The organism is Streptomyces sp. WAC 01529 (assembly GCF_003945545.1).
GTDB classification, from domain to species: domain Bacteria; phylum Actinomycetota; class Actinomycetes; order Streptomycetales; family Streptomycetaceae; genus Streptomyces; species Streptomyces anatolicus.
The window spans coordinates 3,852,604-3,910,079 of record NZ_CP029617.1; the positions used below are offsets into that span (position 1 = coordinate 3,852,604).

Annotated in this window: 49 protein-coding genes, 1 tRNA gene, 3 rRNA genes and 1 riboswitch (2 of these 54 only partly in view); of the genes, 26 read left to right on the plus strand and 27 right to left on the minus strand. The window is 70.2% G+C overall.

All coding sequences use genetic code 11. From position 1 onward, the window contains the following. On the plus strand, nt 1-1,458 hold the 3' portion of the coding sequence (locus DMA15_RS17260) for a type IV secretory system conjugative DNA transfer family protein (RefSeq protein WP_240659833.1). Its footprint begins 138 nt before the window's first position; the window shows 1,458 of its 1,596 coding nt (coding positions 139-1,596); its start codon lies beyond the left edge, outside the window; it ends in the stop codon at nt 1,456-1,458. A 32-nt stretch (nt 1,459-1,490) separates the two neighbouring features. Here the strand turns inward: DMA15_RS17260 and DMA15_RS17265 are convergent, their stop codons facing one another. Together DMA15_RS17265 and DMA15_RS17270 are read right to left on the minus strand one after the other, a co-directional pair. Continuing rightward, nucleotides 1,491-2,999, minus strand: coding sequence for an FG-GAP-like repeat-containing protein (locus tag DMA15_RS17265; protein WP_125513714.1), 1,509 nt, complete (start codon nt 2,997-2,999; stop codon nt 1,491-1,493). 204 nt (nt 3,000-3,203) lie between these two features. After that, nucleotides 3,204-3,935 (minus strand): SDR family oxidoreductase, encoded by a 732-nt coding sequence (locus DMA15_RS17270; RefSeq protein WP_125513715.1) that lies wholly within the window; start codon nt 3,933-3,935, stop codon nt 3,204-3,206. Nucleotides 3,936-4,039: 104 nt separating this feature from the next. Between DMA15_RS17270 and DMA15_RS37995 the strand changes: the two genes are divergently transcribed. The 5 genes from DMA15_RS37995 (at nt 4,040) to DMA15_RS17295 (ending at nt 9,011) form a co-directional block, all read left to right on the plus strand. Continuing rightward, a complete protein-coding gene (locus DMA15_RS37995) occupies nt 4,040-5,083 on the plus strand; it encodes a helix-turn-helix transcriptional regulator (protein ID WP_125513716.1) in 1,044 nt (347 codons plus the stop codon). A gap of 125 nt (nt 5,084-5,208) precedes the next feature. Next, the gene (locus DMA15_RS17280) at nt 5,209-6,147 is read left to right on the plus strand and encodes an ATP-binding cassette domain-containing protein (protein WP_125513717.1); all 939 of its coding nucleotides are present in this window, start codon (nt 5,209-5,211) and stop codon (nt 6,145-6,147) included. Beyond that, on the plus strand, nt 6,144-6,962 hold the full coding sequence (locus tag DMA15_RS17285) for an ABC transporter permease (RefSeq protein WP_125513718.1): 819 nt from the start codon (nt 6,144-6,146) through the stop codon (nt 6,960-6,962). Before DMA15_RS17280 ends, DMA15_RS17285 begins: the two co-directional genes overlap by 4 nt. A gap of 130 nt (nt 6,963-7,092) precedes the next feature. Then, a complete protein-coding gene (locus DMA15_RS17290; RefSeq protein ID WP_240660224.1) occupies nt 7,093-8,343 on the plus strand; it encodes a histidine kinase in 1,251 nt (416 codons plus the stop codon). Next, nucleotides 8,340-9,011, plus strand: coding sequence for a response regulator transcription factor (locus DMA15_RS17295; protein ID WP_125513720.1), 672 nt, complete (start codon nt 8,340-8,342; stop codon nt 9,009-9,011). Before DMA15_RS17290 ends, DMA15_RS17295 begins: the two co-directional genes overlap by 4 nt. Before the next feature lie 67 nt (nt 9,012-9,078). Here DMA15_RS17295 and rrf read toward each other — a convergent pair. The 4 genes from rrf to DMA15_RS17320 form a co-directional block, all read right to left on the minus strand. After that, nucleotides 9,079-9,195 (minus strand): 5S ribosomal RNA (gene rrf / locus DMA15_RS17300). A gap of 86 nt (nt 9,196-9,281) precedes the next feature. Continuing rightward, nucleotides 9,282-12,407, minus strand: a 23S ribosomal RNA gene (locus DMA15_RS17305). Between the two features lie 314 nt (nt 12,408-12,721). After that, nucleotides 12,722-14,247: ribosomal RNA gene (locus DMA15_RS17310) — 16S ribosomal RNA — on the minus strand. The 16S, 23S and 5S rRNA genes sit together here, the layout of an rRNA operon. 666 nt (nt 14,248-14,913) lie before the next feature. Next, nucleotides 14,914-15,462 carry a MarR family transcriptional regulator gene (locus DMA15_RS17320; protein WP_125513721.1) on the minus strand — a complete coding sequence of 183 codons (549 nt, stop codon included), beginning with the start codon at nt 15,460-15,462 and terminating at the stop codon, nt 14,914-14,916. A gap of 123 nt (nt 15,463-15,585) precedes the next feature. Here DMA15_RS17320 and DMA15_RS17325 point away from each other — a divergent pair, with 123 nt between their 5' ends. Beyond that, on the plus strand, nt 15,586-16,872 hold the full coding sequence (locus DMA15_RS17325; RefSeq protein WP_125513722.1) for an MFS transporter: 1,287 nt from the start codon (nt 15,586-15,588) through the stop codon (nt 16,870-16,872). Nucleotides 16,873-16,899: 27 nt separating this feature from the next. On the opposite strand, the gene DMA15_RS17330 is transcribed toward DMA15_RS17325, so the two are convergent. Continuing rightward, nucleotides 16,900-18,570, minus strand: a complete 1,671-nt coding sequence (locus DMA15_RS17330) for an ATP-binding SpoIIE family protein phosphatase (protein ID WP_125513723.1) — start codon at nt 18,568-18,570, stop codon at nt 16,900-16,902. A 185-nt stretch (nt 18,571-18,755) separates the two neighbouring features. Beyond that, complete coding sequence (locus DMA15_RS17335; RefSeq protein ID WP_125513724.1) at nt 18,756-20,114, minus strand: NAD(P)/FAD-dependent oxidoreductase; 1,359 nt, start codon at nt 20,112-20,114, stop codon at nt 18,756-18,758. A 373-nt stretch (nt 20,115-20,487) separates the two neighbouring features. Here DMA15_RS17335 and DMA15_RS17340 point away from each other — a divergent pair, with 373 nt between their 5' ends. Both DMA15_RS17340 and DMA15_RS17345 read left to right on the plus strand, forming a co-directional pair. After that, nucleotides 20,488-21,258, plus strand: coding sequence for a TetR/AcrR family transcriptional regulator (locus tag DMA15_RS17340; RefSeq protein WP_125513725.1), 771 nt, complete (start codon nt 20,488-20,490; stop codon nt 21,256-21,258). Between the two features lie 244 nt (nt 21,259-21,502). Continuing rightward, a complete protein-coding gene (locus DMA15_RS17345) occupies nt 21,503-23,419 on the plus strand; it encodes a sigma-70 family RNA polymerase sigma factor (RefSeq protein WP_125513726.1) in 1,917 nt (638 codons plus the stop codon). A gap of 14 nt (nt 23,420-23,433) precedes the next feature. Here DMA15_RS17345 and DMA15_RS17350 read toward each other — a convergent pair whose 3' ends face one another. Then, the gene (locus DMA15_RS17350; protein ID WP_125513727.1) at nt 23,434-26,796 is read right to left on the minus strand and encodes a BTAD domain-containing putative transcriptional regulator; all 3,363 of its coding nucleotides are present in this window, start codon (nt 26,794-26,796) and stop codon (nt 23,434-23,436) included. A 118-nt stretch (nt 26,797-26,914) separates the two neighbouring features. Continuing rightward, nucleotides 26,915-29,008, minus strand: coding sequence for an asparagine synthase-related protein (locus tag DMA15_RS17355; protein WP_125513728.1), 2,094 nt, complete (start codon nt 29,006-29,008; stop codon nt 26,915-26,917). A gap of 842 nt (nt 29,009-29,850) precedes the next feature. On the opposite strand from DMA15_RS17355, the gene DMA15_RS17360 reads away from it, so the two are divergent. The 4 genes from DMA15_RS17360 (at nt 29,851) to DMA15_RS17375 (ending at nt 35,067) form a co-directional block, all read left to right on the plus strand. Next, nucleotides 29,851-31,296, plus strand: a complete 1,446-nt coding sequence (locus DMA15_RS17360; protein WP_125513729.1) for an MFS transporter — start codon at nt 29,851-29,853, stop codon at nt 31,294-31,296. 80 nt (nt 31,297-31,376) lie between these two features. Beyond that, nucleotides 31,377-32,597, plus strand: a complete 1,221-nt coding sequence (lhgO, locus tag DMA15_RS17365; protein WP_125513730.1) for an L-2-hydroxyglutarate oxidase — start codon at nt 31,377-31,379, stop codon at nt 32,595-32,597. A 180-nt stretch (nt 32,598-32,777) separates the two neighbouring features. After that, a complete protein-coding gene (trmB, locus tag DMA15_RS17370; RefSeq protein WP_240660225.1) occupies nt 32,778-33,608 on the plus strand; it encodes a tRNA (guanosine(46)-N7)-methyltransferase TrmB in 831 nt (276 codons plus the stop codon). Between the two features lie 43 nt (nt 33,609-33,651). Next, nucleotides 33,652-35,067: a PrsW family intramembrane metalloprotease gene (locus DMA15_RS17375; RefSeq protein WP_125513732.1), complete on the plus strand. Its 1,416-nt coding sequence runs from the start codon at nt 33,652-33,654 to the stop codon at nt 35,065-35,067. On the opposite strand, the gene DMA15_RS17380 is transcribed toward DMA15_RS17375, so the two are convergent. The 5 genes from DMA15_RS17380 to DMA15_RS17400 all read right to left on the minus strand — a co-directional run bounded on the left by DMA15_RS17380 (nt 35,064) and on the right by DMA15_RS17400 (nt 40,679). Continuing rightward, nucleotides 35,064-36,008, minus strand: a complete 945-nt coding sequence (locus DMA15_RS17380) for an aldo/keto reductase (RefSeq protein WP_125513733.1) — start codon at nt 36,006-36,008, stop codon at nt 35,064-35,066. The genes DMA15_RS17375 and DMA15_RS17380 overlap by 4 nt on opposite strands. A 107-nt stretch (nt 36,009-36,115) precedes the next feature. After that, complete coding sequence (locus tag DMA15_RS17385; protein ID WP_125513734.1) at nt 36,116-37,189, minus strand: M23 family metallopeptidase; 1,074 nt, start codon at nt 37,187-37,189, stop codon at nt 36,116-36,118. An 11-nt stretch (nt 37,190-37,200) separates the two neighbouring features. Next, a riboswitch (cyclic di-AMP (ydaO/yuaA leader) is annotated at nt 37,201-37,348 on the minus strand. Nucleotides 37,349-37,635: 287 nt separating this feature from the next. Next, nucleotides 37,636-38,802: a PP2C family protein-serine/threonine phosphatase gene (locus tag DMA15_RS17390; RefSeq protein WP_125513735.1), complete on the minus strand. Its 1,167-nt coding sequence runs from the start codon at nt 38,800-38,802 to the stop codon at nt 37,636-37,638. 160 nt (nt 38,803-38,962) lie between these two features. Continuing rightward, nucleotides 38,963-39,036 (minus strand) — tRNA-Met (locus tag DMA15_RS17395). Between the two features lie 92 nt (nt 39,037-39,128). Next, a complete protein-coding gene (locus DMA15_RS17400) occupies nt 39,129-40,679 on the minus strand; it encodes an MFS transporter (protein ID WP_125513736.1) in 1,551 nt (516 codons plus the stop codon). Between the two features lie 308 nt (nt 40,680-40,987). Between DMA15_RS17400 and DMA15_RS17405 the strand changes: the two genes are divergently transcribed. Further along, complete coding sequence (locus DMA15_RS17405) at nt 40,988-41,347, plus strand: chaplin (RefSeq protein WP_206302757.1); 360 nt, start codon at nt 40,988-40,990, stop codon at nt 41,345-41,347. A 22-nt stretch (nt 41,348-41,369) separates the two neighbouring features. On the opposite strand, the gene DMA15_RS17410 is transcribed toward DMA15_RS17405, so the two are convergent. Both DMA15_RS17410 and DMA15_RS17415 read right to left on the minus strand, forming a co-directional pair. Then, nucleotides 41,370-41,942 (minus strand): hypothetical protein, encoded by a 573-nt coding sequence (locus tag DMA15_RS17410; protein ID WP_125513737.1) that lies wholly within the window; start codon nt 41,940-41,942, stop codon nt 41,370-41,372. A gap of 99 nt (nt 41,943-42,041) precedes the next feature. Beyond that, nucleotides 42,042-42,704, minus strand: coding sequence for a TetR/AcrR family transcriptional regulator (locus DMA15_RS17415; RefSeq protein WP_125513738.1), 663 nt, complete (start codon nt 42,702-42,704; stop codon nt 42,042-42,044). 113 nt (nt 42,705-42,817) lie between these two features. Here DMA15_RS17415 and DMA15_RS17420 point away from each other — a divergent pair, with 113 nt between their 5' ends. Then, nucleotides 42,818-43,273 carry a VOC family protein gene (locus tag DMA15_RS17420; RefSeq protein WP_125513739.1) on the plus strand — a complete coding sequence of 152 codons (456 nt, stop codon included), beginning with the start codon at nt 42,818-42,820 and terminating at the stop codon, nt 43,271-43,273. An 88-nt stretch (nt 43,274-43,361) separates the two neighbouring features. Here DMA15_RS17420 and DMA15_RS36685 read toward each other — a convergent pair whose 3' ends face one another. Together DMA15_RS36685 and DMA15_RS17425 are read right to left on the minus strand one after the other, a co-directional pair. Beyond that, nucleotides 43,362-43,529: a hypothetical protein gene (locus DMA15_RS36685; protein WP_164551776.1), complete on the minus strand. Its 168-nt coding sequence runs from the start codon at nt 43,527-43,529 to the stop codon at nt 43,362-43,364. 8 nt (nt 43,530-43,537) lie between these two features. Next, a complete protein-coding gene (locus tag DMA15_RS17425; protein ID WP_125513740.1) occupies nt 43,538-43,852 on the minus strand; it encodes a hypothetical protein in 315 nt (104 codons plus the stop codon). A gap of 181 nt (nt 43,853-44,033) precedes the next feature. Here DMA15_RS17425 and DMA15_RS17430 point away from each other — a divergent pair, with 181 nt between their 5' ends. Next, nucleotides 44,034-44,678, plus strand: a complete 645-nt coding sequence (locus tag DMA15_RS17430) for a response regulator transcription factor (RefSeq protein WP_240659834.1) — start codon at nt 44,034-44,036, stop codon at nt 44,676-44,678. On the opposite strand, the gene DMA15_RS17435 is transcribed toward DMA15_RS17430, so the two are convergent. The 3 genes from DMA15_RS17435 to DMA15_RS17445 all read right to left on the minus strand — a co-directional run bounded on the left by DMA15_RS17435 (nt 44,675) and on the right by DMA15_RS17445 (nt 47,581). Continuing rightward, nucleotides 44,675-45,748 carry a histidine kinase gene (locus DMA15_RS17435; protein ID WP_125513741.1) on the minus strand — a complete coding sequence of 358 codons (1,074 nt, stop codon included), beginning with the start codon at nt 45,746-45,748 and terminating at the stop codon, nt 44,675-44,677. The two genes, DMA15_RS17430 and DMA15_RS17435, sit on opposite strands and share 4 nt — an antisense overlap. A 107-nt stretch (nt 45,749-45,855) precedes the next feature. Further along, entirely contained in the window at nt 45,856-46,512 is a 657-nt protein-coding gene (locus DMA15_RS17440) for a response regulator transcription factor (RefSeq protein WP_125513742.1), read from the minus strand. 235 nt (nt 46,513-46,747) lie between these two features. Beyond that, nucleotides 46,748-47,581, minus strand: coding sequence for a hypothetical protein (locus DMA15_RS17445; RefSeq protein WP_125513743.1), 834 nt, complete (start codon nt 47,579-47,581; stop codon nt 46,748-46,750). Between the two features lie 134 nt (nt 47,582-47,715). Here DMA15_RS17445 and DMA15_RS17450 point away from each other — a divergent pair, with 134 nt between their 5' ends. After that, nucleotides 47,716-47,985 (plus strand): hypothetical protein, encoded by a 270-nt coding sequence (locus DMA15_RS17450; RefSeq protein WP_125513744.1) that lies wholly within the window; start codon nt 47,716-47,718, stop codon nt 47,983-47,985. 465 nt (nt 47,986-48,450) lie between these two features. Here DMA15_RS17450 and DMA15_RS36690 read toward each other — a convergent pair whose 3' ends face one another. Further along, nucleotides 48,451-48,621, minus strand: coding sequence for a hypothetical protein (locus tag DMA15_RS36690; protein ID WP_164551777.1), 171 nt, complete (start codon nt 48,619-48,621; stop codon nt 48,451-48,453). 393 nt (nt 48,622-49,014) lie between these two features. Between DMA15_RS36690 and DMA15_RS38000 the strand changes: the two genes are divergently transcribed. Then, nucleotides 49,015-49,143 carry a hypothetical protein gene (locus tag DMA15_RS38000; RefSeq protein ID WP_276314351.1) on the plus strand — a complete coding sequence of 43 codons (129 nt, stop codon included), beginning with the start codon at nt 49,015-49,017 and terminating at the stop codon, nt 49,141-49,143. A 1,171-nt stretch (nt 49,144-50,314) separates the two neighbouring features. Next, complete coding sequence (locus DMA15_RS37515; RefSeq protein WP_240659835.1) at nt 50,315-50,824, plus strand: phage minor capsid protein; 510 nt, start codon at nt 50,315-50,317, stop codon at nt 50,822-50,824. A 279-nt stretch (nt 50,825-51,103) separates the two neighbouring features. Here the strand turns inward: DMA15_RS37515 and DMA15_RS17460 are convergent, their stop codons facing one another. From DMA15_RS17460 to DMA15_RS17470, 4 genes are all read right to left on the minus strand, one after another. Further along, nucleotides 51,104-52,789: a site-specific integrase gene (locus tag DMA15_RS17460; protein WP_125513745.1), complete on the minus strand. Its 1,686-nt coding sequence runs from the start codon at nt 52,787-52,789 to the stop codon at nt 51,104-51,106. Nucleotides 52,790-52,792: 3 nt separating this feature from the next. Continuing rightward, nucleotides 52,793-52,924 (minus strand): hypothetical protein, encoded by a 132-nt coding sequence (locus tag DMA15_RS38005; protein ID WP_276314352.1) that lies wholly within the window; start codon nt 52,922-52,924, stop codon nt 52,793-52,795. Then, nucleotides 52,905-53,147, minus strand: a complete 243-nt coding sequence (locus DMA15_RS17465; protein WP_125513746.1) for a hypothetical protein — start codon at nt 53,145-53,147, stop codon at nt 52,905-52,907. The genes DMA15_RS38005 and DMA15_RS17465 overlap by 20 nt, the downstream gene beginning before the upstream one ends. 168 nt (nt 53,148-53,315) lie before the next feature. After that, nucleotides 53,316-53,723 carry a helix-turn-helix transcriptional regulator gene (locus tag DMA15_RS17470; RefSeq protein WP_164551778.1) on the minus strand — a complete coding sequence of 136 codons (408 nt, stop codon included), beginning with the start codon at nt 53,721-53,723 and terminating at the stop codon, nt 53,316-53,318. A 271-nt stretch (nt 53,724-53,994) separates the two neighbouring features. Here DMA15_RS17470 and DMA15_RS17475 point away from each other — a divergent pair, with 271 nt between their 5' ends. The 7 genes from DMA15_RS17475 to DMA15_RS17505 form a co-directional block, all read left to right on the plus strand. Beyond that, the gene (locus DMA15_RS17475; RefSeq protein ID WP_125513748.1) at nt 53,995-54,288 is read left to right on the plus strand and encodes a helix-turn-helix transcriptional regulator; all 294 of its coding nucleotides are present in this window, start codon (nt 53,995-53,997) and stop codon (nt 54,286-54,288) included. Beyond that, nucleotides 54,285-54,521 carry a hypothetical protein gene (locus tag DMA15_RS17480; protein WP_125513749.1) on the plus strand — a complete coding sequence of 79 codons (237 nt, stop codon included), beginning with the start codon at nt 54,285-54,287 and terminating at the stop codon, nt 54,519-54,521. Before DMA15_RS17475 ends, DMA15_RS17480 begins: the two co-directional genes overlap by 4 nt. Nucleotides 54,522-54,615: 94 nt before the next feature. Then, entirely contained in the window at nt 54,616-54,966 is a 351-nt protein-coding gene (locus tag DMA15_RS17485; protein WP_125513750.1) for a hypothetical protein, read from the plus strand. 8 nt (nt 54,967-54,974) lie between these two features. Next, nucleotides 54,975-55,604, plus strand: coding sequence for a hypothetical protein (locus DMA15_RS17490; RefSeq protein ID WP_125513751.1), 630 nt, complete (start codon nt 54,975-54,977; stop codon nt 55,602-55,604). Further along, nucleotides 55,601-55,867, plus strand: a complete 267-nt coding sequence (locus DMA15_RS17495; RefSeq protein WP_125513752.1) for a WhiB family transcriptional regulator — start codon at nt 55,601-55,603, stop codon at nt 55,865-55,867. The genes DMA15_RS17490 and DMA15_RS17495 overlap by 4 nt, the downstream gene beginning before the upstream one ends. An 87-nt stretch (nt 55,868-55,954) precedes the next feature. Continuing rightward, a complete protein-coding gene (locus DMA15_RS17500) occupies nt 55,955-56,239 on the plus strand; it encodes a hypothetical protein (RefSeq protein ID WP_125513753.1) in 285 nt (94 codons plus the stop codon). After that, nucleotides 56,236-57,476 carry the start of a DUF927 domain-containing protein gene (locus DMA15_RS17505; RefSeq protein ID WP_125513754.1) on the plus strand. 1,621 nt of this gene lie beyond the right edge of the window, so 1,241 of the gene's 2,862 nt are visible here — the first part of the coding sequence; its start codon is at nt 56,236-56,238; its stop codon lies beyond the right edge, outside the window. The genes DMA15_RS17500 and DMA15_RS17505 overlap by 4 nt, the downstream gene beginning before the upstream one ends.

Consider the following 57,476-nt stretch of genomic DNA (forward strand, 5'->3'; position numbering starts at 1 on the left):
CTGGTCTGGACGTCCACGGGCCTCGCGGCGTGGTTCGCGCGGGGGGCGTGGCCGGACGGAGTGACGTTCGGCCATACGCCGCTGGCGGTACGTCACTTGATCGGCGGCCCGCAAGATCTGCCGGGCGCCTGGCCCGAGACCCCGCCGGGCCAGCTGTCCGGATACGGCTTGTTCTGGGGCCTGTTCATCGGGCAGCTGATGGTGCTGGTCGTGCTGGCGGTGTTCGTGGTGGGGGTGGTGGTGCGGGGGCGGGCGGTCCGGCGGGCGAGGCGGGCGGGCCGCGCCGAAGGCGCATCGGGGAATAGCGGACCCGCACAGGCGGGTGGGTGGGAATCACGCGCCGAAGGCGCACTAGGGAATAGCGGGCCGGAAAGCGGGCCGGAACAGGTGGGTGCGTGGGAAACACGCGCCGAAGGCGCACCAAAGCCGAACGGACCCGCACAGAGCCCGCCCACCGAAGACACGACCCCCCGCCCCGAGCCCACGCCCGCAGCCCCGACAGCACCCCCAGAGGCCCCCCAACCCCCCCGAACCCCCCTGATCCTCGGCCCCCTTGAGACCAGAAGACCCCACGCCCTCCAGGCGGTCCAGGACGCCGAGTCCGCCGCCCTGGTCCTGACCTCCGACCCCACCCTGTGGGAGGAGACGAAGGACGCCCGCGCCAAACTGGGCCCCGTACTCCTCTACGACCCCTCGCACCTGTGCGACACCCCCGCCCGCCTGCACTGGTCCCCCACCTCCGGCTGCCGGGACAAGGCGATGGCCGCCCAGCGCGCCGCCGCCCTCCTCGCCCCGATAAGGCCGAGCGCCAAGCTCGACGCCGCCGTGGCCGACACGGCGGAGACCCTGCTGCGCAGCTTCCTGCACGCCGCCGCGGTGGGCGAAAGGCCGATGAAGCACGTCCACCGCTGGTCCCAGGGCACCCAGGTCCAAGAGGCGGTACGCATCCTCCGTACGCACCCCGAGGCAGCCCCCGGCGCCGCGGGCGAACTGGAGGCGACCCTGACCGCCTACCCGGAACGCCGGGACGTGGCGCAGGAGTTGACCGCACGGGCCCTCTCCGCGCTCTTCACGGTCCACGTCCGCGAGTCCTGCACCCCCAACCGAACTGATGCGCTCACCCTGGATTCCTTTGTCCATGAAGGGGGCACGCTTTTTGTGGTGGGTGAGGCGATCGAGGATCCCAAGTCCCGCCAAGGTCCGGGTGCCATGCCGTTGCTGACGGCACTCGCCTCCAGCGTGGTCGAGCACGGCCGGCGCATGGCCGAACGGTCATCCTCCGGTCGGCTCGACCCACCAATGACCCTCGTCCTGGACGACGCCGCCGCGGTCGCCCCGCTCCCCCAGCTCCCGGACCTGCTCACCACCGGCGCCGACCGCGGCATGCCCACGCTGGCCCTCCTCCGCTCCCGCGAACAGGCCCGCACCCGCTGGCCCCACAGCGACCTGCCGGTCTGAGTGGCCGACTCCGCCGGGAGCCGAGCCGAGGCTCAGCGCAGCGCACTGCCGAAGAGCGCCGCGGTGTTCGGAGCCGCGACGTCCTTCGGCCCGAAGGCGACGGAGCGTGTGGCGGTCAGGCCCGTGGACGTACCGCGCAGCGACCACACCGCGCCCGCCTGCGCGTTCTCCTGGACGGAGGAGGCGGCGAGGTCGGCGCGGCCGTCACCGGTGACGTCGAGCAGCGCGGTGGCCGCACCGAACAGGTCGCCCTTCTCGGCGACGCCGGGTACGCCCGCCGTGTCCTGGTGGAAGGCCTGGGCCCCGGACCCGGTCACGCCGGCGGCGCTGCCGCGTACCAGGACGACGTCGCCCGCGTCGGTGACGCCGCCGACGTCCTCGCCGATGACACCGACCGCGATATCCGCGTACCCGTCCCCCGTCACGTCGCCGACGGCGATCGAGCTGCCGAACCGGTCCCCGTCCTCCTCGGCGCCGGGCACGCCCGGCAGGTTCTGGTCGAACCCCTGCGTCTGCGCCTTGAGGCCGTCGGCCGAGCCGAAGGCGACCCTGACCCCCGGCTCGTAGTCGTCGTCACCGAGCGCCAGGTCGTCGTAGTGGTCGCCGTTGACGTCGCCGATGGCCAACTCGCCGGCCGAGCCCGGCGCCTGGCCGCGCTTGAAGCCGGTCGGGGTGCCGTACAGGACGCTGTTGCCCCACTCGCCGTCGCCGTAGTAGTCGTTCATGGCGATGTCGGCGCGGCCGTCGCCGTTGATGTCGCCGACGGCCTTGGGGACGACCGGGCCCTGCACGGACCTGGGGCCGTCGATGCACTCCCGGTCGGCGCAGGTCGGGTCGGGGCGCTGGTCGCTGTCGTAGTCCCACCACTGCGACTTGTCCAGGAAGTCGAGGGTCTTGGCCGGGGTGCCGGTCCGCGTGACGGGGCCCTTCCAGAGGCGCGCCTGCTGGCCGATCGGGTCGTCTCCGTAGTAGCCCGGCCCGGAGAACAGGGCGAGGTCGGTGGTGCCGTCGCCGTCGAAGTCACCGGCCTGCGGGTTGAAGCCGTGGGTGGCGATCTTGGTGCCGCCGGTCAGGCCGGACGCGGAGCCCCACAGGACGACCGCGCCCGCCGAACTCCTGCTCTCGACGCCGATGACCAGGTCGGTGTACCCGTCGTGGTCCAGGTCGCCCTTGGTGAACGACTTGCCGAACGCCTGCTTGGCGGTGGCCGCCCCGGGCACCCCGCTCGTGGAGCGGCTGACGACCTTCTTGCGGGCCGGGTCGAGGCCGTCCTTCGACCCGTACGTCACCACCACGTACCCGGCCTTGGCCTTCCCGGAGACGGTGCCGCCCGGGGCGCCGACGACCAGGTCGCCGTACCCGTCGCCGTTGAAGTCCTCCGTCACCTTCGCCGCGGCCCCCGCGCGCCCGGCGTCGGCGGCGGGAGCGGCGGCACGGGCGGTGCCCTGCCCGAGGGTGAGGGCGGAGAGGCCGCCGCCCACCAGCAGGGAGACGGCGATCACGGGCACGGTGAGGCGGGCGGTGCGATGGGCGCGCGACATACGACTTCCCTCGGTCAGGGTGCGGTTGAGCGGCCGCGGCGTGAAGCCACCGGTGGTTCCCCGCTGTTCACTGCGAGACACCCGCTGGTTCACACCGGCCGATCATGTGACCTCCGGCCGTGCGGGAAGGTTGTACGGGGAGGTCGTACGGGGAGGTCGTACGGGGAGGTCGTACGGGACCTCAACTGCCGCACAGAGGGAAGCTCACCGCTTCCCCCCGTCCACATCCAACGTCGTCCCCGTAGTGAACGTGTTCTCCATCAGGTACGCCGCCGCGTGCGCGACCTCCTCCGCCGTCCCGGGCCGCCCCACCGGCAGCCGCCCCGCGATCTCCTCCCGGTAGGTGCGGTGCTCCTCAGGGCTCATGAGGTGCGCGTGCGTATCGGTCGGGCCCGGCGCGACCGCGTTGACGCGCAGTGGGGCCAGCTCCATGGCGAGGGAGGTCACCGCGGCCTCGACGGCGCCGTTGACGGCGGCGAAGGCGAAGTACCCGGGGTCGGCCTTCCGGTACAGATAGCCCGAGACGAGCGTCACCGACCCCGTCGACCTCGGCATATACGGCAGCGCCGCCCGCACGCACCGGTACTGCCCCCACCACTTGACCTCGAAGAACCGCCGCACCTGCGCCTCGGTCAGCTCCCCGAAGGGCGCGATCACACTGCCGGACGCGCAGGTGAAGAGGTGATCGATGGTGCCGACCGACCCCATGACCTCCTCCACGGCCTCCCCATCGGTGACGTCGAGCGCCCGGAACTCCGCCTGCGCCCCGGTCAGTTCGCTGATCCGCTCGGCATGCTCGCGCACCACATCCGCGCTGCGGTCGGTGAGCACGACGCGGGCCCCGCGCCGCGCGACGAGTTCGGCGGTGGCGAGGCCGATGCCGCCGCCCGCGCCGGTGATGACGACCGTGCTGCCGGAGAGATTCACGTACACCATTCCTTCGACTCATCCTTCGATTCACAAGCGGGAAAGCCCGCTCACCACCACCCTCACAGCCGCACCCCGCCTGAACCTTCGAAATCCCGGTGCATAATCGTGCGATGCACGATGACGCAGAGGCCCCGGAGACCGCCTGCCGGTGCACCGGCACCACCGCGGCCCCCTGCGCCGAGGGCCTGGTCCGCTACCGCGCCGCGGTCGTCAAGGGCTGCCTGCCGCGCGGGACGGCGCCCCACTGCCTCGTACGACTGGGCCTGCTCACGCCACCGCCGGACGACCCGGACGTCCTCGTGCCGGTGTCGCCCAACATCGCGGAGTCCGAACTGCTCCAGCCCGTACGGGACTTGCTCGGCGCCCAGCAGGACCGGCTGCGGTCCATCAGCTCCGGGTTCTCACCGGTCCACGCGATCTACCGCGCCGCCCGGCGCGAGTCCGAGGACTGGCTGACGGCAGTCGACGGCACCGACGCCGTCCCCGCCCTCCTGGAGCGCGCCGTGCGCGGCTGCCGCTCCGAGCTGCTGACCATGCACCCGACGGGCGAGCGCGGCGGCCCTCACGACCCCATGGACCCACGCCTCCTCCCGGCCGGCGTCACGCACCGCGCCCTGTACCCGCACGCCGCCCGCACGCACGCCACGCGGTGGCGGCACCTCCAGGACATCGCACGGGCGGGCGGCCAGGTCCGTACGCTGCACCAGCTGACCGGCCGCCTGCTCCTGTGCGACCGGACCACCGCCTACCTCCTCGGCCGGGGCGCCGTGGAGATCCGCCACCCCGAAGTCGTGGCGCACCTCGCCGAGGTCTTCGACGACGCCTGGGAGCGGGCCACTCCGGTGACCGAACCGGACGCCGCCCACGCCTCGGCCGCCCCCACCCGCGCCCACACCGGCGACCACCCCCACGCCCCCACCGGCGACCACCCCCGCACCCACGCCCGCGCCCGCGAGCCGCACATCGTCGACGAGGTCCGCCGCGCGGTGATGAGGCTGCTCGTCTCCGGCCTCACGGACGACGCGATCGCGCGGCGCCTCGGGGTCTCGCGGCGCACGGTGGCGGCCCATGTCGCCGCGATCTCCCACGACTTGGGCTCCCGCTCCCGCGCCCAGCTCGGCTACCTGCTGGCCCGCGCGGACCCCACGCTCTGACCACCCCGCCCCGGCCCTCGCCACACCCCCTCAGGGTCACCGTCGTACCCCGGTACTACCCCGGGCCCCCACGTCCCGACCCCGGTCCGACGATCCGCGCCCCCGCGCGGGCCAGCATCGAAGACATGACGATCAGAGCCCACGGACTGACCAAACGCTACGGCGACAAGACCGTCGTCGACGACCTCACCTTCGAGGTCCTCCCCGGCACCGTCACCGGCTTCCTCGGCCCCAACGGCGCAGGCAAATCCACCACCATGCGGATGCTCCTCGGCCTCGACGCCCCCACCCGCGGCCGCGCCACCATCGGCGACCGCGCCTACGCCGCCCACCCCGCACCCCTGCACGAGGTGGGCGCCCTCCTCGAAGCCCGCTCCGTCCACCCCGGCCGCTCCGCGTACCACCACCTGATGGCGCTCGCCCACACCCACTCCATCCCCAGGAGCCGCGTCGAGGCGGTCCTGCGCCTCGCGGGCATCGACGAGGTCGCCCGCAGACGCGTCAAGGGCTTCTCCCTCGGCATGGGCCAGCGCCTCGGCATCGCCGCCGCCCTGCTCGGCGACCCGGCCACGGTCATCCTCGACGAGCCCGTCAACGGCCTCGACCCCGAGGGCGTCCTGTGGATCCGCAACCTCCTCAAGTCCCTCGCCGCCGAAGGCCGTACGGTCCTCATCTCCTCGCACCTCATGAGCGAGATGGCGCTGACCGCCGACCACCTGATCATCATCGGCCGCGGCAAGCTCCTCGCCGACACCACCGTCGAACGCTTCGTACGCGACTCCGGCTCCGGTGCCGTCAAGGTCGCCACCCCCGAAGCCGGACTCCTGAGCGAACTCCTCGCCGGCCCCGGCATACAGATCACCACCGACACCCCCGGCGTCCTCGACGTACGCGGCACGGACGCCGAGCACATCGGCCGCACCGCCGCCGCCCACGGCATCCCGCTCCGCGAACTCACCCCGCACACCGCGTCGTTGGAGCAGGCGTTCATGGACCTCACCCGCGACTCCGTCGAGTACGCCACCACGACGACCGCCCCCCAGCCGGAAGGAGCCACGGCATGAGCACCCTCACGCCCACCAGCACCACCGCCCCCGTCGCCGCGCCCACCCCTACCCCCGCCTACCGCCTGAGCCCCCGAGGCATCCTGCGCTCGGAATGGCACAAGCTGTGGACGCTCCGTTCCACCTGGATCACCCTGATCACCGCGTCCGCCCTGGTCATGGCCGTCGGCATCATGATGGGCTCCACCTACGACGGCGACGACGCCGAGATCGACACGGTCGTCTTCACCCTCTTCGGCACCCAGCTCTCCCAGATCTGCCTCGCCGTCCTCGGCATCCTCGTCACCGCGGGCGAGTACTCCACGGGCATGATCCGGGCCTCCCTCACCGCCGTCCCGCGCCGCCTGCCGGTCCTTTGGTCCAAGGCCGCGATCTTCACGGCCGTCGCCTTCACGGCGTGCGCGGTCACCAACGTCGCCACGTTCCTCACCGCCCAGATCTGGCTCTCCGGCACCGACAAGGCCCTCGCCCTCACCGACGACGGCGTCCTCACCGCCCTCCTGACCAGCGCCGCCGCCCTCACCCTGCTCAGCCTCATCGCGCTCGGCCTCGGCGCCCTGCTCCGCTCGGTGCCCGGCGCCATCGGCGCGTTCGTCGGCGCGGTGCTGATCCTGCCGGAGGTCATGTCGATGCTGCCCTTCGGCGCCGTGGAGACCGCCATCCGCTACTTCCCCGCGCAGTCGGCGAGCGCGCTCGGCTCGGTGGCCCGCGTGGAGAACGCGATCGCCCCCGGCACGGCCCTGCTCACCCTCACCCTCTGGGCGGCGGTGATCATCGGCGCCGCGTCCGTACTGCTCAGGCGACGGGACGTATGACGCACACCCGCCCGCCCGTCCACCCATCCACGAAAACCCCATGTACGGGAGTGCGGCCGTGACCGAGGATGAGCCGGTGACCGAGGACAGGGCCGTACTCAAGGAGGTGACGGTGACCGTACCCAAGGAGGTGCCGGTGACCGCGCCGCACCCCCTCACCCGGTACCTCCAGCGCCTGACCCAGCGCGTCCGCGCCTTCGACAGGCGCCGCCCGCTCCTCTGGGACGTACTGGTGACGGCGTTCTTCGTCACCGCCGCCCTCATCGACGGCAACGGCGGGTGGCGCAACACGGCGGCCGACCCGCGCGTGGCCCAGGGCCAGGTCTTCCTGATGAGCCTCGCCCTCTCGGTGCCGCTCCTGTGGCGCCGCCGCCACCCGCTGGGCGCCCTCGCGGTCATGTCAGTGGCGACCGCGGTCAGCAACTGGACGGGCGCCTGGCTCCAAGCCGCCCTGATCCAGTTCATCGTGGTCTTCCACATCGCCCTGCGGCTGCCCCTGAAGACGCTCGGCCGGGCGGCCGCGATGACCGTACTGCCCATGGCGGCCTGCGTCTTCACCTACCCGAAGGACAGCTGGTACGAGCTGATCGTCCCCCAGATCTGGTCCTTCGCCCTCGTCGCCCTCGCCGGCATCGCGGTCCGCTCCCGCCAGGACCACACCCAGGCCCTCGTGGAGCGCGCCCGGCAGCTGGAGGTGGAGCGCGACCAGCAGGCCCAGCTCGCCACGGCCGCAGAACGCACCCGTATCGCCCGCGAGATGCACGACATCATCGGCCACAACCTCTCCGTCATCACGGGCCTCGCGGACGGCGGTTCGTACGCCGCGGCCAAGTCCCCCGAGCGCGCCGCGCAGGCCCTCGAAGCCATCGGCACGACCAGCCGCCAGGCCCTCGCCGAACTCCGCCGCCTCCTGGACGTCCTGAGCGACGACACCCCCGCCGCAGCCGCCCGCGCCCCGCAGCCCGCCCTGACCGACCTGGCCCAACTCCTCGACGGCGTACGGTCCGCGGGCCTCCCGGTGCGCCACACCGTGCGCGGCGACCCCGCCACCATCCCGGCGGGCCGCCAGCTCACCGTCTACCGCGTCATACAGGAAGCCCTCACGAACACCCTCAAGCACGGCGGCCCCCACGCGACCGCCACCGTCGACATCGCGTACACCGACGACGGCGTCACGGTGGACATCACGGACACCGGCACGGACACCGGCACGGACACCGGCAACGGTGGCGTCCCGGCGCCGGGTGGCGGCCGCGGTCTGACCGGTATGCGGGAGCGAACTTCCTTGTACGGCGGCACACTTGAGGCCGGCCCGCTCCCCCGTCCGCCGGGCGGCTGGCGGGTCCACCTCCATCTTCCGAAGGACAGCGAGACACCGTGACGACCGTGCTCATCGTCGACGATCAGCCCATGCAGCGCTTCGGCTTCCGCATGCTCCTGGAGAGCCAGGACGACATGACGGTGGCGGGCGAGGCCGGCAACGGCAGCGAGGCGGTCCGCATGACCGCCGAACTCCACCCGGACGTGGTCCTGATGGACATCCGCATGCCGGGCCTCGACGGCATCGAGGCCACCCGCCGCATCGTCGCCTCGGGCGACCGCACGCGCGTCCTCATCCTCACGACGTTCGACCTCGACGAGTACGCGTACGACGGTCTGCGCGCGGGAGCCTCCGGCTTCCTCATCAAGGACGCCCTCCCCGAGGAACTCCTCTCCGGAATCCGCGCGGTCGCCTCGGGCGACGCGGTGGTCGCCCCCAGCCTGACCCGCCGCCTCCTGGACGCGTACGCCGACCATCTCCCGGCCGCAGGCTCCGCCCCCGCCGCCCCAGCGACCCACCCACGCCTCGCCTCCCTCACCGACCGGGAACGCGAAATCCTCACGGTCATGGGCCAGGGCTGGACGAACGCGGAGATCTCGGCCCGCCTGCACCTCGCGGAATCCACGGTGAAGACGCACGTGGGCCGCATCCTCGCGAAGACGGGGGCGCGGGACAGGGTGCAGGCGGTGATACTCGCGTACGACACGAAATTGGTGACGCCCGCATAAACCACCCCGCCCCGGAACGCAGAAAACCCCCGCACCAAAAGGTGCGGGGGTTTCCCATTCAAAATTAGTTCGGCGGCGTCCTACTCTCCCACAGGGTCCCCCCTGCAGTACCATCGGCGCTATGAGGCTTAGCTTCCGGGTTCGGAATGTAACCGGGCGTTTCCCTCACGCTATGACCACCGAAACACTATGAAACTGACAACCGCACCGCCATGTGGCATGACGGGGTTGTTCGTGGTTTCAGAACCAACACAGTGGACGCGAGCAACTGAGGACAAGCCCTCGGCCTATTAGTACCAGTCACCTCCACCCGTTACCGGGCTTCCAGATCTGGCCTATCAACCCAGTCGTCTACTGGGAGCCTTAACCCCTCAAAGGGGGTGGGAATACTCATCTCGAAGCAGGCTTCCCGCTTAGATGCTTTCAGCGGTTATCCTTTCCGAACGTAGCCAACCAGCCATGCCCTTGGCAGGACAACTGGCACACCAGAGGTTCGTCCGTCCCGGTCCTCTCGTACTAGGGACAGCCCTTCTCAATATTCCTACGCGCACAGAGGATAGGGACCGAACTGTCTCACGACGTTCTAAACCCAGCTCGCGTACCGCTTTAATGGGCGAACAGCCCAACCCTTGGGACCGACTCCAGCCCCAGGATGCGACGAGCCGACATCGAGGTGCCAAACCATCCCGTCGATATGGACTCTTGGGGAAGATCAGCCTGTTATCCCCGGGGTACCTTTTATCCGTTGAGCGACGGCGCTTCCACAAGCCACCGCCGGGTCACTAGTCCCGACTTTCGTCCCTGCTCGACCCGTCGGTCTCACAGTCAAGCTCCCTTGTGCACTTACACTCAACACCTGATTACCAACCAGGCTGAGGGAACCTTTGGGCGCCTCCGTTACTCTTTGGGAGGCAACCGCCCCAGTTAAACTACCCATCAGACACTGTCCCTGATCCGGATCACGGACCGAGGTTAGACATCCAGCACGACCAGAGTGGTATTTCAACGGCGACTCCACGAACACTGGCGTGCCCGCTTCAAAGTCTCCCACCTATCCTACACAAGCCGAACCGAACACCAATATCAAACTATAGTAAAGGTCCCGGGGTCTTTCCGTCCTTCTGCGCGAAACGAGCATCTTTACTCGTAGTGCAATTTCACCGGGCCTATGGTTGAGACAGTCGAGAAGTCGTTACGCCATTCGTGCAGGTCGGAACTTACCCGACAAGGAATTTCGCTACCTTAGGATGGTTATAGTTACCACCGCCGTTTACTGGCGCTTAAGTTCTCAGCTTCGCACACCCGAAAGTGCACTAACCGGTCCCCTTAACGTTCCAGCACCGGGCAGGCGTCAGTCCGTATACATCGCCTTACGGCTTCGCACGGACCTGTGTTTTTAGTAAACAGTCGCTTCTCGCTGGTCTCTGCGGCCACCCCCAGCTCAGACAGTAAATGTCATCACCGGTGATGGCCCCCCTTCTCCCGAAGTTACGGGGGCATTTTGCCGAGTTCCTTAACCATAGTTCACCCGAACGCCTCGGTATTCTCTACCTGACCACCTGAGTCGGTTTAGAGTACGGGCCGCCATGAAACTCGCTAGAGGCTTTTCTCGACAGCATAGGATCATCCACTTCACCACAATCGGCTCGGCATCAGGTCTCAGCCTTAATGTGCGACGGATTTACCTATCACACGGCCTACACCCTTACCCCGGGACAACCACCGCCCGGGCTGGACTACCTTCCTGCGTCACCCCATCACTCACCTACTACCACCTTGGGTCAGCGGCTCCACCACTCCCCTCAACTCCGAAGAGATCAGGGCGGCTTCACGGCCTTAGCATTAATGGGCTCGATGTTTGACGCTTCACAGCGGGTACCGGAATATCAACCGGTTATCCATCGACTACGCCTGTCGGCCTCGCCTTAGGTCCCGACTTACCCTGGGCAGATCAGCTTGACCCAGGAACCCTTAGTCAATCGGCGCACACGTTTCTCACGTATGTATCGCTACTCATGCCTGCATTCTCACTCGTGAACCGTCCACCACTGCCTTCCGGCGCAGCTTCACCCGGCACACGACGCTCCCCTACCCATCCACACAGGCGTTGGCCCTATATGTGTGAATGACACGACTTCGGCGGTACGCTTGAGCCCCGCTACATTGTCGGCGCGGAATCACTAGACCAGTGAGCTATTACGCACTCTTTCAAGGGTGGCTGCTTCTAAGCCAACCTCCTGGTTGTCTGTGCGACTCCACATCCTTTCCCACTTAGCGTACGCTTAGGGGCCTTAGTCGATGCTCTGGGCTGTTTCCCTCTCGACCATGGAGCTTATCCCCCACAGTCTCACTGCCGTGCTCTCACTTACCGGCATTCGGAGTTTGGCTAAGGTCAGTAACCCGGTAGGGCCCATCGCCTATCCAGTGCTCTACCTCCGGCAAGAAACACACGACGCTGCACCTAAATGCATTTCGGGGAGAACCAGCTATCACGGAGTTTGATTGGCCTTTCACCCCTAACCACAGGTCATCCCCCAGGTTTTCAACCCTGGTGGGTTCGGTCCTCCACGACCTCTTACAGCCGCTTCAACCTGCCCATGGCTAGATCACTCCGCTTCGGGTCTTGAGCGCGCTACTAAACCGCCCTATTCGGACTCGCTTTCGCTACGGCTTCCCCACACGGGTTAACCTCGCAACACACCGCAAACTCGCAGGCTCATTCTTCAAAAGGCACGCAGTCACGACGTACAGCACAAGTGCTGCACGCGACGCTCCCACGGCTTGTAGGCACACGGTTTCAGGTACTATTTCACTCCGCTCCCGCGGTACTTTTCACCATTCCCTCACGGTACTATCCGCTATCGGTCACCAGGGAATATTTAGGCTTAACGGGTGGTCCCGCCAGATTCACACGGGATTTCTCGGGCCCCGTGCTACTTGGGTGTCTCTCAAACGAGCCGCTGATGTTTCGACTACGGGGGTCTTACCCTCTACGCCGGACCTTTCGCATGTCCTTCGCCTACATCAACGGTTTCTGACTCGTCTCACAGCCGGCAGACTGTGAAAGAGAGATCCCACAACCCCGCATACGCAACCCCTGCCGGGTCTCACACGTATACGGTTTGGCCTCATCCGGTTTCGCTCGCCACTACTCCCGGAATCACGGTTGTTTTCTCTTCCTGCGGGTACTGAGATGTTTCACTTCCCCGCGTTCCCTCCACACTGCCTATGTGTTCAGCAGCGGGTGACAGCCCATGACGACTGCCGGGTTTCCCCATTCGGAAACCCCCGGATCAAAGCCTGGTTGACGACTCCCCGGGGACTATCGTGGCCTCCCACGTCCTTCATCGGTTCCTGGTGCCAAGGCATCCACCGTGCGCCCTTAAAAACTTGGCCACAGATGCTCGCGTCCACTGTGCAGTTCTCAAACAACGACCAACCACCCATCACCCCACCAGCAAAACCAGTGAGTGTACTGGGGTCGGCATTGAGGTCAGGAACAAGTCCGTACCCTCAGATACCCAACAGCGTGCCCGACCAGTCCCGCCCGAAGATCATGCTTTCCACGCCCTAAAGAGCAGTACTTACAAGCCTCCGGCCCGAGAACCAGGCCGAGTAGTCAACGTTCCACCCATGAGCTACCACCGTCGATCGTTTGCCGACGTAGTGGCCTCTGAACCAGGCAAGCCTGGCTTAGAAGTGCTCCTTAGAAAGGAGGTGATCCAGCCGCACCTTCCGGTACGGCTACCTTGTTACGACTTCGTCCCAATCGCCAGTCCCACCTTCGACAGCTCCCTCCCACAAGGGGTTGGGCCACCGGCTTCGGGTGTTACCGACTTTCGTGACGTGACGGGCGGTGTGTACAAGGCCCGGGAACGTATTCACCGCAGCAATGCTGATCTGCGATTACTAGCAACTCCGACTTCATGGGGTCGAGTTGCAGACCCCAATCCGAACTGAGACAGGCTTTTTGAGATTCGCTCCGCCTCGCGGCTTCGCAGCTCATTGTACCTGCCATTGTAGCACGTGTGCAGCCCAAGACATAAGGGGCATGATGACTTGACGTCGTCCCCACCTTCCTCCGAGTTGACCCCGGCAGTCTCCTGTGAGTCCCCATCACCCCGAAGGGCATGCTGGCAACACAGAACAAGGGTTGCGCTCGTTGCGGGACTTAACCCAACATCTCACGACACGAGCTGACGACAGCCATGCACCACCTGTATACCGACCACAAGGGGGGCACCATCTCTGATGCTTTCCGGTATATGTCAAGCCTTGGTAAGGTTCTTCGCGTTGCGTCGAATTAAGCCACATGCTCCGCTGCTTGTGCGGGCCCCCGTCAATTCCTTTGAGTTTTAGCCTTGCGGCCGTACTCCCCAGGCGGGGAACTTAATGCGTTAGCTGCGGCACCGACGACGTGGAATGTCGCCAACACCTAGTTCCCACCGTTTACGGCGTGGACTACCAGGGTATCTAATCCTGTTCGCTCCCCACGCTTTCGCTCCTCAGCGTCAGTAATGGCCCAGAGATCCGCCTTCGCCACCGGTGTTCCTCCTGATATCTGCGCATTTCACCGCTACACCAGGAATTCCGATCTCCCCTACCACACTCTAGCCTGCCCGTATCGACTGCAGACCCGGGGTTAAGCCCCGGGCTTTCACAACCGACGTGACAAGCCGCCTACGAGCTCTTTACGCCCAATAATTCCGGACAACGCTTGCGCCCTACGTATTACCGCGGCTGCTGGCACGTAGTTAGCCGGCGCTTCTTCTGCAGGTACCGTCACTTTCGCTTCTTCCCTGCTGAAAGAGGTTTACAACCCGAAGGCCGTCATCCCTCACGCGGCGTCGCTGCATCAGGCTTTCGCCCATTGTGCAATATTCCCCACTGCTGCCTCCCGTAGGAGTCTGGGCCGTGTCTCAGTCCCAGTGTGGCCGGTCGCCCTCTCAGGCCGGCTACCCGTCGTCGCCTTGGTGAGCTTCTACCTCACCAACAAGCTGATAGGCCGCGGGCTCATCCTGCACCGCCGGAGCTTTCAACACACTCAGATGCCTGAGCGTGTGTTATCCGGTATTAGACCCCGTTTCCAGGGCTTGTCCCAGAGTGCAGGGCAGATTGCCCACGTGTTACTCACCCGTTCGCCACTAATCCCCACCGAAGTGGTTCATCGTTCGACTTGCATGTGTTAAGCACGCCGCCAGCGTTCGTCCTGAGCCAGGATCAAACTCTCCGTGAATGTTTTCCCGTAATCGGGATGAACACCACGAGAGCGGAACGGTCGGGAGGAATAATCCCGTCCGTTCACAGCGTCCTCGCTGTGTCGCCTGCACGGACAGTGCCGTACAGGACTTTTTCAAAGGAACCTCAACTCACCGAAGCGAGTCGGGGTATCAACATATCTGGCGTTGACTTTTGGCACGCTGTTGAGTTCTCAAGGAACGGACGCTTCCTTTGTACTCACCCTCTCGGGCTTTCCTCCGGGCGCTTCCCTTCGGTGTTTCTTTTGTTCTTGCGTTTCCGACTCTATCAGACTCTTTCGTGTCCGATTTCCTCGGTGCCTTTCCGGTTCCCGCTCCGGCCTTTCGGCTTTCGCGTTTCCCTTTCCGGCGGTTCCGACTCTATCAGATCCTTTCGGGCCTGATTCCCGGTCAGCGGGGGTTGTCTTCCCGGCTGTTGGGCCGTTCCGACGTCTCAAACTCTAGCGGGTTTTCCCGGCGACTCATAATCGAGCCTTGGAATGAATTCGGGCATGCCGAATGCGTTCCGTTGGGAGGTTGTGCCGAGTTTGGTTTGCCGCTCGATCAGCGGCGGGAGTGCTGCCGCAGAACCGTTACGGCTCCGTGGCAACCCGAAGAACCTTACGGGTCGGGCGGATGACTGTCAACCCCCCACCCTGCGACTCTCAGTCGAGGTCGTTGAGGCGTCCGCCGGCGTCCGGCTGGGCGTGCTCCACCCGGCGCAGCAGACGGGTCAGCAGCGCGTCCAGGACGCCCCGCTCGTCGTCGGAGAGGTCCTGGAGGAGGTCCTCCTCGAAGACCGTGGCGAGGCGCATCGCCTCCAGCCACTTCTCGCGGCCCTCCGCGGTCAGCTCCACGATGACGCGGACGCGGTTGGTCTCGTCGCGGTCGCGGGTGACCAGGCCCTCCCCCACCATGCGGTCGATGCGGTGGGTCATGGCCGCGGGCGTGAGCCCGAGACGCTTGGCCAGGTCACCGGGGCCCATTTGGTACGGGGCGCCGGAGAGGACGAGGGCCTTGAGGACCTCCCACTCGGCGTTGCTGATGCCCAGGGTCGCGGTCTGGCGGCCGTACGCCACGTTCATGCGGCGGTTCAGGCGGCCGAGGGCCGAGACGATCTTCTCGACCTGGGGGTCGAGGTCCTGGAACTCGCGCTGGTACGCGGCGATCTGCTCTTCAAGTGTCGGCTCACTTGGGCCGGGGGTGTCACCCATGGCCCGCAGTATGGCATGCCCCCACTTGGCATCGAAGTCCTTCGGTGTGTACTGTTTAGATCCTAACTTTAGCTTCGAAGTCTTCACTTCTAACTCCTAAGGCAGGTGAAAGTGACCAGGGCGATGGACGCAGCGATGCGTCGCATTCAGGCAGGCAGCGCGCTGAGCGCGTTCGGCATCGGGTTCACGGTTCCGTTCCTCTACGTCTACGTGGCGCAGGTGCGGGATCTTGGTGCCAGTACGGCGGGCATCGTGCTCGCCGCCTTCGCCATGGCCGCTCTGATCGTCCTGCCCATCACCGGCCGCGTCATCGACCGGCGCGGCCCCCTCCCCGTACTCGTGGGCGCGGCGGTCGTCGCCTCCGTGGGCGCGGTCGCGCTCGGCGTCGCCGCCAGTGAGACGACGGCGATCCTCGCCGCCGCCCTGCTCGGTGCGGGCACCGCTGTCATGCAGCCGGCGCTCGCGACGATGATCGTCTGGTCGTCGACGCCGGCGACCCGCACGCGGTCCTTCGCGATGCAGTTCTTCCTGCAGAACCTCGGCCTCGGCATCGGTGGCCTCATCGGCGGCCAGATCGTCGACGAGCACCGGCCGAGCAGCTTCACCCTGCTGTTCTCCATCGAGTCCGTGATGTTCCTGGTGCTCGCGGCGATCGCGCTGACCGTGCGGCTGCCGCACGCGCCGTCCATCCATGACGCCATGCCCAAGGACGCCTCCGCCCCGCGGGGCGGGATGCGCGCGCTCCTGAAGCACAAGGCCATGGTGCAGCTGTGCGTCCTCGGCTTCGTGCTCTTCTTCGCCTGCTACGGGCAGTTCGAATCGGGTCTGTCGGCGTACGGCGTGGAGGCCGCGGGCATCTCGCCGTCGACGCTCGGCATCGCGCTCGCCGCCAACACGGCGATGATCGTGCTCGCCCAGTTCGCGGTCCTGAAGTTCGTCGAGCGGCGCAAGCGGTCCCGCGTGATCGCCTCCGTCGGTCTGATCTGGGCCTTCGCGTGGATCCTCGCGGGGTACGCGGGTCTCGGGCACGGCAGCCAGGCGATGGCCACCGCCGCGTTCGTCTCCACCTACGCCCTGTTCGGGCTCGGTGAGGCGATGCTGTCGCCGACCGTCGCACCGCTGGTCGCGGATCTGGCGCCGGGCGGCATGGTCGGGCAGTACAACTCGGCCTTCGCCCTGGTGAAGCAGTTGGCTCTCGCGGTCGGTCCCGCCGTGGGCGGGCCGATGGGGGCCGCGCTGCACGCCCCGTACATCGTGACCTTCGTACTGTTCTCGCTGGGCATCACGGTGCTCGCGGTGCGGATGGGGCGGCAGCTCACTCCGGTGCAGAACCAGCCGTCGCTGGCCAAGAGCCAGGTGGTGGCGCAGGGCGGTCCGGCCACCGCGGAACCCGCCGCGGCGAACGCGTAACCGCTGTGCGGCCGCCGCGCGCGGTCGCTACTTGGGCAGCGCGAACTCGCACCAGACGGCCTTGCCGCCGCCCGGTGTGCGGCGCGAGCCCCAGTTCGACGCGATCGTGGCGACGATGGCGATGCCGCGTCCCGCCTCGTCGGCCGGTTCGGCGCGGCGGCGGCGCGGCAGGTGGTCGTCGCCGTCGGTCACCTCGATGATCAGGCGGCGGTCGGTGCGGCGCAGGCGCAGCCGCATCGGCGGGGTGCCGTGCTGGAGGGAGTTGGCGACCAGCTCGCTGGCGGCCAGGACGCCCAGGTCGTGCAGGTCCGGGGAGAAGCGCCAGCTGGCGAGGACGCCGGTGGCGAAGGCACGCGCGCGTGGCGCCGCCTCGATGCCGCCGAGCAGCTCCAGGGCGGCGTTTCTGAACAGCTCGGCGTCCGAGCCGGTGCGGGCCGGGTGCTGGAGGACGAGGACCGCCACGTCGTCGTCGTGGTCGGCCGTCACGCCGAGGGCGCGGATCAGACGGTCGCAGACCACCTGGGGCGTGCCGGTGGCGCCGGCCAGGGCGCGCTCCAGGGAGGCGACTCCTTCGTCGATGTCCTCGCTGCGCCGCTCGACGAGGCCGTCCGTGTAGAGGACGGCGGTCGATCCGGGGCCGAGCGGCATGGAGCCCGAGGTGTGCAGCCAGCCGCCGGTGCCGAGCGGTGGCCCGGTGGGTTCCTCGGCGCGGTGGATGGTGCCGTTCTCGTCGCGTACGAGGATGGGCAGGTGCCCCGCGGAGGCGTAGACGAGGCTTCCCTCGCTCGGGTCGTGCACGGCGTAGACGCAGGTGGCGATCTGGCTGGCGTCGATCTCGGAGGCGAGGCCGTCCAGGAGCTGCAGCACCTCGTGCGGGGGCAGGTCGAGGCGGGCGTAGGCGCGCACGGCCGTGCGGAGCTGGCCCATGACGGCCGCGGCGCGGACGCCCCGGCCCATCACGTCGCCGATGACGAGGGCGGTGCGGCCGCCGCCGAGGGTGATCACGTCGTACCAGTCGCCGCCGACCGCGGCCTCGGTGCCGCCCGGCTGGTAGGTGGCGGCGATGCGCAGGTCGTCGGGCTGCTCCAGCTCCTGGGGGAGCAGGGACTTCTGGAGGGTGACGGCCGTCTCGCGCTGGGCGCGCTCGCTGGCGCGCAGCCGCTCGGCGGCCTCGGCGTGGTCGGTGACGTCGGCGGCGAAGACCAGGACGCCGCCGCCTTCCTCGGGGCCCGCCGCGGAGCCGCCCAGGGGGAGCGTCACGGGCGTGCAGGTGAAGGTGTACGAGCGGCCGCCGGGGGCCTTGCGGGACTTGACGGTACGGGGCTTCGCGCTCCGCAGGACCTGGTCCAGGAGCGGCAGCAGGCCCAGCTCTTCCAGCTCGGGCAGCGCCACGCGCGCGGGCTCGCCGATGGGGCGGGGGCCGAACGCGGCGACGTACGCGTCGTTGACGTGGGCGATGCGGTGGTCGGCGCCGTGCACGAGGGCGACGAGGGCCGGGATGCGGTCGAGCACCTCGCGGACGGGCAGTCGGTCGATGGTGTCGGCGGGCGCGGGGAGGGCTCCGTCGGTGAGCCGCTCGGCGCGGGCCGCGGGGACGGAGCCGTCTCCTCGGGGTGCCGTGGCGATCGCCTGTTCGGTCCGCGCTGCTGCGCGGCGCTGCGTTCCGGGGAGCCGGGCGCTCCAGCGCGTGAAGTTCACTGCGGTAGGCCTCGTGGTGTCGCTTCTGGATCGGGAACACAGCATGTCGAGGGCGGACGTCCCAGGTGTCGGCCTTGCGGCCGGACCATGGTCACACGGACAGTCTCGCCGACCGGACTGACATCCGTGGGTCCGGACGGACATCCGTCAGACGTGGGTCCCGCGCGGGGAGTTCCTGACTCCGGTCAGGAGGACTCCTTCGGGCGCTCGCGACCGGCCGCCAGTTCGAACTCCGCACGGGGGTGCTCAAGCGATCCGAGGGAGACGATCTCGCGTTTGAAGAGCCCGGAGAGGGTCCATTCGGCGAGCACACGGGACTTGCGGTTGACGGTCGGCACTCTGCTCAAGTGGTAGACGCGGTGCATGAACCAGGCAGGGTAGCCCTTCAGCTTGCGTCCGTAGACGTGTGCGACGCCTTTGTGCAGTCCCAGGGACGCGACGGAGCCGACGTATTTGTGGCGGTACTCCTGGAGAGGACGCTCGCGCAGGGTCGCCACGATGTTGTCGCCGAGGACCTTGGCCTGGCGAACCGCGTGCTGGGCGTTGGGCGCGCACTCCTTGCCGGGCTCGTCCGCGGTGACGTCGGGGACGGCGGCCGCGTCTCCCGCCGCCCACGCGTGCGTGGCGCCCTCGACGGACAGCTGCGGGGTGCACTTGAGGCGGCCGCGTTCGTTCAGCGGCAGGTCGGAGGCGGCGAGGACGGGGTGCGGTTTGACGCCCGCCGTCCATACGACGGTGCGGGTGGGGAAGCGGGCGCCGTCGCTCAGGACGGCGACGCGGTCCTCGCAGGAGTCGAGGCGGGTCTCCAGGCGTACGTCGATATTGCGCCGCCGCAGTTCGCGCACGGTGTACTTGCCCATCTCCTCGCCGACCTCGGGCAGGATCCGCCCCGTGGCCTCGACGAGGATCCACTTCATGTCCTCGGCCTTGATGTTGTGGTAGTACCGCGCGGCGTAGCGCGCCATGTCCTCCAGCTCGCCGAGCGCCTCCACGCCCGCGTACCCGCCGCCTACGAAGACGTACGTCAGGGCGGCGTCGCGGATCGCGGGGTCACGGGTGGACGAGGCGATGTCCATCTGTTCGATGACGTGGTTGCGCAGGCCGATGGCCTCTTCGACGGTCTTGAAGCCGATGGCGTACTCGGCGAGGCCGGGGACGGGCAGCGTGCGCGAGATGGAGCCGGGGGCGAGGACCAGTTCGTCGTAGGCGATGGCGACGGGCCCGGTGCCCTCCTCCTCGGTGGCGAGCGTGGTGAAGGTCGCGGTCCGCTTGGCGTGCTCGACCGACTCGACCTCGCCGATGACGATGCGGCACTTGTCGAGGACGCGGCGCAGCGGTACGACGACGTGGCGCGGCGAGATGTTGCCGGCCGCCGCTTCGGGCAGGAACGGCTGATACGTCATATACGGCTCGGGAGTGATCACCACGATCTCGGTCTCACCCCGCTTGAGCTCCGCCTTCAGCTTCCGCTGGAGCCGCAGCGCGGTGTACATACCGACGTAGCCGCCGCCGACGACGAGAATGCGCACAGGTTCCTTCACCATCCCATGACGCACCCGGCCACAGAGTTTGTCCACAGGCCCGGCAATTTGTATGACCGGTCGTGGTGCGCCGCGGGCGCCCGGCGGATTGCGCCGGAGCACGGTAGACGCGCAGGTCAGCGGGGGCGAGGGGGGTATGCGGCCGGGGTGCGATTAGGCCTGAAACGGTGCGTACTCCGATCGGGGGGCGCTCCGTGCGGAACCCACCCCTTCTGAATTGACTCAGGCTCAACTATGTTCGTGGGACGTCGGGGTGTCGGGGGATGCGCTCGTCGAGCCGAGTTTCCGGGCTCGCGGAAGGGCACGCTCCCTACACGCCGGTTGCCAATGGCGGGGAGTGTCTCCGGGGGGAGACGTCATTACCGGGGGAACGTGTATGAGCATTCAGGAGACCCACTGGACTTCCGCGGCCGTGTCGGCATCAGCCGTCGGCCTCAGCGGGAACGGACGTGACATGGGGGAAGGAGCGCGCACGACACCACTGCGTGTCGACGCACAGCGCAATCTCGAACATGTACTTCGCGCGGCACGCGAGGTCTTCGGCGAGCTGGGTTACGGCGCGCCGATGGAGGACGTGGCGCGCCGCGCGCGGGTCGGTGTCGGCACCGTCTACCGCCGCTTCCCGAGCAAGGACGTGCTGGTCCGGCGCATAGCCGAGGAGGAGACCTCCCGGCTGACCGACCAGGCGCGTGCCGCGCTCGGGCAGGAGGACGAGCCGTGGTCGGCGCTCTCGCGCTTCCTACGGACGTCCGTGGCCTCGGGCGCGGGGCGGCTGCTGCCGCCGCAGGTGCTGCGGGTGAGCGTCGAGGACGGCGTGGCCCAGGAGGACGAGGCGAGGGTGCCGCAGCAGCGCCAGCCCGCCCCGGACTCTCCCGAGCTGCGCCTCGTGGAACAGCGCCAGGCACCGGCCGAGGAGTCGGCGCCGGTCGGTGAGGACGCGGGGACGGCGACGCTCCTCGATGTCGTCGGCCGGCTCGTGGAGCGTGCCCGGGCGGCGGGCGAGCTGCGTCCGGACGTGACCGTCTCGGACGTGCTCCTGGTGATAGCGACGGCGGCGCCCTCGCTGCCGGACGCGGCGCAGCAGGCGGCGGCCTCGTCGCGGCTGCTCGACATCCTGCTCGAGGGGCTGCGGTCGCGACCCTCGTAACGGGCACGGCCCTCGTCACGGGCACGGTTGTCTTCGCGCAGCCACCCGCCGCCCACGGCGGAAGGCTCAACTCCGTTTATATCGGCGGGTGTTGAGCCTTCCCCGAATGGGTTAACGGTAGTGCTCGATTGCGGGAAGTCACCTCGGACGAGTGGTTGCCCGTCATCCCTGGTGGCCGGAGCGCAGCCGTGTGTCACTCTTTCCCGGTGTTGGGGTCTGAGTGTGCAACCGGGGGCGTTCCGCGATGAGTGTTGACGGTCGGGACGAGCCGTCCACCGGCTTCGGAGAACAGGTGCCGCCCCAGGGTGGGCCCGACGCCCCGGCTCCGGACGGCGCGGCCGGTGCAGTCGGTGCGGCCAGTGCGGCCGGCCCCGGTGTGCCCCCGCAGCGCGAGGGCGGTGCGGGCGCCGCGGTGCCCGGTGGCGGGGAGGCGGTGCCGTCCGACGCCGACCTGATCGCGCGGATGCGGGCGGGCGACGACTCGGCGTACGGAGAGCTGTACCGCAGGCACGCCGAAGCCGTCCGTCGCTACGCCGGGACCTGCTGCCGCGACGCCCACACCGCCGACGACCTCACCGCCGAGGTCTTCGCCCGCATGCTCCAGGCCGTACGCGGCGGCAGCGGCCCCGAGTACGCGGTCCGCGCCTATCTGCTGACCACGATCAGGCGCGTCGCCGCGGGGTGGACGAAGTCGGCAAAGCGGGAGCAGCTGGTCGACGACTTCGCGGTGTTCGCCGCGCAGGCCGCACGCGGCTCCGAGGTCTGTGACGACGACACGCTAGACCTGGGCGCGGACGTCCGCGCGATGCACGAGGCCGAGCAGTCGATGGCCATGCAGGCGTTCCGGAGCCTGCCGGAGCGCTGGCAGGCCGTGCTGTGGCACACGGAGATCGAGGACGAGTCCCCGAGCGAAGTGGCCACGCTCTTCGGCCTCGACGCGAACGGCACGCGCGTGCTCGCGAGCCGCGCCCGCGAGGGCCTCAAACAGGCCTACCTCCAGGCGCACGTGAGCGCCACGCTCACCGAGAGCGAGGAGTGCGCGCGCTACGCCGACCGCCTCGGCGCCTACGCCCGCGGCGGCCTGCGCACCCGCGCCGAGCGGGGCCTGCGCAAGCACTTGGAGGAGTGCGCCAAGTGCCGTCTCGCCGCGGGCCAGATCAAGGAAGTCGCCAACGGCATCCCCGCGGTCGTACCGATCGCCGTCATCGGCTGGTTCGGCGCCGCCGGGTACGCGAAGGTGGCCGCGCTCGTCGGTTGCGGCACCGTGAGCGCGGGCGCCGCGGGGGCCGCGGGCACGGCGGCCACGGGCGGGGCCTCCGGAGGGTCGGCCGCGGGCGGGGCAGCCGCCTCCGAAGGGCTCGGCGCCCCCGCGAAGGCCGGCATCGCGGCGAGCGTCGTCGTGGCGGCCGGGGTCGCCGCGGCGATCGCCCTCACCGGTGGCGACGGCAAGCCCAAGGAGGACCGGCCGCCGAAGGCCAAGGAGCCCGCGGTCTCCGAGTCGATCGTGCCGCGGAAGCCGCCGCCCCCGAAACCCGAGCCCACCCCTCCGCCGCCCGTCGCGAAGCCGAGCCCCAAGCCGCCCTCGCCCCCCGCGCCGAAGCCTCCCGCCAAGGAGAAGCCCAAGCCGAAGCCACCCCCGCCCGCCCCGGAACCCGAGCCCACCCCGCCCAAGCCGACCCCGAAGCCACCGCCCCCGCCCCCACCGCCACCGCCCCCGCCACCGGCCCCGGTGGTCTACCACTGGAGCGAGTTGCAGTACGGCACGGTCGGCGACGGCACCAAGCCCGAGATGCGGCTCGGCGAGAGCAGCTGGGTGTGGCAGCGCCAGGGCCTGAAGATCGCCGACAGGCGGTACGCGCACGGCGTGACCGTGCACGGCAAGTCCTCCGTGACGATCGATCTGAACCGCAGCTGCACGACGTATGACGCGCTCGTCGGCGTCGACGACATGACGATGGGGCTCGGCACGGTGCGCTTCTCCGTGTACGCGGACGGGGCGCGGCTGTGGCGGTCACCGCTGATGAAGGGCGGCGACCCGGCGCTGCCGGTGCAGGTGAACCTCACGGGCCGCAAGACGATCCGGCTCGTGGTCGAACCGCATACGCCCTTCTCCTCGGCGGCGCTCGCGGACTGGGCGCAGTCGCGGATGCGCTGCCTCTAGGGGCGGGACGGGCCCTAGGGCGTTTCCGGCGGGGTCTGGTCGGCCGGAGGGCCAGCCAGGGGCTCGGTCAGCTCTGTGAGCAGTTCGTCCGCCGTGAGGGTGCTGCCCGCGGTGTGCGCCGTCTCGTACTGCGTGGCGGTGAGGGCGCTCCTGGCGGCGGCCGCGACCCGGTCGGTGGCGGTCACCTCGGGGCGGGGGCGCGGATGGCCGCCCCGCAGCCGCGTGCCCGCCGCCAGCAGGCGCACCGCGCGCGCGTGGTCGCCGAGATCGCTCAGGAACACGGCGCCGGTGTCCACCACCGACGCGACGATCACCTCGGAGCACCGCTCGTCCACGGCCTCGCGCAGCGCCTCGACCAGCTCGGGCAGGGCCGCCGCCGGGCCCGACTCGGCGGCGGTGACCCGGGCCTCGGTAATGCGCGCGGCCACGTTGAACTGCGGTGGCGGTGTGCCGTACGTCGACTCGCCGCGGGCGGCCGTGCACATCCTGCGGGCCGTGGCCGGATCACCGTCCTCCAGCGCCATCAGCGCGCGCAGCAGCCGTACGTACGCCCTTGAGTCGGTGACGCCGTAACGGTCAGCCTCGGTGCTCGCCTCGTCGAGGGTTTTCACCGCCGCCTCCCGGTCGCCCTCGCGGTAGGAGATCTCGGCGAGCCGCGCCATGAGGAACGGCGTCTCCGCGTACGCCCCCACCTCGTAGGCGAGGCGGAGCCCTTCCTCGTAGGCGGCGCGGGCCTCCTCGTGGCGGCTGCGGGCCATCGCGGCCTCGCCCGCGGCGCTGCTCACCTGGGCCCGCATCCACCGGTCGCCGACGCGTCCGCTCAGTGCGCGCAGCTCGGCCAGGTCCTCGTCGACGCCCGAGAGGTTGCCGTTCATGTCGATGGCCATGTGCGCGCGGAACATGAGGATGATGCACAGCTCCCAGTCCCCGCCGTACCGACGGCAGTTCTCCACCGTCTGGTCCACGGCGGGGCGGGTGTGGTCGACCGTGCCTCCGGTGAAGAAGATCGTGAACGGCCAGATCAGCCCGGGGAAGCGGGCGGCTTCGGGGCCGGGCCGCGCGAAGACGGCACGCACCCGCTCGACGTACTGGTTCTCGGTCCAGCCCTCCTGGGCCGGTGTCGCGTCCGCGGGCCGGGTCTCCGTCACCAGGAAGAGGTGCAGCAGCCGCAGCTCCATCCACGGCCAGTAGAGCGGGTCGTCCTCGTCGGGCAGGTCCCAGGGGCCTCGCGAGGCGGAGACCGGGGCCAGTCCAAGGACGCGGCTCATCCACTCGCAGCCCTCGCGGCGGAAGTTGCGCAGCCACCAGAACCAGCCGGTGTGCACGGCCAGGGCGATCGCCGTCGGCGTGTCACGGGTCTCGATGGAGTGCTGGAGGGCCGCCCGGATGTTGTCCAGCTCCGTCTCCAGGCGTCTGATCCACGGCAGCTGCTCGGCGGTGCGGAGCAGGGGCTCGGCCCGCTCGACCAGCGCGCGGAAGTACGCGCTGTGGCGCCGGGCCGCGGCGGCGAGCAGGCCGGGGGTCTCGGCGGCGCGCTCGGCGGCGTACTCGTGGATGGTCTCCAGGAGGCGGTAGCGCATGCCGCCGTCCTCGGGTCCGGCGCACGGGACGGCCACGATCAGGGACTTGTCGACCAGGGCGCCGATCAGTTCCGTGGCGGGGCCGGTGCAGATCGCCTCGGCGGCGGGCAGGTCCCAGGTGCCCGCGAAGACGGAGACCTCGCGCAGCACGGTCCGCTCGGCCTCGCCGAGCAGGTCCCAGGACCAGTCGACGACGGCGCGCAGGGTCTGCTGGCGGGGCAGGGCCGTGCGGCTGCCGCTGGTCAGGAGGCGGAAGCGGTCGTCGAGCCGGTCGGCGATCTGGCGCGGGGCGAGCAACCGCAGGCGGGCGGCGGCCAGTTCGATGGCGAGCGGCAGGCCGTCCAGGCGGCGGCAGATCTCGGCGACGGCCCCGGCGTCCTCCTCCGGGTCGAAGCCGGGCCGCACCGCGGTGGCCCGCTCGGCGAACAGGCGGTACGCCGGGTCGGGCGGCAGCGGCTCCACGGGGCGCACGGACTCGCCCGGCACGCCCAGGGGCTCGCGGCTGGTGGCGAGGATCGTGAGACCGGGGCTGTGTGTGAGGAGCGTTTCGGCGAGCGCGGCGGCGGCATCGATCACATGTTCGCAATTATCAAGGATCAGGAGCAGTTCGCGCGGGGCGCAGTACTCGACGAGCAGGGCGAGCGGGTCGTCCTGCGGGGCGGTCAGTTCGCTGGTCATCAGCACGGTCTCGCGCAGACCGAGCGCGCTGACGACAGCGCCTGGCACCGCCTCGGGGTGGTCGAGCGGGGCCAGCTCGGCCAGCCATGCCCGCGGATGCCCGGCGGCGGCTTCCTCGGCGAGGCGGGTCTTTCCGGAGCCGCCCGGTCCGGTGAGGGTGACGAGGCGGGCCCTGTGCAGATCCGAACGGATGGCGGCCAGCTCGGGTTCCCGCCCGACGAAAGAGGTCAAACGGTTACGGATGTTCCCCTTCCGCTCGGGCTGCCGCTCCTGCGGTTCGGTGGACTGCCGGTCAGGCTGCTGCTCGGGCTTCTGCTCAGGCCGCCGCTCGGGCTTCTGCTCAGGCCGCCGCTCGGAGTGAAGCGGGCGCGACGAGACCCCGCCCGGGCGTGGCGCCGCTTCGGCGGGCCCGAGCAACTCCTCGTGCAGGGCGCGCAGTTCCGGCCCCGGATCGGCGCCGAGCCCCTCCGCGAGGGCGCGGCGCGCGTCCTCGTAGGCGGCGAGGGCGTCGGCGCCGCGTCCGGCGTCGCGCAGGGCGCGGATCAGGAGGGCGCGCGCTGTCTCGTCGTACGGCTGTCCGACGATCAGTTCCCGCAGTTCCGGTACGACATCGGGGGCGCGGCCCAGCAGCAGGTCGGCCTCGATCCGCGCGCGGAGCACCTCGGCGCGCTGGGCCTCGGGGCGCGCGGCGGCGGCCCGGTCGGGCAGGTCGGCGAGGGCGGGGCCGCGCCACAGGGCGAGGGCGTCGCGCAGGGCGCGGGCGGCGGGAGCCGGATCGCCGTGGTCCAGTGCCGCCCTGCCCTCCCTCGCGAGGCGTTCGAAGCGGTGCAGGTCGACGTCGTCCGGGGCGACGGCGAGGCGGTAGCCCCCGGGGGCCGAGGCGACGGCCTCCTTGCCGAGGACGCGGCGCAGTCGGCCGACGAGGGCCTGGAGGGCGGCCGGGGCGTCGGTCGGCGGGTCGTCGGCCCAGACCTCGTCGATGAGGGCGCCGACGGTGACCGTGCGGTTGGCGTGCAGCGCCAGGGCGGCGAGCAGGGCGCGCAGCCGCTGGCCCCCTACAGGCAGAGGGGCGCCTTGTTCGTCGTACGCCTCGGTGGCGCCCAGGATTCCGTACCGCACCGGGTCATTCTCCCTGGCGCGAACCCGCGAAGCGCGCCCTTTACGGGCGAGGGCCCTGTCAGGCCCGAACAGCCGGGACTGGCCAGGACTGGTCGCGCCTGGTCGGAACCGCTCGGGACTAGCGCCCCGCTCCCAGTGCGCCCCTCTCGGGAACCACGCTCCCCGTAGGGACGGCCCGTTGCCGTGCCGGGGTGCCCGTCCAGCACGTCCCTCTGCGCGACAGCAGTCTGCGCAGCCACACTTCCGTGGAGACCAGGTCGGCCAGGCCGTCCAGCGGGAGCGGCTCCCCCTCGGCGGCCTGGCGCAGCGCCTTGCGGACCACGCGCGCCTCGACGAGGCCCGCCTGGGCGAGCAGCGGGGTGTCGAAGAGGGCGACCAGCTGCTCCACCGCCACACGCAGACCGGTGCGGGCGGCCGCCGCGTCCGACGCGTGGGAGGGGGCGCCCCAGCCGGGCGGCAGATCGGCGACCCCCGCGCCCTCCAGAACGGTGCGCAGGATCGCCGCCCGCGCCCCCGGCTGGACGCGCAGCGCTTCGGGAAGCGCCCGGCACGCGCGGACGACCTGGTTGTCCAGGAAGGGCGCGTGCAGGCGCTGGAAGCGGACCTCGGCGGCCTGCTCCAGGATGCGGAGGTCCGCGGCGTGCCGGGCGAGGGCCATCCGCGCGCGGAACTCGCCGGGGCGCTGGCCGGGGCCGCCGGGGCGCGTCGTCAGGTCGTTCAGCCGAACCGATACTTCAGCGAGCGCCTCACCGGTCAGCCAGCGCGCGGCCGGGCCGGGTCTGGCCCACGCGAGGGCGGCGAGCGACGCCCCCACGGCTCCGCCCGGTTCGTCGAAGCGGCGGTGCAGCAGCCGCTCGGCGAGCGATTCGACTCCGGCGCGGTGCGACATGCGGGCCAGCTTGCGGGCGGCGCCGTACACGCGCGCGGGGACCATCACCGAGCCGTCGGCCTTCGCCAGCGCGGCCACCGGACGCACCAGATGGCGGCGCTTGCGGTCCATCAGGAGGTCGGCGAGCCGGGCCGGGTGGGCGTCGAGCACCTGCCGCGCCCCGTGGCCCGTGAAGTGGTCGGCGCTGCCCGAGGAGAGCCGGGCGCGGTGGCGCTGGGCGGTCACCAGGGTGCTGCTCGGCTCGTCGGTCAGGGGCCCTTCCAGGTCGGCGTAGGGCAGGGCGTCCTCGCCCCCGGCGACGACCACGTGGTGCAGGCGCGGGTTGGCGGCGATGGCGCCGGCCCGTTCCAGCTCCGCCTCGCGGCCGTTGACGGCGAGGTCGTTGAAGGTGACGGCGAGCAGGCGCTCCCCCGCGCCCGTGCCGTGGCCGAGGACCGTGCCGGGCATGCCGGGCAGACCGGCCGCGAGCAGAGCGAGGGTTCCCGACGCGGGCCCTCCGGAGAGGTCCGCTCCGATGCCGGGCACCGGCATGCCGCGTGCCGCGCGCCGCTCGGCGGGCCCCATGCCGGGCACCGGGCCCGGGTCGATGTCGGTGCCGGAGACGCCGGGAACATGGCGCGGGGCGGTGAGGCGGGCGCGTACCGCCTCCACGAGCGCGTCACGGACGCCGTCCACCGCGCTCGCCGCGTCGGCGGAGGGCGCGGCGACGGCGAGCGAGGCGACCGGTTCGTACCCGGCGATCTCCCGTGCGCCCGCGCGCAGGATCAGCGCATGCCCCGGGGGCACGCGCCGCACGCCCTGGTAGGGCGTGGAGTCGTGCAGCGCCTCGGGGACGTCGGGGGCGGCGAGCAGCGCCGCGAGGTGGCCGATGTCCAGGTGGGCCTCGATGAGGTCGGCCAGCGGCAGCGCGGCGGTCGCGTAGGCCGTACCGCCCGCCCAAGGAGTGTGGAAGACGGGGCGCGCGCCCGCGAGGTCACCGGCGATCATGACACGGCGGCCGACCTGGACGACCGCCGTGTAACTGCCGGACCAGGCGGTGAGATGGCGCAGCGCGCCGCCGCGCGCGGCGAACAGGCCCACCCGCAGCTGCTCGTCGGAGGCCCCGCAGGTGCCGAGCACCGCGATGCGCGTCTGCTCGTCGACCTTCACCGTCCGCACCTCGTCGGGCCGCCAGTCGCCGACCGCCCAGAGCGGATCGGGGTCGCCCCACAGGAGTTGGGAGCCCACGGGGTGCACGGATTCGCCGTCGTCGCCGGTGGCCCCGGCCGAGCCCACCGCCGAGGGCCGCGCGGCGGTACTGCTCCACCCCACCAACCACCGCATCACTGCCTCCACAGGCTGTGGACGACCGTCGGCGAGGCGCCGAGAGGCACGGCCGACCAGTGCACCGAAGGACTGGGGTCCCATGCTGCCACGAAGGAGGCGCACGGGAGGGGCCGCGGGGCCGCTTGTGCGGCGGTACGTCCACCCGCGGGGGTGGTGAATCCACCCCAGGAGGGCGGTAGTTGAAGGGCGGAGGATGCCCCTCTCCTTGTGCGCGTTTCGAACGGGCCCTTGCACACGCGCCGACCGCGTCTCCTTGCCCACGTGCCGACCGCGTCCTGCACACGTTTCGAGCGAGTCGGGGCACGCGCGTGGCGCCCGGCTCGCGAATGGGCGGAATGCCCGTTCCTTCGCATGGGTTGTTTTCGGCCAAATCGGCCTGGGATGAGCCCAGGGTGTATCCGTTCGACGGCAACACACAGCCCGGGAGGCGGTGTTCGCCTCCCGGACCGGTCCGCCGCCCGCGGGGATGGAGGCGGCGGTGTCCCCCAGCCCACTGACTCCAGCGCAGCGGGCCGACCCACGCACCCTCAAGGGAAGCGGCCGCGCCATGGCCGCAGAAGAGCGCACACACGGGCGCACGGCCACACGCCGGGAGCACGCTCGGGGGTCCGCCGTACTTCCGTACGGACAACAATCTCGCCATACGGAACTAGGCCTCTTAACGCTTGGGATGCGGCGAACTACGCTGTGTGTGCTGATGTTTTCGCGGAGGCATATACCTGGAGGATCGGCCAAACGCTCTTGCGGCCGCTAATCCGGCCACGCCGTCCGGGGGAACGCAGCACGAATGCCGTGCGGTCCAGGACCGCCCGGCAGCCGTCTGTGTCGAGGGGTGGCGCATGTCCAGGGAGCAACGCGGGCCGAACGAAAAACTCGGCACCGTTCTCGCCCTCGCGGGAATCAGCAACGCGGGACTCGCACGCCGGGTCAACGACCTCGGCGCACAACGCGGGTTGACGCTTCGGTACGACAAGACATCGGTGGCCCGCTGGGTCTCCAAGGGCATGGTGCCCCAGGGCGCCGCGCCCCACCTGATCGCGGCGGCCATCGGCCAGAAGCTCGGCCGCCCGGTGCCGCTGCACGAGATCGGCCTCGCGGACGCCGACCCGGCGCCGGAGGTCGGCCTCGCCTTCCCCCGTGACGTGGGGGCGGCCGTGAAGTCCGCCACCGAGCTGTACCGCCTCGATCTGGCGGGCCGGCGCGCGGGCGGCGGCATCTGGCAGTCCCTCGCGGGCTCCTTCGCGGTCAGCGCGTACGCGACACCCGCCTCGCGCTGGCTGATAACCCCGGCCGACAGCTCCGTGGCCCGCGACGCCTCGCACGACGTGCCGCGCGACGTGGCGCACCCCGACGACGGCGGCGCGCCGATGAAGGTCGGCCACAGCGACGTCCTGAAGCTGCGGGAGGCCGCGGAGGACGCGCGGCGCTGGGACTCCAAGTACGGCGGCGGCGACTGGCGCTCCTCCATGGTCCCGGAGTGCCTGCGGGTCGAGGCGGCGCCGCTGCTGCTCGGCTCCTACTCCGACGAGGTGGGCCGCGCCCTGTTCGGGGCCTCCGCCGAGCTGACCCGGCTCGCCGGGTGGATGGCCTTCGACACCGGCCAGCAGGAGGCCGCCCAGCGCTACTACATCCAGGCGCTGCGGCTCGCCCGCGCGGCCGCCGACGTGCCCTTAGGGGGGTACGTCCTCGCCTCCATGTCCCTCCAGGCGACCTACCGCGGCTTCGGGGACGAGGGCGTCGACCTCGCGCAGGCCGCCCTGGAGCGCAACCGCGGGCTCGCCACGGCCCGCACCATGAGCTTCTTCCGCCTCGTCGAGGCGCGGGCACACGCGCGTGCCCATGACGCGCAGGCCGCGGGGGCGGCGCTGCGGGCCGCGGAGGGCTGGCTTGAGCGGGCCCGCGACGGCGACAACGACCCCTCCTGGCTCGGCTTCTACTCCTACGACCGCTTCGCCGCGGACGCCGCCGAGTGCTACCGCGACCTCAAGGCGCCCCGCCAGGTGCGGCGCTTCACGGAACAGGCGCTGTCCCGCCCCACCGAGGAGTTCGTGCGCTCGCACGGTCTGCGCCTGGTCGTCTCGGCCGTCGCCGAGCTGGAGTCCGGCAACCTCGACGCGGCGTGCGAGCAGGGCACGCGGGCGCTGGAGGTCGCCGGGCGCATCTCGTCCGCGAGGACCACGGAGTACGTGCGGGATCTCCTGCACCGCCTGGAGCCGTACGGGGACGAGCCCCGGGTGGTGGAGCTGCGAGAGCGGGCCCGGCCGCTGCTGATGGCTCCCGCGTAGCGCTCAATCACACACCCACCCTGAGTTTGAAGGCGTTGTCAGTGGCGCAGGGCAGTATCTGTGGTGGGAGGTGAGGCGCGGTGAAGAAGGTCGCGTACGACTGCGACGTGCTGGTGATCGGCGGCGGCATCGTCGGTCTCGCGACGGCGTACGCCCTCACGCGCGCCGCGCCCGGCACCAGCGTCACGGTCCTGGAGAAGGAGTCCGGCCCCGCCCGCCACCAGACGGGCCGCAACAGCGGCGTGATCCACAGCGGGATCTACTACCCACCGGGCTCCCTGAAGGCGAGGTTCGCGGTCCGCGGCGCCGCCGAGATGATCAAGTTCTGCGCGGAGTACGGCATCGCGCACGAGGTCACCGGCAAGCTGATCGTCGCCACGGAGCGGGCCGAGCTGCCGCGCCTGCACGCCCTGGTCCAGCGCGGCAGGGAGAACGGCATTCCGGTGCGCGAGCTGGGCCCCGCCCAGATCGCCGAGTACGAACCGGAGGTCCGCGGTCTTGCCGCCATCCACGTCGGGACGACCGGCGTCTGCGACTACGGCGCGGTGGCGGAGCAGCTGGCGGCGGCCTCGGGCGCCGAGATCCGTTACGGCGCGGGAGGGCACGTCGTCCGCGTGGACCGCCGCCCCTTGCTCGGTGTCGCCGTCCGGACCGCCGACGGCGCGGTGGTGCGCGGCAAGGTCCTGGTGAACTGCGCGGGGCTGCACTGCGACGAGGTCGCGCGGCTCACGGGCGACGACCCGGGCATGCGGATCGTCCCCTTCCGGGGGGAGTACTTCGAGCTGGCCCGCCCCGAGCTGGTGCGCGGCCTCGTCTATCCCGTGCCGGACCCGGCCTTCCCCTTCCTCGGCGTCCACCTCACCCGGGGCATCGACGGCGGCGTCCACGTGGGGCCGAACGCGGTCCCGGCCCTGGCCCGCGAGGGGTATGACTGGTCGGTCGTCCGGCCCCGCGAGCTGGCCGGCACGCTGGGCTGGCCAGGGTCGTGGCGCATAGCCCGCCGCCACTGGCGTTACGGGGCGGGTGAGCTGCGCCGCTCCGCCTCCAAGGCGGCGTTCACCGAAGCGGTGCGGAGGCTGTTGCCCGGGGTGACGGCGGAGGATCTGGTGCCCGCCCCTGCCGGGGTGCGGGCGCAGGCCGTCCTGCGGGACGGCACGCTCGTCGATGACTTCCTGATACGGGAGGGGGCACGGGCGGTCCACGTGCTGAACGCGCCCTCGCCCGCGGCGACGGCTTCTCTCCCTATCGGTAGGGAGGTCGCTCTTCGGGCTCTGGAGGCGCTGCGGGTCGGGGTCGGCTGAGCGCGGTTCGCCGCGGGCTCGATGTGGCTGGGCGCGCCGTTCCCCGCGCCCCTTACGGGGCGCCAGCCCCATGCCCTCTAAGGGGCGCCGGCCGCACTGGCTTCCTGGACGTAAAATTGGCGCACTGTGTCTGAGTCTTCCCATACCCCCGAAGCACCCGGCGTCTCCGAAGACGTACCGGTGCGGTTCGGGCGGCCGCAGGCTGCCCCTCGGTTTCCCGGCGGTCCCTCGCCCGACCCCGCGGGGTCGCACCACGAGCGGCGGATCCGTAGCTTCCAGCCGCGGCGCAGCCGGGTGACCACCAGCCAGGGTGATGCCCTGCGGCGGCTCTGGCCCAAGTGGGGGCTGGACATCGACGGGCTGCGCACGCTGGACCTCGCCGAGCTGTTCGGGGACGAGAAGGGGCCACGCCCCGACCTCCCCGTCGTCCTGGAGATCGGCTTCGGCATGGGCGAGGCCACCGCGCAGATGGCCGCCGCCGACCCGGACACCGGCATCCTCGCCGTCGACGTACACACCCCCGGCCAGGGCAATCTCCTCGGCCTCGCCGAGCGGCAGGGGCTGACGAACGTCCGCGTGGCCAACGGCGACGCGATCATCCTGCTCCGCGAGATGCTCCCGCCCGAGTCCCTCGACGGACTCCGCGTCTACTTCCCGGACCCCTGGCCCAAGGCCCGCCACCACAAGCGCCGCCTGATCCAGCCCGACTTCCTGACGCTGGCCGCGCCCTCGCTCAAGCCCGGCGCGCTCCTGCACTGCGCGACGGACTGGGAGCCGTACGCCGAACAGATGCTTGAGGTGCTCACCGCGCACCCCGACTTCGAGAACACCCGGCCCGACGGCGGCTACGCCCCGCGCCCCGCCTTCCGCCCCTTCACCCGCTTCGAGGGCCAGGGCCTCGACAAGGGCCACATCGTCCACGACCTGCTCTTCCGCCGCGTGGCCACCTCGCAGAACCCCGAGAACCCCGAGAACCCCGAAAACCCCGCCGGAACCGGCCCCCGGAACTGACACCCCGTCGCGGCCACCCGTATCCCTCGTTAGGGTCAACGACGTGGCCACCAGTCCTCCGTATCCGATACCCCCCGAGGCCCCCGCCCCGGGGGAGCTGCGCCGCGCCCACTGGTGGCAGCGCCGCGCGATACGCGCGGCCGGGCTCGTCACGCTGCTCGCCCTCTCCGGGCTTGTGATCCTCGCCCTGGTCAGGGAGCAGACCGGCACGGAGGGTTTCCTCGTCGGGCTCGGCCTCGCGACCGTCCCGGTGCCGTTGCTCGTCGCCGCGTTCCGCTGGCTGGACCGGGTGGCTCCCGGCCCATGGCGGAACCTCCTCTTCTCCTTCGCGTGGGGCGCCTGCGCGGCCGCGCTCATCGCGATCGTCGCTAACAGTTTCGCGATCCGCTGGATAGCCACCGCCACCGCCGACCCGTCGAGCGCCGACACCCTCGGCGCCACGGTCATCGCCCCGATCGTCGAGGAATCGGCCAAAGCGGCGGCCATACTGCTCGTCTTCCTCTTCCGCAGACGGGACTTCACCGGCCTCGTCGACGGGGTGGTGATCGCCGGGGTCACCGCGACCGGCTTCGCGTTCACCGAGAACATCCTCTACCTCGGCAACGCCTTCGTCACCGACCAGCTCAGCCGCGACAGCGGCCTCGCCTCCGTGACGGCCGCGACCTTCTTCGTACGCGTGGTCATGTCGCCGTTCGCGCACCCGCTCTTCACGGTCCTGACCGGCATCGGCTTCGGCCTCGCCGCGTTCGCCGCCGAGCGCCATCACCTGCGCCGCGTACTGCTCCCGCTCACCGGGCTGCTGCTCGCGATGGGCATGCACGCGCTGTGGAACGGCTCCGCGGTCTTCGGGCAGTACGGCTTCTTCACCGTGTACGCGCTGATCATGCTGCCCTCCTTCGGCCTGCTGACCTGGCTGGCGATCTGGACCCGGCAGCGCGAACTGCGCACGATCCGCGCCGAGCTGCCCGCGTACACGGCGGCGGGCTGGCTCACCCCGCCAGAGCCTTTCGCTCTCGGCTCGATGCGCGCCCGCGCGCTGGCCCGCGACTACGCCTCGTACACCTGGGGGAAGGCCGCGGCCCGCACGGTCGTGGAGTACGAGAGGTACGCGACGTCGCTCGCGTTCCTGCGCCACCGGGGGCGGAGCGGCCGGGCGGGCGCGGACTTCGTCGTACGCGAGCGGGAGCTGCTCGAAAGGCTCTGGGAGCGCCGCGAACCGGCCCGCCCCGCCCTGGCCTACGCGGCCCGCGCGACGGCCCCGGTCACCCCGGTCATGCTCCCCATGCCCTACGCCGGGTACGGGGCCGGGTACGGCTACCCCGGGCACCCCGGGCACCCCGGCCACCCCGCGCACCTCCAGGCCCCCTACCCCCAGGCCCCCTACGGCCCCGCCCCCTACGGGCAGCCGCAGCCCTACCCGGCGCACGGCCACCCGACGTACAACCCCTACCGCTCCTAGGCGGAAGCCGCCGTGAGCGACGCCAGCTCCGTCTCCGTCAGCTCCACGTCCGCCACCGCCAGCAGCGCCGGCAGCTGTTCGACCGTGCGCGCGGAGGCGATCGGCGCCGCCACGGTGGGCTGTGCCGCGAGCCAGGCGAGCGCCACGGTCGCGACCTGGATTTCACGCGCGGCCGCGATCTCGTCGAGAGCGGTCAGCACGCGGTCGCCGCGCTCGCTGCCCACGTACTCCTGGACCCGTCCGCTGCGCGCGCTCTCGACCTGGGCGCCGGGGCGGTACTTGCCGGTGAGGAAGCCGGACGCGAGCGCGAAGTAGGGGACGGCCGCGAGGCCGGAGCGGGAGGCGACCTCCTGGAGCGGGCCCTCGTAGGTGTCGCGGGAGACGAGGTTGTAGTGCGGCTGGAGCGCGACATAGCGCGCGAGGCCCTCGCGGTCGGAGAAGTCGAGGGACTCCTGAAGCCGCTCAGGCGTGATGTTCGAGGCGGCGATCGCGCGCACCTTGCCCGCCCTGACCAGCTCGTCGAGGGCTCCGATGATCTCCTCCACCGGCACCGACGGGTCGTCGTAGTGGGTGTAGTAGAGGTCGATGTAGTCGGTGTTCAGGCGGCGCAGGGACGCGTCGGCGCCGCTCTTGATGGTGTCGGCGGCGAGCCCCTTGTACTCGGGGAGGGCGCCGACCTTGGTGGCGACGACGACATCGGAGCGGTTGCCGCGCTCGGCCAGCCACTCGCCGATGAGGGTCTCGGACTCGCCGCCCTTGTTGCCGTCCACCCAGTGCGTGTAGGCGTCGGCGGTGTCGATGAAGTTGCCGCCCGCCGCGGTGTAGGCGTCGAGGACGGCGAAGGACGCGGTCCGGTCGGCGGTCCAACCGAAGACGTTGCCGCCGAGGGAGAGCGGGAAGACTTCGAGGTCGGACGAGCCAAGGGTACGAAGAGGAGTCATACGTTCCTCAACGACCTTTCCGGAAACCGAATTCCGGAGGCTTCCCCAAGGAAGCGTCAAGTCCGGGACTGCTCAGGGGCCACCCCAGAGACCGCCTCAGGGACCGCTCAGGGATTGAGGCCCTTGCTCCGCAGCCAGGCCAGCGGGTCGATGGCCGAGCCGCCCGAGGTGCGGACCTCCAGGTGCAGGTGCGGCCCGGTGACGTTGCCGGTCGCGCCCACGCGGCCGATGACATCGCCCGTGCTGACCTTCTGCCCGACGCTGACGTTGAGCGAGGACTGGTGGCAGTACCAGACCTCGGTGCCGTCCGGCAGTTCGAGCACCGTGCGGTAGCCGTACGCGCCCGCCCAGCCGGCCTCCTTGACGGTGCCGGTGTGCACGGCCTTGAGCGGGGTACCCGTCGGCGCGGCGAAGTCGAGACCGGTGTGCTGGCCGGAGGACCACATCGAGCCCGAGTCACCGAAGTGCGAGGTCAGGGTGTACGAGGAGGTGGGGATGGCGTAGCTCCGCGCGAGCTTGGCACGGCGCTCGGCAAGGGCCTTGGCCTTGCGGGCCTCCTCCGCCTTCTTCTTCTTGGCGGCGGCCTTGGCGTCGGCGTCGCGCTCGGCTTCCTTCTGCTGGGCGGCGGCCTCCTCGGCGGCCTTCTTGACGGCGGCCTCCTCGGCCGCGGTCCGCACCGCGTCGTCCGCCTGGTCCTGCTGGCTCTCGGCCTGCTGCATGATGCGGGCGCGCAGGGCCTCGCCCGCGTCGGAGGTGCCCTGGCCGGCGTCGGCGGCGGTCATGCCGGCGGTGGTGAGCGGGGCCGCGGCGGGGGCGGCGTCGGAGCCCGCGGCGCCCGACGCGTCGTCGGACATCAGGGAGCCCACGCCGGGAAGGGACGAGGCCTCCGGCAGCGAGTCCGAGACGGCGCCCAGGTCGGGCATGGATATGGAGACCGGCGGCTTGCCGTCCTGCGCTGTGGCTATGCCGCCCGCGCCGACGGCGGCGATGACGCCGACGCCCAGCACGGTGGAGCTGCGGGCGAGCCCGCCGCCCTTCTTGTGCACACGGTGCCTGCCGCGGACGGGACGAACGGACTCCTCGGTGGGATTCCATTCCTCCCAGGTCTGTTCGTCGTACCCACCGAACTCGTCGTCGTTCGGTACGTACAAGCCTTGGGGGGCAGGCCGGTTGGACGCCACTGGGGCGCGCTCCTTTCCTTCCTTCTCGCCTACCGGGTTAGCTGACGGGTTCGGAGCAGGAAGGTCTCCTACGAACATCTGGCACGGATGCCTGGATGCCCGATTCACCCCAAGTTAGTGGTTCCCCGGCTCCCTTGCGGGATTAGGCGTGTGCGCACGGAGCCGCCTCTAGTGACGGCTGGGACGACCGCGCTGCGTTATCGAACGTTAATAGACAGCGGGTCCGTATTCCAAGCTGTTCCGATTGATCGTTAACGCTCCCGGCCAGCACTTAACGGGACATGGCAGCCTGAAACGGGGCGAGTTGACCCCTCATCAGCCCCCGCTCACCCCTCATCAACCCTTACGAGTCCCCCCTCAGCCCCCACTCTCACCTCCTGCCCGCCCACCACCGGAACTTCACATTCCCTTGACGGGACGTCAATTAGGCCGCGCAGGAGCGCACTTCAGTCACGCACGGTGATCTCCGTGTCCCCGGTGGCCGGCCGCCGCACCGCGAGCAGCGCCATGTCGTCCGTCGCCGCGCCTTCGGTGTGCCGCCGCACCTCCTGCGCGAGCGCGGCGATCAGCGCGTGCGGCCCCTCGCGCCCCGGGAAGATCCGCCCGCCGAGCCGGGTCGCGGGGTCGTAGAACTCCCCCGCCGCGTCCCGCGCCTCCGAAAGCCCGTCCGTATAGAAGAGCAGCATCGCGCCCGGCGGGAACTCCGACTCGTCCGCCCGGTCCGGCCAGAACCCCAGCTCCCCCATGCCGAGCGGCAGCGCGGCCTCGCTCGCGGAGAGCACGCACAACCGCCCGTCGCCGCGCAGCAGCAGGGGCGCCGGATGGCCCCGGTTGACCAGGCGTACGAGACCTTCGCCGTGCGGGATCTCCGCGAGGACGGCGGTGGTGAACCCCTCGAAGGCGTCGAGCCCGTCCCGCCGGGTGCCCTCGCGCGCGAGCGCCCGCTCCAGGCGCTGCGCCACGGCCTCCAGGGTGGTCTCCTGCTCGGCGGCCTCCCGGAACGCGCCGATGACGACGGCGACCGCCGCGACCGCGCCCATGCCCTTCCCCCGCACATCGCCGAGGATGAGGCGTACGCCGTGCGGGGTGTCCTGTACGGCGTACAGATCGCCGCCGATGAACGCGTCGGCCTGCGCGGCCTCGTACCGCGCCGCGATGTCGAGCCCGCCGATCCGGGGGTCCGGCTGCGGCAGCACGGCGCGCTGGGTGGCCTCGGCGATGGAGCGGGCGGTGGCGAGGCGGGCGTTGCCGCGGCGGACGACGCGGTTGATGACGACCGCGAGGGCGGCGACGGTCCCCACGGTCACCAGTTCGGTGACGGCCTCGACATGGCTGGTGGTGGCATTGCCGTAGTGCAGGACGAGGACGCAGAGGGAGGACGCGGCGCCGGTGAGGGCGGTGTTCAGGAGCGAGTAGAAGGGCGCGGCGATCAGCGGGGCCGCGGTGAAGAGGGGGGCGGCGGTGAACTCGGCAGGGGTCGAGGCGTCGTACACGATGCCGACGACCAGGAGCAGGACGGGAAGGGCCCGGACGAAGGCGCGCTCGTGCGCGGTGGTCCCGCGGGTGCCGCCACCGCCGGTTCCTCCACCGCCGGTTCCTCCACGCTGCCCCACCGCTTGTCTCCCGCCGAGTCCGCGCCCATCACCGGGCTGCACTCAGGCTTCCCGGAGCGGGGGGCGGGGGCGACCTGGTGTGGGCCGAGCGGATGAAGCGCGGGGCGCGTGAAAACACCCAGGGCCGGAAGCGGTGAACGCTTCCGGCCCTGGGTATCAGTAGCGGGGACAGGATTTGAACCTGCGACCTCTGGGTTATGAGCCCAGCGAGCTACCGAGCTGCTCCACCCCGCGTCGGTAAACACAACTGTACGCCATCCGGAGGGGTGGTGCGAACCAATGCCCGAGGGCCCCGCTCAGCGGGGCCACCCGGGCCCGACGGGCGCCTAAGCCGCCGTGGTCAGCTCACCGCTGCGCGCCGCTCCGGCCTCGGCCTCCTGCCCGGCGGGCGCCTCGGCCTCCTGCGCGGCGGGCGTCTCGCGGTCCCTGATGAGGAGGACGGCGAGGGCGGCGGCGGCGAGGACGCCCGCGGCTCCGGCCCAGAAGCTGGCGGACATCGCCTCGGTGAAGGCCTCACGGGCCGCCGCGGCGAGCGCGCTGTCGCCGGTGGATGCGGCAAGGGCGAGCGCCTCGGAGACGGAGTGGCCCGCTCCGGCGGGGGCGGAGTCGGGCATCGACCCGGTGTAGGTGCGGGAGAGGACCGTGCCGAGTACGGCGACGCCGAGGGCCGCCCCGGCCTGCTGGACGGTGTCGTTGAGGGCGGAGCCGACCCCGGCGTGCTCGGCGGGCACCGCGCTCATCAGGGCGGAGGTCGCCGCGGGCATCGCAAGCCCGCCGCCGACGCCGATCAGGACCATGGCCGCGGCGAGCATCCAGAACTCGGCGTCCGAGGGCAGCGAGGCGAGCGCCCCGAACCCGGCGGCGATGACGGCGAGGCCGACGGCGGTCATGGGCCGGTTGCCGATCTTGTTGCCGAGCGTGGCGCCGACGCCGTTGAAGAGCAGCGTGGCGACGGCCATCGGGGCGAAGGCGAGGCCGGTCTCGGCGGGCGAGTAGCCGAGCACGAACTGGAGGTACTGGGTCAGCACCAGCATCAGCCCGCCGTTGGCGAAGGTCAGCAGGACGAGGGAGAAGCTGGCGCCGCTGAAGACACGGTCGCGGAAGAGGCCGAGCGGCACCATCGGCGAGTCGCAGCGGACCTCCCAGATACCGAAGGCGGCCAGGGCGATGACGGCGACGCCGAGGGAGAGCTGCGTACCCATGTCGCCGAGCCCGGCCTTGGCGGACTCGATGATCGTCCACACCAGCGCGGTCATGCCGACCATCGAGAGGACCATGCCGAGCGGATCGGCCTTGCGGGCGGGGCCCTTGGACTCGGGCATCAGGACGAGGGCGGCGACGATGGCGAGCAGGGCGATCGGGACGTTCATCAGGAAGACGGCACCCCACCAGAAGTGGGCGATCAGCACGCCGCCGAGCACGGGCCCGCCGACCAGGCCGACCACGGCCACCGCGCTCCAGGCACTGATCGCCTTGCGCCGCTCCTCGTCGTCGAAGACGGTGATCAGGATCGAGAGCGTGCTCGGCATCACCAGGGCGCCACCGATCCCCATCAACACCCGCCCCGCGATGAGATGTTCGGGGTTCTGCGCGACGGTGGCCAGCAGGGACGCGGCCCCGAAGAGGGCGAGCCCCACGATCATCACCCGCCGCCGCCCGAACCGGTCGGAGAGGCTTCCCGCGGTGAGCAGCAGGCCCGCGAAGACCAGGATGTACGACTCGATGATCCACTGGATGTCCTGGGCGTCCGCGCCCAGATCGTCGGCGATCGGCGGGACCGAGACGGTCAGGACCATGTTGTCGACGACCAGGACCAGCGTGCTCAGGCAGAGCACGATCAGGATGAGCCAGCGGCGCGGATGACGGCGCTCTTCCATCGTGGGACCCCTCAAGACATAGGCGGCACACTCGCTGCGTACGGCGTGCTCTCGTTGCGAACACTGTACGCATGGCGCACACCGTACGCAAGAAGCGAACGCCATACGCATCACCGCGGCACCCCGCGCCGAACCCCGCGGCCGACCTCCGCCCCGCCCCCAGCCCTCGGCCGCCCCTCCCCTCCCTCGTCCTCCCCTACGAACGGGCGATTCCCTTCCCCCCGCTGGCCCACCGGCCGGGCCGCGCGAGGCCGCACGGGTGAAGCTCCAGAGGACCGACGCACGCCCTACGCACGTGGAGGCACCCCATGCCCACACCCATCCCCATCCCCACGCCCGCACCCGCGCCCTTCGGCAAACGCCGGTTCCTCGCCGCGGCGGCGCTCGCGGCGGTCACCCTCATCGGCGGCGCCACCTCGGCCGCGGCCGACCCCACGCCCAACGCCGGTGTGGGCACCACCGGCACCGGCACGGGTACGGACACGGGCACAGGTACGGACACAGACACCGGCGCCCACGCCAAGGGAACGGCCGTCGACTCCCCGGGCATCGGCACGGGCAACCTCGTCCAGGTCCCGGTGCAGGCCCAGGTCAACGTCTGCGGCAACAGCATCTCGGTCGCCGGCGTACTGAACCCCGCGCGGGACAACGTCTGCGAACCGAATTGACCGGACGCCCCCGCCTGGGCCCCTACCGGGTGAGGCGGTAACGCAGCAGGCGCGACTCGGCGTCCGAAGGGGACACCCCGAGCGCCCGCCCGAGCACCTCGCCCGAGAGGTCGTCGGCCTCCGCGTAGGCGGCGGCGCCGGCGGCGATCCGCTTGGTCGTGCTCTCCAGCGCGGCCACGGCCTTGAGGGCGGCGAGCGGCGCGTCTTCGGCAAGGCGCGTCAGCTGCGCGTCGAGCTGCTCCAGGAGCGCGGCCACCGCGGCGGGCAGCGGGACGGTGCGGGCCTCCACATCGGCGATGTGCCGGTGCCAGTCGCCGAGGGGCTCGGCCGAGGGGAACGTGTCGGTGAAGATGTCGACGTCCTCCCACTCGATGACGTACTCCCCCTCCCCGCGCCACCCACACGAACAGGCGGCGCGCGCCCGCGCGGCCCGCGGCCGGTTCAGACTGCCGTTGTAGGCCCACCACTCACGGGTCTTGTGGAAGGCGGACCCGCTCCCTGGATCCAGATACGCGGGCTCCGGCTCGGCCCCATCCTCGAGAACGGCCCCGACATACCCCTCGTGCGCGGCCCCGAACTGCTCCACGGTCCACATGGACGCCTCCTCGCGACGGTACGGAATCCCACCATGCCGAACTCCGCACCACCGGCGGACGAGAACCCGGAACCACTGGACAAAGTCCCGAAGGCGACTTCAACTGCCGGGCAGCAGACCGGGATCGACGCACAGCCCGCGCAGGCGCAGCAGTACGGCGCCGCGCGCGTGAGCGAAGGCCGCGTCCCGCTCGAGCAGCCGGGAGCGGGTGACCACCCCTTGGCCCAGCGCGTCCAGCTCGTACGCGAGCAGGCCGGGCGAGACGCCGGGGCGCAGCTCGCCCGCCCGGATCGCGTCCCGCACGAGGGAGGCCATCAGGCCCTCCCACTCCCGCAGTTGGGCGCGGAGCCGGTCCTGGACCGGGCCCGGACGGTCGTCGAACTCCGTCTGGGCGGTGACGAAGAAGCAGCCGCCCGGGAGGACTTCGTCGGCGTAGAAGGCCAGCCGGCGCTCGTGCAGCGCCCACAGGGCACGCACCCCGTCGCGGCCCTCCAGCGCGGGGCGCACCACACGCTCGGCCCACTGCTCGCGGGCCCGCTCGACCACCGCCAGCTGGAGGGTCTCCTTGTCGGGCCAGTGGGTGAAGAGGCCGGACTTGCTCACGCCCAGGCGACCGGCGAGGCGGGCCAGCGTCAGTCCGTCCAGACCGTCGGTGGAGGCCAGCTCGACGGCGGCGTCGAGCACCGCCGCCCTGGTGCGTTCGCCGCGCAGTCGGCGTCCGTCGGGCTGCCTGTCGGGGGCCTGCCGTCTCGTGACCGTCACACCGCACAGCGTAACAAAGAAAGTCCGACCGGTCGGTCGTATTGTTGAGGGAGCGGGGTGCCCCGTACCCCGCCGGTCGCCGGTACGGGACCGGTACGAGAAGGGAGCGAACGATGCCTGTCGTAGTCCCCGCTTACCACCTCGGCGTGGTCGTCACCGACCTGGACCGGGCCAGCGCCGAGCTGACCGAACTGCTCGGCGTCCGCTGGCTGCCGACCGTCCGCAGCGGAGAGCAGGTCACCGGTGACGGGCCCACCGGAGACGGCCCGATGATGACGTTCTCCACGCAGGGCCCGCCCTACCTCGAACTCCTGGAACTGGTCCCCGGCACCATCTGGTCCACGCCGGGGCTGCACCACGTCGGCTACTGGGCCGCGGGCGCCCGCGCGGAGTCCGCCCGCATGGCCGACGCGGGGTTCCCGCTCCAGGCGTCGGCGGTCGTCCTGTCCGGCGACACCGAACCGGGCGTCTTCTACCACCGCACGACCGACGGGCTGCTCCTCGAACTGATCGAGATGGGGTGGGGCGGGCCGGCCCTCGCGCACTACCTCGGCGGGGCGGCGGGCTAGACGGCCACGCGCCCAGGGCTGCCGGGGTGGGCCGCCCTGGACGCTGTTCCACGACCATGGATACGACCATGGATCCGGACGACCGAGGTCAGCCCTTCACCTTCTCGTCGACCTTGACCAGCGCGTACGCCATCACCAGCGCGGAGGCGGCGATGAGGAGGAGCATGGCCCACTCGGGCTCGGTGTGCCTGTCGATGAGGACCAGGGCCACCACCCAGGTGAGGAGAACCAGGGCTTTCGCCAGTACGCCGTTCATTCGCGCCCTCACTTGACGAACGCCGACAGACAGGCGGAAGCCCCGGCACCCGCTACGTTCACCGCGATCTCCCGGGCCACCTTCTTGTTGACCTTCCCCACCACCAGCGCCGCGGCGCCGCCGATCCCCGCCCGGACCAGGCAGTTCTTCGCGGTCTTCGTCATCGGCTTGCCCTCCAGCGCCTTGCAGTACTTCTGGCGCTCCGCGCCGCGCTTGCTCTTGTCGAAGTAGCAGTTCGCGATCCTGTGTTCCTGTATCGGATCCACGGCGTACGCGACGGGGGCGGCCCCGAACGTGAGTGACGCCAGGACCAAAGCCGACACGATTTTGATCTTCACTTGTTTCCCTCTGCCGTTCTGTTCCCGCTTTCGTCCCGATCCTCGAATAAGCGCAGGTCAGACGGTACCCGCCGGAGGTCGTCCGCATACCCCCGCGATCGGCGGGGGCGTACGCTTGAGACGTTCCGGCGGGGGTGCGAAGGGGGCCCGAGCTGTGGAGGACGCCGTGCCCACGATCCGGGTGGTGGTCGTCGACGACGAACCCCTGACGCGTGCCGGGGTCCGGTACGCGCTGGAGCAGGCCGACGACCTCGACGTCGCCGCGGCGGTGCCGGTGGCCGGTGCCGTGGAGACCATCCAGGAACAGCTCCCTCAGGTCGTCCTGCTCGACAGCTGCACCTCTGACGCCGAGCCACTGTCCGACGGGATCGGCCGGCTGGACCGGCCACCGAGCGTGTGCGTGTTCTCCCGGTCGAGCGACCGGCGGCACGTGGCCGTCGCCCTGGCCGCGGGGGCTTCCGGCTACGTGCTCAAGAGCACCCCGTCCGAACGCCTCGCCCCTCTCGTGCGGTCCCTCGCGGACGGCTGGACAATGCTGTCGGCCGGCATCGGCGACGACCTCGCCACCCGCTACGTCGCCGGGCTCGGGCGCGATGTGTCCGCCGGGCACCTCTCCCGGCTCACCGCGCGCGAACGACAGATCCTCGTCCTGGTCGGCGCGGGCCTGTCGAACGCCGAGATCGGGCTGCGCACCCACTTGAGCCCCGCGACCGTGAAGGACCACGTCGGCTCGATCCTGAGGAAACTGGAGGTCAGCAGCCGTCTCAGGGCCGCCCTCCTCGCCGACCGGGCGGGCCTGCTCCCCTACTAGAGAGCGGCCTGGACCGGATAGGTGACACGTACGAGGTATCCGCCGTCAGCGGTGGGATACGCGGCGAACGTACCGCCGAGCAGCCGGGCGCGCTCGCGCAGGCCGACGTGTCCGTAACCGCTCGAAGGCACGTCCAGGGGCGGCCTGCCGGGAGCGGGCGGCCCATTGCGGATCTCCACGTGGAGCCGTCGGCCGGCCGCGTACACCTCGACGCGTACGTCGGCGCCCGGGGCATGCTTGCGCACGTTGGTCAGGGACTCCTGGACGGTGCGGTACACAGCGGCCTGCACCGCTGAGGACCGCACGGGGGAGAGCGGCCCGTCGAGCGCGACATCGATCCGGCAGTCGACGTCGAGGCCGCTCTCGGCGATGAGCGCGGGCACTTCGCTGAGCTGCGGCTGTGGTTGCGGGGCGAGGGCGTCCGCCGTACCTCCGGAGACACGGAGGACCTGGACCATCTGGTGCAGTTCGTCCAGGGTCCGGGAGGCCCGGTCGCGTATGGCGCACGCGACTTCCCGGGCCGCCGGGTCCCCGGTGGTGACTTCCAGCGCGCCCGCCTGGACATAGGTCAAGCTCACTTGATGGGCGACGATGTCGTGCATCTCGCGGGCTATGCGGTCACGTTCGGCGGAGAGAACCTGCAAGGTGAGCAGACGGGATTCCCGCTCGCGGGACTCCTCCAGGGCGGCGAGGCGGGCGGCGGACCTCTTCCAGGCCCGGTTCAGCAGGCCTATGACCACCGGAATCGCGACGAACGACCCGACTTCCCAGACGCGCGTGGTGGTGCCGAGCCAGGTCTCTTCCCCCTCGTAATGGATCGATGTCCAGAAGGTGGCACCCAGCAGCCCGTAGCCGGCCACCGCCACCAGTCCTCTGCCCTTCGCCGCCATCACGTAGAGCGCGAAGAGGGACGGCTGGAGGTACCACACGTACGCGCACGGCAGGGTGGCCAGGAAAACGGTGACCGGGAACCGGTACACCGGCAGCAGAAGCAGAGGTGTGAGGAGAAGGATCGCCGTTTCCCAGGGGCCGTACGCGAGAGGCCTCCGCCACGGCTCGGTGTCCTCCAAGGCGCAGGCGAGAACCGCGCAGATGAACAGCCCGAGGAGAAGACGGCGCCGCGCGTCATGACTCAGCCGCCGAAAGGCAAGCAGAACAGCACAGGACGGGCGGTTGTTCACAACAGCCCGGCCCGCTCCGCGAGAACGGCCGCCCTGACGCGATTCACGCCCAGCTTTCCCATCAGCGCGACGATATGGTCCTTCGCCGTACCGAGAGCGATCTGCATGGCCTCGGCTATCTCCTCGTTCGACTTGCCGTGGCCGAGCAGCACGAGCGCCTGCCGCTCACGCGGGGTGAGCGCCTTGAGCTTCTCCAGTTCCGCCTCGGGGGACACGCTGGAGACGTATCCCTCGACGACCCGGGCGGCGATGGACCGGCTCAGCATGAAGCCGCCCGCCGCCAGGACACGGACCCCTCGGATGACCTGCTCCGGCGCGGTGTTCTTGAGGAGGTAGCCGGCCGCGCCGTCCCTCAGGGCATCGCGCACCGCGCCGCCCGGGCTGAAGGACGTGAGCATCATGACCTCGGGCGGCTCCGGCAGCTTCCGGATGTGCCGCAGGATGTCGAGGCCGCTGACGCCCGGCATCCTGACGTCCAGCAGCACGACATCGGGCAGGTGAGCGGAGACCGCGGCCACGGCGACGGTGCCGTTGCAGGCCGCCACCACCTCGATGTCCGGCGCGGAGGACAGGATCGCCGCGAAGCTGGCCCGCACCAGTTCCTCGTCGTCCACCACGATCACCCTCAGCGTGGCGTTTTTCGGCGCACTCATTAAATTGAACCCTTAACGAAAAAGAACGTATGCCTTTCGCGACGAACCGGCACTGGCCCACTGTGTCCCACGACCCCCGTACGCGGAACCCCTGACCAGCCGCCCCGGACCCCCGCCGAACGGCGGGGGTCCGCTCAGCGGACCGTGCCGTAGGGCGCAGGGCGGCACCCCTGAGGGGGCCCGATTCGAAGGGTGGACCACGTGTCGCGGCCGCCCCGTTACTCCCCGCGGAGGCTCAGCAGATGGTCTGGTCCCCCGGCCAGGTCCGGGCCAGCGGGGTGACGCCCCGCGCGAGGGCGTCCGGCAGATCGCCGGCGGTGGCCCGGGATCTGATCACCTCCTCGACCAGATCGACGCGCCCCAACAGGACGAGCGCCTGCACCGCGGCCCGCCGCACGGGACTCTCCCTCGCCCTCAACAACGCCACCAGGCCCTCCTGCGCGGGGTGGCCGGGGAGGACGGCCGCGGCTCCGGCATGGTGCAGGCGCCGCACGGAATTGACGGCACTGAAGCGCACGCTCACCGAACGGTCGGCGAGGGCGTCCCCCAACGGATCCAGCGCGCCCAGGTCCGCCGTGTCGCCCAGCGCCATGGCCGCGGAGGCGCGCAGCGCGGTGCTCGTCGCCCGCAGCCGGACCGCGTAGCGGGCCACGGGCGGTGGATCGAGGCGCCGGAGCCGGGTGTAGCCCCACGCCGACCTCGGAAAGGTGTCGGGATGTCCCAGCACTCCCCAGCTGAGGGCCCGTAACAGCAGGCGGCTACGCGGTGGTGGAGCGTCGAGGAAGGCGAGGAAGGGCCCCACGTCCCGATCCGGATCCAGCTCCGCCGCGACCCGGATCGCCACCCCGTGGATCTCCGGGCAGTAGAGGTCGTCATGGCGCCCCATCGCTGACATGCGGTGGACGAAACCCATGACCGCCGCGTCCGCTTCCGTCCCGCCGATCTCGTGGAGTCGCAGCAGTGCTCCTACGAACGAGGACTTCGCGTCGCCGCTCAGCACGGCCACAGCGGTTTCTAAGGGTGAGGTCACCGTGAGGTCCTTCTGCGGGAGGGTAACTACCGCGCTCACCCTGGCCGCTCCCCGGCGCACCCCGTAACCACCCTCCGGCGGGACCCGGCCCCCGCCCTCCGGCGGGGTCGCAGGCCTGTCACCGGCTGAGGGGGCGAGTGAGCGAGCGGGCGAGTAGGTGACCAGGTGACTAGGTGACCGGGCCCTACCCGCCGCCGCCCGGTCCCGCGGACTCGGTGACGGACCAGCCGACCATCCCGGTAGCTCCGGACACGCCCTCGACAGTGTTCGGCAACTGCACCTTCCCCGTGAAGGTGAGCGGCAGGACAGGCAGGGCCAACCTAGGCTTCAGCTTCAGGTACAGCCTGTTCGACGGCATCAGCAAGTCGGCACCTGCAAAGGACGGCCCTCTCGACGAGGCCGCCTCCTACAGCAGCGAACTCAAAATCACCTACAACTCCTGAGAGGCGCTGGGGTCTTCCCTCCGCATTCGCACGTGCGCAATCAATAAGCTGCCGTGCTGGTGTCAGGTGCCCCGTCGTGCCCGGCCCTCGTGCCCCCAGGCTGTCTGCGTGGGGGCACGGGCGAGCCGTAAGAGGCGGCACACGGCGAGATCTCTCGCCCCCCTTGCGCCCCCCTTCGCCCCGCTCCCGCCGCACCTGCTGCACGAGCCACGGCGTACCGCGCGGATTGCCGAGGCAGGCTGCTGCGGACGCTCGGCCTCGACGTGCGCAGCACCCTAGGTGCTGCGCCGAGCGTGACCTGCTCGACCGGTGCCGAGTGTGCCGCGCCCGTTCCTCTGAACGAGCAGGGGCGGCGCGTATGGAAGTGCGCCGACCTGCTCGGCTCTGCCCCCGGCGTGCCCGGAAGCAACCCCTAGCACGCACGCCCCGCCGCAACCCCCCTGCGGCGGGGCGTTGCTGTGTCGGCTAGTTGCTCATCCTGCGCCCGACGCCACCGGCAATGGCCGTGATCGCCATGGCAACCAGGGGTGCCACCTGCGTACTGATGTTGGCCGCCAAGACCACGACGACCAGGATTACGACCGTGACGAGTGCAGGTCGCAGATCGCACTCGACCGTCGTTGCTGCGTTTTCCATGACTTCCCCTTGCCAATTCGCGGACAGAAACCGGAGCGGCCACCCCGCGGCGAGCATGGCACGAAATGCCTTCGATTGCTTTGTTTGTAATGGTTGACAGCGTTAAGCAATATGACAGAAGTCGCATTCTGCCTTTGATTCGACCGTTTTCCCGGTGGCCAAGTTGCGCCGTCCATCGTCGGCATCACCCGGCGCCCTGATTCCGAAAGTTGCGGAGAGGCGGTGATGCCATGCCCTCACCGATCACCGACCGCGATGCCGTGCGTTCCCCGCACACTGCGGGCAAGTCCCGCAACGCCACCGCCCGCGAGCTGGGGCGCGCCGCTGCCACCGTCTCTGAGATCGCGAGCGAGCTGGGCCTGACGTTCGCCGACGGCGCCAACGCAGGGCGACGTGATCGAGACCGGTCTCGACCTGCTGATGGCCGATCTGTACGACGCACTCGACGAGACATGGTCCAGTTGGCTGCGCGACCAGGGCCCGCGAGCTTCGACGCTGACCGGGAGATCTGGCAGGCGCTGAACATCCGCCCACCGAGCAGGGAGCAGGTATCACCCTGTCGCGGTTCGCGATCAGAGTCGAGGAACACGCCCGCACGGCCGACACCATCGCGCAGCAGGCCGTGCGCTCCACCGGATACAGCGTCCAGTCGTTTGGCCTCGGCGACACCGCCGCCGTCACCGCAACCGAAGCCAACGCCAAGGAGCGGCGCAGCATGACCATCCGGGGCAAGAAGCCGGTACTGGCAGCCCGCGGTCGCCGACATGCTGCACGTACTGCTCCGGCTCGACCGGCAGTTCTTCACCCCGCCCCTGACCCCATGCAGGCCGGGCTCTCGCGGTGATCAACCCCGGGGTGCGGTACGGCCTTCCGACCATGCAAGGACGGCATCGCAGCACTGCCCGGCGACCCCTAGAGCCACCAACGCCCACACGGCGTGGGGCTGTTGCACCTGCCCGGTCGCAATGGCCGCCACGATTCCACCACCACAGATCGCACTCCACCTGACCGAGGGCCGCCGCACAGGCAAGACGAGGTATTTGCTCCCGCGCGCACCGCTGGGCATGTCACTTTCCAACTTGGCACCTACTAGGGGTTGTTGGGCTCTCGCTTTCCGAACTGCGCGCGCCCCTCATACTGACAGACACGCACCCTTCATTTCAAAGGCAAGACGAGCGACTTTACAATGAATCGTTGTAAAGTCCTCCCCGGACACCTTTAAATGCATCCTCAATTCCGTCATCCGCTAAAGAGAAATAGAGCCGAAGAGCGTCATCGCCTTCCACTCGCAAAACGCAATGACCCGGAGGAGTGGCGTACATCACGCAAGGGGCGAGGGGTGCCGATCCACCCACGCCGATGCCGAGCTGCGCCTGCTGGAGATCATGACGTTGCAGCTCGCCGACGGGGTCGACGCCCCCGGCCGGGTGGTCGCCAGCGCGGCGCAGGCGGTCGTCGACGCCCTCGCGTCCGCTGCGCAGTTGGAAATGTTCGACGCCGTGACCGAGGCGTACGACGTCGGATCACCAGCCGTGCTCGCCGAGCTCGGCGCCCTGTCGGATACCGACGCGCGCCGGGCGGTCGACGTCACCCCGAACACGAGGAGCATTGACGGGCTCACGGCCGAGACCGTGCACTCGTCACCGCCACGCACCGGGGGATTCTCCGGGCGGTCAAGGACGTGTACCGGCGTATGGTCGCCATCGTCTCCGGCACGCCGCTGGTCGGCATCGACACCCGTAGGCAGGCGACGCAGCGCTCCGTGCAGCAGTTCACCGACCGCGGCATCGGCTCGTTCACCGACAAGGCCGGCTGTACGTGGTCCATGACCACCTACGCCGAGATGGCCGTGCGCACGAGCACCGGGCGGGCCGCAGTCGAGGCACACGCCGACCGGCTGCGCGCCGCCGACCTCGACCTTGTTGCTGGGCGCCGGATCGTGGCCTACGACGCCGGCCGCGACATCTTCTACGTGAAGTCGGCTCTTCGGCACTCTACGATCAAGCTCACCGGAGCCACGTACACAGGCCTGTTCACCGAGCTGAGCCAGGAACTCGCCGACAAGTCCGCGAGCCTCGTCCCACGGAACCGGACTGGTGCCAAAGGGCACGCACCGGACACGCACGTGGGGCGGAACGGAACGGGGGGCCCGACCGAGAGTTCCCCGTCGAGCCCCCATCCGTGCAGGTCAGAGCAATTCTGACGCTGCTCTCAGCTGTAGACCGTGTGGGACTCGAACCCACAACCAATGGATTAAAAGTCTGCGGCGACTCCATCGCGCCCCGTTGTGTCGTGTTGCCCAATGGAGCCTCAGGGTGTCTAACGTGCAGGTCACCGGTATTTTGGTTCCACCTGAGACAGGGTGCTCGTCGTGTTCTGTTGTGCCGCGTAGGGTGCCGTTGCGTGGCCTTCGGGCCAGCAGCGGGCCAGCAAGAAGGGCCCCTCACCCGCAGGTGAGAGGCCCTTTCCGTCTACGTCAAGTCTACGCCGCAGTGGGGCCGTTGTCAGTGCTGTCCTCTACCGTGAAGCCAATCCCATCCGCGCTCGCTGGCTGCGATGCTGCGGGCCCCGGCGGCGGAACAGCGCCCGGCGCCGGGGCATCTGCACCCCCCTGTCGTGCGCGAGGAACGGCGGCGGCCGACTTCTCCGTCAGCTCGTCCTCGTACTCCTGGAACATCGCCATGTAGGTGTCGCTGGTGAGAACGATCGTGGAGTGCCGCAGCTTCACCTTCGCATCGTGCAAGTCGCCGCCGCCGGCCTTCACGAGCCCGGCAGCGCTGTGGCGGAGGTCCCGAAGGTTGATGGGCGGTAGGTCCGCGCGCTGGCGGAGCCGCCTGAACTCCTTGCTCAACACGTCTGGATGCAGCCACGATCCGTCTTCACCCGTAAGAATCTTGCCGGTGTCGACCCAGTCGGCCACGTCCTCACCCTTGGCCCGCCGTTTCCTCGCCTGGGCATTCCACGCCCCACGCTCGGCCTGCTGGCGTACGCGATGCTCCCGCAGGGCCCTCACGGTGCCACGGTCAATCTTCACTGAGTCCATGGAGGAATCCGTTTTCGGGGCTGTTTCAATCGGCGTCCATCCGTCTACGACGATCTCCTTGAGGACATCGATGTACGGCTGGCGCACGTCAAGGTGTACGTCCTCCCAGGCCGAACCGACCCCTTCACCGCGGCGAAGCCCGTGGTACGCGATCAGGTGGTACCCGATGTAGAGCCGGTGCCCCTCGGCCTCATCGAGGAATGCACCGACCTGCTCTGGCGTCCACACCATGACCCGGCTGGGGATCTCCCCCGTCTCCCGCCAGCGGGCCACGCGCTCAGCGGTCCACAGCAGGCCCTTGGGCCGCGCGCTCGACCCCAGTTCGACGTGACAGGCCGGGTTGAAAGTGATCAACCTGGAGGAGATCGCCTTGTTCAGAGCGGCGCGCAGTGTGCGCCGGATCGCGTGCCGCGTGGCTGGGGTGTTCGTCCTCCGGAACGGCGGCATGGCCGCCAGCTTCTCGCGCTCAGCCGCCAGCCGCGCCCGCTCGGAAGCGGGGGGCGCGCCAGGCCGTCCCCACTTACAGCGGGCCACCTGCTCACGGCGCGCCGCATTCTCGGCACGAATCACGTCCGACTCGTCAGCGATCGCATCGAACATCTCTTGGCAGTGATCGACGCTGAGCCGGTCGAGACGCAGGTGCCCGATGCGTGGCCGGAGGTGAACCTTGATGTGCGAGCGGTAGCTGTTGTTCGTGGTGGACCTGGTCTTCTTCCCGGCCATCCACTTGTCAAGCCACGCTCCTACGGTCATCTTGCCGTCGAGAGGGATACCGACCCCGAGGCGCCGAGAGACCTCGGCGGCCGCGGGGATCGGTGCCCGGTTCTTCATGACGTCGGCAAGCAGATCGCCGACGCGGCGCTGATCTTCAGGGTCGTCGCCTGGCAGGTCGAGGATCGCCTGGAGCCGGGAGAGGTCGGTCTGGGCGTCCGTGACAGTGGCGTAGCCGGTCCTGCGGAACGGTCGGCGCTTGCCGTTGGCGTCGAGCGGGAGTTCTTGGCGCAGTGCGATCGCGCCATGGCTCTTCTTCTTCAACTGCGGGCACTTGGTGCCCAGCAGCTTGCCGTCCGCACCGCGGCACTCACAGCGCTTCGTGATGCCTCCGGCCCGGCGCGACGACGGCATGAGCTACTCCTCGACCTGGTTCTCGGGGCCGTTGGTGGCAAGCAGCTGGCCCACTGCATCGGATACGTCGTGCGACATGAGCCCGGTCCTCACGAAGAGGACAAGCTCGCCGCCCTCAGGGGGTGTCGTCGCCATCCCCTCCGTCATCGTCGTGGCCTCCGTCCTCACCAGGATTCCAGCGGCCGGTGCCGATGAGGTGCTCCAGCACCTTATTGAGTTCCACCAGAAGCTCTTCGGACATGTGTCCGCGACGTACGGCCATGATCAGGCCCTGGTCGGTTTGGACCGGCAGGAGGACCTCTCCGTCCGGGAGTGCGTCGCTGAATTCCCACCAGGCTTTCGCGGGCTGACGCGTCATATCTCCCCCACTCCTCGCTCAGATGTTCGAACAAGTATGTGCACACCCGCCCCGCATGGATCTACGAGGCAGGCAGCCATGTTGACATCATCAGCCACGGAGCACTACTACCGGTACAGAGTTGTTACGGAGTGTAATCCTTTGGGGTGACATCTGCCGACGGCATAGTCATTCGCCTTCGGCAGGCACGATCGTGTCGAGGAAGGCCTGCAGCTGGGCACGCTGCTTCGGGGTCAGCCGCTCGGTCTTCCTCACGAACGCCCTCGCCTCGCCTGATGCGCTGTAAACGGGGTCCACTCCATGGAACTGCGCGCTAGCAGCATCCTGCAAGATCTCAAGGTCACACCCGCCGGCCTCGGCGAGCGCCCGCAATTCCGGCAGTTGAGGCGGCGTGACGGGCTCCCCCGACTCCAGTCTGTGGATCCATCCGGGCTTCACCGTGGTCTTGGTTAGAGGGTCGACCGCCCGCTCTGCAAAGCGGACGAGGGACAACCCGCTCTGCTGACGCAGCTCTCTGATCAGGTCGCGGAACTGAGTTCGCTGGTCGTCAGTAGGGGACGGGTCCTGTGCGGCCATGGGGGTCATGCTGCCACTCCTGGGACTGCGTTGACTGGTGATCGTTCAGGGACTGGAAGCGACCAGCGAGAAAGAGGGTGCTGGTCAGGCAACCCTAACTATTTAACTAGCTGAACGGATTGTTCAGTACACACCCCGTGCGCGCCAGGTCGCACGGGCGCTTTTCGCCATCCCTTTACGCGCCACCCGTTCAGGCTGCTGGACAGAACGTTCAGGCAGTGCAATGCTTCTCGCATTCAGATCGCTGAATGAAACATTTCGCGAGGTGAACGTGAGCACAACTACGCCTATGTACCGGCTGGTGAACGGCACCCTGCTGCGCACCCTCATGCAGCGCACGGGCACCGGTTCCCGCCTCACGGTGCGCGAGCTAGCCGCCGCTGCCGACGTCTCCGTCGGCACCGTCGGCTCGCTGCTCACCGGCGAACAGCAGAGCCTCCCCGAGGACAAGGCCAAGCGCGTATCCGCCGCGATCGGCGTTGACCTGCTGGTCCTCTGGATTCCTTGCGAGCGAGCAGGGCGCCATGCCGCTCTCAGCGCCGGACGACTGGCGGTGGCCGTATGACGACGCGGAAGCAGGCATTCACTCCCGACGAGGTGCTCGCGCTCCCCGCGATGCCGTCGGCCAAGCAGGCGTTCGCCGCGATGAACGTGTCGCAGGAGCTGGGCTACGCGCTCATCCGGAGCGGCGACTTTCCCCTTGAGGTCCTCCGCCTGGGCCACGCGTTCCGCGTACGCCGCAGCGACCTCATCGACTTCCTCGGCATCCGCGAGGACGAGGCGGCCCCCGCCGCCTGACCCACCCCTGGACGCGCCAGAGGGCCGCTCCGCTTGCAGGCCCGAGCGACCCCCGACACGGCGCCTCCACCCACCAGAGAAAGCAGAGGTCACCGTGACCGACATCATCCCAGACCAGCGCTCCGAGTTCATCGCCGGACTCCTCCAGTTCGCCGACTTCCTCGAGGCCACGCCGAGCGTGCCGTGCACCATCGACCAGCGGTTCCTGCTCCCCATGAGCACGAACACCGCCGTCGAGGAGTTCGCGGCTGCGCACGGCTTGGTCGTCGAGTACGACGACGCCGGAAACGCGAACGCCGACCTGCAGTTCGGGCCCATCACGTACCGCGCCTACGGCTACGTCGACTTCGACGCCCACTACGCCCGCAGGCAGGAAGAGCAGGCCCGCACATGGGCCGCCTCCCACGGCCTCGCACTGCGCCCCGCCGAGGGCGGTGCCGCGTGAACGCCCCGATGACACATGACCCGCTGGTCTTGATCACGCGGGACGGCGTGGTGTGGATGCGCCGCGCGATCACCCGCGACGGACTCGGCCTCTACGCGGTCACGGACTCCGTGAGCTGCCCTGAGTACGTGATGGCGACGCAGGCCGAACTCGCCGCGCGCGGGATCGCCAGGTCGGTGGCCGCCCTGCCGATGCCGGTGGGCGATGCGCCGACCGAACTGGGCTGCGACATCGCCGAGTTGCGGGCCGCGCTGCAGGACACCCTCGCCGCGCTCCGCACCGGACAGTCCGAGCGGGAAACGCTGCAGGCCCGCGTCACCGAGTTGGAGGGCCAGCACACCAGCGCCCGCACCGCCGATGAGGACCCGATCGCCTACGCCCTCACCCCGCAGGCCATCGACACGGCGGACCGACTCACCGACCCGCTGATCGTGGACCGTTTCGACGTCGCCATGGAGCCCGCCCCGGAGGACCCGCCCGTCCTCATCGTGGGCGCCACGGCGAGCGACGGGATGCCGGTCGCGCTGTTCTTCGACGTGGAGGACCGCGCCAAGGTCGCCTCCTGGCTCGCCCCGAAGAGCGACTCGTCCCGCGAGCGGCGCCTGAAGCAGCTGCCTGACGAGGAGGCCAACGAATGACGACGACCGTGCACGCCGGGACTTCGGTCCCGGCCGCCGAGGCCCAGCCCGGCACCTGGCAGGACGACGCGCTGTGTGCCCAGACCGACCCCGAGCTGTTCTTCCCCGAGAAGGGCGGCTCGACCCGCGAGGCGAAGCAGGTCTGCCTGGCCTGCGAAGTCCGCACCCAGTGCCTCGACTACGCGCTCGCCCACCCCCAGCTCGGCGGTGTCTGGGGCGGCCTCACCCACCGCCAACGCCGTCGGCTCCGCAGCCACGAGTAACCCGCACCGCCGCCCGCCGCCGCTGTCCTCTGCGGCGGCGGGCGGACCAACCCTCTCCACCCGTTCCGCGACAGAAAGGGCACCACCGTGGCGGACACCACCGGCACCAGCCCGAGCACCCGGCGCGTCGCCGCTCCGCGTGCCCGAGACACCCCGCCGTTCGACGGCGTGCTGTTCGTCGACATGGAAAACCTGCGCGCCAAGTACGAGTGCCTGAGGCCCAACTGCCCGCACCGCCTGGAGGGACCGATCCACAGCTGCGACCCCGTCCCTGGCCAAACGAAGCGATGGGTTGGTGCGGCCGGCGTGAAGGCCTTCATCGACAACGTCAAGAAGCGGCACCTGGCCCAGCACCACGGGGAGCAGCGTTGACCGACACGCAGACAGCCGACCTCCGGGCCGCCGCCCGCGAGCTGCACGACGCTGGCCTGTGCGTCCTGCCCATCAAGGCCGACGGCACGAAGAAGCCCGCCGTGGCCTGGCTCGACTACAAGGTTGAGCGCACCACGCCCGAGCAGCACGACGGCTGGTTCGGCGGAGACCGGCCCCGCGGCATCGCCGTGGTCTACGGCAAGGTCTCCAGCAACGTCGAGTTGATCGAGTTCGAGGGCCTCGCCATCCGCGAAGGCCTCCTGAACGAGGCCACCGAGATCATGGACGCTGCCGGGCCCGACATCGCCGAGGCGTGGCACTCGATCCTGAACGGCTGGGTGACCGAGTCCCCGTCCGGCGGCCGGCACTACCGCGTCCGCGTCGAGGGCGGCGACGTCCCTGGGAACACGAAGTTGGCGAGCCGACTCGCTCGCGAGGACGAGTACACCGAGGCAGACCGTCAACGGCTGCGCGAGCGACCCAACGCACGCATCGTCCGGGTGCTCATTGAGACCCGAGGCGAGGGTGGGTACGGGCTGGTCGAGCCGTCCAGCGGCACCGTCCACGCCACCGGGCGCCCATACGTCCGGCTGGCGGGCGGCCCTGGCACGATCCCCGCCCTGGACGCGAACACTATGGCCGCGATCCGTGACCACTGCCGGATGCTGGACCAGTTGCCGCAGCGGGAGGCCCCGCAAGCCGCACCGCGCCCGGCACAGCCCCGGCAGGACGGCACACTGCGGCCCGGCGACGACTTCGAGGATCGAGCCTCCTGGGAGGAGATCCTCCACGGCGAGTTCACCCCCGTCGTCGCACGCGGCCAGACCACGTATTGGCGGCGCGAGGGCAAGGCGAACGGCTTCTCTGCCACCACTGGACATGCGAATGATCGAGACAGGCTGTACGTGTTCAGCACCTCGACCGTGTTCGAGGCCGAGGTGCCCTACAGCAAGTTCGGCGCCTACGCCCTGCTGAACCACGGCGGCGACCACAAGGCCGCCGCACGAGAGCTTGCCCGTCAGGGCTACGGCACTCGCCGCCTCACTGCAGTCGGTGCCCCGAGCCCTGCACCGGCGCCTGCCCGCGAGCAGCAGGACGCCGACGAGGTGCCCGCCGCTGCTGACCACGAACAGCAGGAGCCGCAGGGCGACGACGACGGACGCGAGGGGTTCGACTACGCGGACGCGTTCGGCCTGCCCGCCGCCGTGCGCACGCCCTACGACTACCGCGTCACCGG

Bases quoted from the DNA above. Each gene is read 5' to 3' on its own strand.
- DMA15_RS17265 (WP_125513714.1), bottom strand. From the start codon at position 2,999: ATGTCGCGCGCCCATCGCACCGCCCGCCTCACCGTGCCCGTGATCGCC.
- DMA15_RS17270 (WP_125513715.1), bottom strand. From the start codon at position 3,935: ATGGTGTACGTGAATCTCTCCGGCAGCACGGTCGTCATCACCGGCGCG.
- DMA15_RS37995 (WP_125513716.1), top strand. From the start codon at position 4,040: ATGCACGATGACGCAGAGGCCCCGGAGACCGCCTGCCGGTGCACCGGC.
- DMA15_RS17280 (WP_125513717.1), top strand. From the start codon at position 5,209: ATGACGATCAGAGCCCACGGACTGACCAAACGCTACGGCGACAAGACC.
- DMA15_RS17285 (WP_125513718.1), top strand. From the start codon at position 6,144: ATGAGCACCCTCACGCCCACCAGCACCACCGCCCCCGTCGCCGCGCCC.
- DMA15_RS17320 (WP_125513721.1), bottom strand. From the start codon at position 15,462: ATGGGTGACACCCCCGGCCCAAGTGAGCCGACACTTGAAGAGCAGATC.
- DMA15_RS17325 (WP_125513722.1), top strand. From the start codon at position 15,586: ATGGACGCAGCGATGCGTCGCATTCAGGCAGGCAGCGCGCTGAGCGCG.
- DMA15_RS17335 (WP_125513724.1), bottom strand. From the start codon at position 20,114: ATGGTGAAGGAACCTGTGCGCATTCTCGTCGTCGGCGGCGGCTACGTC.
- DMA15_RS17340 (WP_125513725.1), top strand. From the start codon at position 20,488: ATGAGCATTCAGGAGACCCACTGGACTTCCGCGGCCGTGTCGGCATCA.
- DMA15_RS17345 (WP_125513726.1), top strand. From the start codon at position 21,503: ATGAGTGTTGACGGTCGGGACGAGCCGTCCACCGGCTTCGGAGAACAG.
- DMA15_RS17355 (WP_125513728.1), bottom strand. From the start codon at position 29,008: ATGCGGTGGTTGGTGGGGTGGAGCAGTACCGCCGCGCGGCCCTCGGCG.
- DMA15_RS17360 (WP_125513729.1), top strand. From the start codon at position 29,851: ATGTCCAGGGAGCAACGCGGGCCGAACGAAAAACTCGGCACCGTTCTC.
- DMA15_RS17380 (WP_125513733.1), bottom strand. From the start codon at position 36,008: ATGACTCCTCTTCGTACCCTTGGCTCGTCCGACCTCGAAGTCTTCCCG.
- DMA15_RS17400 (WP_125513736.1), bottom strand. From the start codon at position 40,679: ATGGAAGAGCGCCGTCATCCGCGCCGCTGGCTCATCCTGATCGTGCTC.
- DMA15_RS17405 (WP_206302757.1), top strand. From the start codon at position 40,988: ATGCCCACACCCATCCCCATCCCCACGCCCGCACCCGCGCCCTTCGGC.
- DMA15_RS17410 (WP_125513737.1), bottom strand. From the start codon at position 41,942: ATGTGGACCGTGGAGCAGTTCGGGGCCGCGCACGAGGGGTATGTCGGG.
- DMA15_RS17420 (WP_125513739.1), top strand. From the start codon at position 42,818: ATGCCTGTCGTAGTCCCCGCTTACCACCTCGGCGTGGTCGTCACCGAC.
- DMA15_RS36685 (WP_164551776.1), bottom strand. From the start codon at position 43,529: ATGAACGGCGTACTGGCGAAAGCCCTGGTTCTCCTCACCTGGGTGGTG.
- DMA15_RS17440 (WP_125513742.1), bottom strand. From the start codon at position 46,512: ATGAGTGCGCCGAAAAACGCCACGCTGAGGGTGATCGTGGTGGACGAC.
- DMA15_RS36690 (WP_164551777.1), bottom strand. From the start codon at position 48,621: ATGGAAAACGCAGCAACGACGGTCGAGTGCGATCTGCGACCTGCACTC.
- DMA15_RS37515 (WP_240659835.1), top strand. From the start codon at position 50,315: ATGGTCGCCATCGTCTCCGGCACGCCGCTGGTCGGCATCGACACCCGT.
- DMA15_RS17460 (WP_125513745.1), bottom strand. From the start codon at position 52,789: ATGCCGTCGTCGCGCCGGGCCGGAGGCATCACGAAGCGCTGTGAGTGC.
- DMA15_RS38005 (WP_276314352.1), bottom strand. From the start codon at position 52,924: ATGGCGACGACACCCCCTGAGGGCGGCGAGCTTGTCCTCTTCGTGAGG.
- DMA15_RS17465 (WP_125513746.1), bottom strand. From the start codon at position 53,147: ATGACGCGTCAGCCCGCGAAAGCCTGGTGGGAATTCAGCGACGCACTC.
- DMA15_RS17470 (WP_164551778.1), bottom strand. From the start codon at position 53,723: ATGGCCGCACAGGACCCGTCCCCTACTGACGACCAGCGAACTCAGTTC.
- DMA15_RS17480 (WP_125513749.1), top strand. From the start codon at position 54,285: ATGACGACGCGGAAGCAGGCATTCACTCCCGACGAGGTGCTCGCGCTC.
- DMA15_RS17490 (WP_125513751.1), top strand. From the start codon at position 54,975: ATGACACATGACCCGCTGGTCTTGATCACGCGGGACGGCGTGGTGTGG.
- DMA15_RS17495 (WP_125513752.1), top strand. From the start codon at position 55,601: ATGACGACGACCGTGCACGCCGGGACTTCGGTCCCGGCCGCCGAGGCC.